General features: G+C 33.9%; 55 protein-coding genes (1 of these 55 running past the window's edge). 33 read left to right on the plus strand and 22 right to left on the minus strand.

The window, feature by feature from the left end:
• The coding region (locus K8B81_RS07895) for a transposase (RefSeq protein ID WP_223680628.1) at positions 1-182 on the minus strand (182 nt) is incomplete at its 3' end.
• A gap of 228 nt (positions 183-410) precedes the next feature.
• On the opposite strand from K8B81_RS07895, the gene K8B81_RS07900 reads away from it, so the two are divergent.
• The 3 genes from K8B81_RS07900 to K8B81_RS07910 all read left to right on the plus strand — a co-directional run bounded on the left by K8B81_RS07900 (position 411) and on the right by K8B81_RS07910 (position 2,851).
• Positions 411-899 (plus strand): DUF4209 domain-containing protein, encoded by a 489-nt coding sequence (locus K8B81_RS07900; protein ID WP_223680629.1) that lies wholly within the window; start codon positions 411-413, stop codon positions 897-899.
• A gap of 14 nt (positions 900-913) precedes the next feature.
• A complete protein-coding gene (locus K8B81_RS07905; RefSeq protein WP_223680631.1) occupies positions 914-1,810 on the plus strand; it encodes a LysR family transcriptional regulator in 897 nt (298 codons plus the stop codon).
• Positions 1,811-1,885: 75 nt separating this feature from the next.
• Positions 1,886-2,851 (plus strand): YeiH family protein, encoded by a 966-nt coding sequence (locus tag K8B81_RS07910; RefSeq protein ID WP_223680633.1) that lies wholly within the window; start codon positions 1,886-1,888, stop codon positions 2,849-2,851.
• A 182-nt stretch (positions 2,852-3,033) separates the two neighbouring features.
• On the opposite strand, the gene K8B81_RS07915 is transcribed toward K8B81_RS07910, so the two are convergent.
• Positions 3,034-3,993, minus strand: coding sequence for a hypothetical protein (locus K8B81_RS07915; RefSeq protein ID WP_223680635.1), 960 nt, complete (start codon positions 3,991-3,993; stop codon positions 3,034-3,036).
• A gap of 182 nt (positions 3,994-4,175) precedes the next feature.
• Between K8B81_RS07915 and K8B81_RS07920 the strand changes: the two genes are divergently transcribed.
• Positions 4,176-5,177 (plus strand): zinc dependent phospholipase C family protein, encoded by a 1,002-nt coding sequence (locus K8B81_RS07920; protein WP_223680637.1) that lies wholly within the window; start codon positions 4,176-4,178, stop codon positions 5,175-5,177.
• Between the two features lie 72 nt (positions 5,178-5,249).
• On the opposite strand, the gene K8B81_RS07925 is transcribed toward K8B81_RS07920, so the two are convergent.
• From K8B81_RS07925 to K8B81_RS07935, 3 genes are all read right to left on the minus strand, one after another.
• A complete protein-coding gene (locus K8B81_RS07925; protein WP_223680639.1) occupies positions 5,250-6,152 on the minus strand; it encodes a right-handed parallel beta-helix repeat-containing protein in 903 nt (300 codons plus the stop codon).
• Between the two features lie 398 nt (positions 6,153-6,550).
• Positions 6,551-7,183: an MCP four helix bundle domain-containing protein gene (locus K8B81_RS07930; RefSeq protein WP_025571215.1), complete on the minus strand. Its 633-nt coding sequence runs from the start codon at positions 7,181-7,183 to the stop codon at positions 6,551-6,553.
• A gap of 200 nt (positions 7,184-7,383) precedes the next feature.
• Positions 7,384-9,474: an LTA synthase family protein gene (locus tag K8B81_RS07935; RefSeq protein ID WP_223680641.1), complete on the minus strand. Its 2,091-nt coding sequence runs from the start codon at positions 9,472-9,474 to the stop codon at positions 7,384-7,386.
• 209 nt (positions 9,475-9,683) lie between these two features.
• On the opposite strand from K8B81_RS07935, the gene K8B81_RS07940 reads away from it, so the two are divergent.
• The 12 genes from K8B81_RS07940 (at position 9,684) to hisIE (ending at position 20,474) form a co-directional block, all read left to right on the plus strand.
• A complete protein-coding gene (locus K8B81_RS07940; RefSeq protein WP_223680643.1) occupies positions 9,684-10,346 on the plus strand; it encodes a response regulator transcription factor in 663 nt (220 codons plus the stop codon).
• A 3-nt stretch (positions 10,347-10,349) separates the two neighbouring features.
• Entirely contained in the window at positions 10,350-11,747 is a 1,398-nt protein-coding gene (locus K8B81_RS07945; protein ID WP_223680645.1) for a sensor histidine kinase, read from the plus strand.
• A gap of 310 nt (positions 11,748-12,057) precedes the next feature.
• The gene (gene hisG, locus K8B81_RS07950) at positions 12,058-12,915 is read left to right on the plus strand and encodes an ATP phosphoribosyltransferase (protein WP_223680646.1); all 858 of its coding nucleotides are present in this window, start codon (positions 12,058-12,060) and stop codon (positions 12,913-12,915) included.
• Between the two features lie 104 nt (positions 12,916-13,019).
• On the plus strand, positions 13,020-14,318 hold the full coding sequence (hisD, locus tag K8B81_RS07955; protein ID WP_223680648.1) for a histidinol dehydrogenase: 1,299 nt from the start codon (positions 13,020-13,022) through the stop codon (positions 14,316-14,318).
• A gap of 77 nt (positions 14,319-14,395) precedes the next feature.
• Positions 14,396-15,445, plus strand: a complete 1,050-nt coding sequence (gene hisC / locus K8B81_RS07960; protein ID WP_223680650.1) for a histidinol-phosphate transaminase — start codon at positions 14,396-14,398, stop codon at positions 15,443-15,445.
• A gap of 21 nt (positions 15,446-15,466) precedes the next feature.
• Positions 15,467-15,889: a DUF2846 domain-containing protein gene (locus K8B81_RS07965; protein ID WP_223680652.1), complete on the plus strand. Its 423-nt coding sequence runs from the start codon at positions 15,467-15,469 to the stop codon at positions 15,887-15,889.
• Positions 15,890-15,910: 21 nt separating this feature from the next.
• Positions 15,911-17,047 (plus strand): bifunctional histidinol-phosphatase/imidazoleglycerol-phosphate dehydratase HisB, encoded by a 1,137-nt coding sequence (gene hisB / locus K8B81_RS07970; RefSeq protein ID WP_223680654.1) that lies wholly within the window; start codon positions 15,911-15,913, stop codon positions 17,045-17,047.
• A gap of 81 nt (positions 17,048-17,128) precedes the next feature.
• Positions 17,129-17,479 carry a nuclear transport factor 2 family protein gene (locus K8B81_RS07975; RefSeq protein WP_025572734.1) on the plus strand — a complete coding sequence of 117 codons (351 nt, stop codon included), beginning with the start codon at positions 17,129-17,131 and terminating at the stop codon, positions 17,477-17,479.
• 84 nt (positions 17,480-17,563) lie between these two features.
• Entirely contained in the window at positions 17,564-18,157 is a 594-nt protein-coding gene (gene hisH / locus K8B81_RS07980; RefSeq protein WP_223680656.1) for an imidazole glycerol phosphate synthase subunit HisH, read from the plus strand.
• Positions 18,158-18,277: 120 nt separating this feature from the next.
• Positions 18,278-19,000, plus strand: coding sequence for a 1-(5-phosphoribosyl)-5-[(5-phosphoribosylamino)methylideneamino]imidazole-4-carboxamide isomerase (gene hisA / locus K8B81_RS07985; protein WP_223680658.1), 723 nt, complete (start codon positions 18,278-18,280; stop codon positions 18,998-19,000).
• Between the two features lie 86 nt (positions 19,001-19,086).
• On the plus strand, positions 19,087-19,842 hold the full coding sequence (hisF, locus tag K8B81_RS07990; RefSeq protein WP_223680660.1) for an imidazole glycerol phosphate synthase subunit HisF: 756 nt from the start codon (positions 19,087-19,089) through the stop codon (positions 19,840-19,842).
• 35 nt (positions 19,843-19,877) lie between these two features.
• Positions 19,878-20,474 (plus strand): bifunctional phosphoribosyl-AMP cyclohydrolase/phosphoribosyl-ATP diphosphatase HisIE, encoded by a 597-nt coding sequence (gene hisIE / locus K8B81_RS07995; RefSeq protein ID WP_223680662.1) that lies wholly within the window; start codon positions 19,878-19,880, stop codon positions 20,472-20,474.
• A 71-nt stretch (positions 20,475-20,545) separates the two neighbouring features.
• Here hisIE and K8B81_RS08000 read toward each other — a convergent pair whose 3' ends face one another.
• The 7 genes from K8B81_RS08000 to K8B81_RS08030 all read right to left on the minus strand — a co-directional run bounded on the left by K8B81_RS08000 (position 20,546) and on the right by K8B81_RS08030 (position 25,715).
• The gene (locus K8B81_RS08000) at positions 20,546-21,478 is read right to left on the minus strand and encodes a transglutaminase (protein WP_223680664.1); all 933 of its coding nucleotides are present in this window, start codon (positions 21,476-21,478) and stop codon (positions 20,546-20,548) included.
• A gap of 20 nt (positions 21,479-21,498) precedes the next feature.
• On the minus strand, positions 21,499-22,350 hold the full coding sequence (locus K8B81_RS08005; protein WP_223680666.1) for a substrate-binding domain-containing protein: 852 nt from the start codon (positions 22,348-22,350) through the stop codon (positions 21,499-21,501).
• Between the two features lie 103 nt (positions 22,351-22,453).
• A complete protein-coding gene (locus K8B81_RS08010) occupies positions 22,454-22,930 on the minus strand; it encodes a DUF4265 domain-containing protein (RefSeq protein ID WP_223680668.1) in 477 nt (158 codons plus the stop codon).
• 10 nt (positions 22,931-22,940) lie between these two features.
• Positions 22,941-23,321 (minus strand): VOC family protein, encoded by a 381-nt coding sequence (locus K8B81_RS08015; protein WP_223680670.1) that lies wholly within the window; start codon positions 23,319-23,321, stop codon positions 22,941-22,943.
• A 49-nt stretch (positions 23,322-23,370) separates the two neighbouring features.
• Positions 23,371-24,240, minus strand: coding sequence for a nucleoside phosphorylase (locus K8B81_RS08020; RefSeq protein WP_223680672.1), 870 nt, complete (start codon positions 24,238-24,240; stop codon positions 23,371-23,373).
• A 78-nt stretch (positions 24,241-24,318) separates the two neighbouring features.
• Positions 24,319-24,651 carry a translation initiation factor gene (locus K8B81_RS08025; protein WP_223680674.1) on the minus strand — a complete coding sequence of 111 codons (333 nt, stop codon included), beginning with the start codon at positions 24,649-24,651 and terminating at the stop codon, positions 24,319-24,321.
• Between the two features lie 113 nt (positions 24,652-24,764).
• Positions 24,765-25,715 (minus strand): isopenicillin N synthase family dioxygenase, encoded by a 951-nt coding sequence (locus K8B81_RS08030; protein WP_223680676.1) that lies wholly within the window; start codon positions 25,713-25,715, stop codon positions 24,765-24,767.
• Between the two features lie 247 nt (positions 25,716-25,962).
• On the opposite strand from K8B81_RS08030, the gene K8B81_RS08035 reads away from it, so the two are divergent.
• The gene (locus K8B81_RS08035) at positions 25,963-26,712 is read left to right on the plus strand and encodes a 4-hydroxy-tetrahydrodipicolinate reductase (RefSeq protein WP_223680678.1); all 750 of its coding nucleotides are present in this window, start codon (positions 25,963-25,965) and stop codon (positions 26,710-26,712) included.
• 92 nt (positions 26,713-26,804) lie between these two features.
• Here the strand turns inward: K8B81_RS08035 and K8B81_RS08040 are convergent, their stop codons facing one another.
• Positions 26,805-27,689 carry an IS982 family transposase gene (locus tag K8B81_RS08040; protein ID WP_449536199.1) on the minus strand — a complete coding sequence of 295 codons (885 nt, stop codon included), beginning with the start codon at positions 27,687-27,689 and terminating at the stop codon, positions 26,805-26,807.
• A gap of 159 nt (positions 27,690-27,848) precedes the next feature.
• Here K8B81_RS08040 and K8B81_RS08045 point away from each other — a divergent pair, with 159 nt between their 5' ends.
• Positions 27,849-29,825: an alpha-ketoacid dehydrogenase subunit alpha/beta gene (locus K8B81_RS08045; RefSeq protein ID WP_223680680.1), complete on the plus strand. Its 1,977-nt coding sequence runs from the start codon at positions 27,849-27,851 to the stop codon at positions 29,823-29,825.
• A gap of 66 nt (positions 29,826-29,891) precedes the next feature.
• Entirely contained in the window at positions 29,892-31,634 is a 1,743-nt protein-coding gene (locus K8B81_RS08050) for a DUF885 domain-containing protein (RefSeq protein WP_223680682.1), read from the plus strand.
• A gap of 87 nt (positions 31,635-31,721) precedes the next feature.
• Here K8B81_RS08050 and K8B81_RS08055 read toward each other — a convergent pair whose 3' ends face one another.
• The gene (locus tag K8B81_RS08055; protein ID WP_223680684.1) at positions 31,722-32,231 is read right to left on the minus strand and encodes a hypothetical protein; all 510 of its coding nucleotides are present in this window, start codon (positions 32,229-32,231) and stop codon (positions 31,722-31,724) included.
• Between the two features lie 101 nt (positions 32,232-32,332).
• Positions 32,333-32,737: a glyoxalase gene (locus tag K8B81_RS08060; protein WP_223680686.1), complete on the minus strand. Its 405-nt coding sequence runs from the start codon at positions 32,735-32,737 to the stop codon at positions 32,333-32,335.
• Positions 32,738-32,987: 250 nt separating this feature from the next.
• Between K8B81_RS08060 and K8B81_RS08065 the strand changes: the two genes are divergently transcribed.
• Positions 32,988-33,371, plus strand: a complete 384-nt coding sequence (locus K8B81_RS08065) for an acyl-CoA thioesterase (RefSeq protein ID WP_025571465.1) — start codon at positions 32,988-32,990, stop codon at positions 33,369-33,371.
• 91 nt (positions 33,372-33,462) lie between these two features.
• Positions 33,463-33,888 carry a hypothetical protein gene (locus K8B81_RS08070; protein WP_223680688.1) on the plus strand — a complete coding sequence of 142 codons (426 nt, stop codon included), beginning with the start codon at positions 33,463-33,465 and terminating at the stop codon, positions 33,886-33,888.
• Between the two features lie 40 nt (positions 33,889-33,928).
• Here K8B81_RS08070 and K8B81_RS08075 read toward each other — a convergent pair whose 3' ends face one another.
• Both K8B81_RS08075 and K8B81_RS08080 read right to left on the minus strand, forming a co-directional pair.
• On the minus strand, positions 33,929-35,188 hold the full coding sequence (locus K8B81_RS08075) for a mechanosensitive ion channel family protein (RefSeq protein WP_025572776.1): 1,260 nt from the start codon (positions 35,186-35,188) through the stop codon (positions 33,929-33,931).
• Complete coding sequence (locus tag K8B81_RS08080; RefSeq protein WP_223680690.1) at positions 35,181-35,468, minus strand: DUF3817 domain-containing protein; 288 nt, start codon at positions 35,466-35,468, stop codon at positions 35,181-35,183. The genes K8B81_RS08075 and K8B81_RS08080 overlap by 8 nt, the downstream gene beginning before the upstream one ends.
• Positions 35,469-35,570: 102 nt before the next feature.
• On the opposite strand from K8B81_RS08080, the gene K8B81_RS08085 reads away from it, so the two are divergent.
• The 6 genes from K8B81_RS08085 (at position 35,571) to K8B81_RS08110 (ending at position 41,914) form a co-directional block, all read left to right on the plus strand.
• Positions 35,571-36,104, plus strand: coding sequence for a DUF6155 family protein (locus tag K8B81_RS08085; RefSeq protein WP_223680692.1), 534 nt, complete (start codon positions 35,571-35,573; stop codon positions 36,102-36,104).
• Between the two features lie 108 nt (positions 36,105-36,212).
• Complete coding sequence (locus K8B81_RS08090; protein ID WP_025572771.1) at positions 36,213-37,751, plus strand: DEAD/DEAH box helicase; 1,539 nt, start codon at positions 36,213-36,215, stop codon at positions 37,749-37,751.
• A 261-nt stretch (positions 37,752-38,012) separates the two neighbouring features.
• Entirely contained in the window at positions 38,013-39,215 is a 1,203-nt protein-coding gene (locus K8B81_RS08095) for a tetratricopeptide repeat protein (protein ID WP_223680693.1), read from the plus strand.
• A gap of 104 nt (positions 39,216-39,319) precedes the next feature.
• Positions 39,320-40,366 carry an o-succinylbenzoate synthase gene (locus K8B81_RS08100; protein ID WP_223680695.1) on the plus strand — a complete coding sequence of 349 codons (1,047 nt, stop codon included), beginning with the start codon at positions 39,320-39,322 and terminating at the stop codon, positions 40,364-40,366.
• 93 nt (positions 40,367-40,459) lie between these two features.
• Entirely contained in the window at positions 40,460-40,933 is a 474-nt protein-coding gene (locus K8B81_RS08105; RefSeq protein ID WP_025572442.1) for a CYTH domain-containing protein, read from the plus strand.
• A 6-nt stretch (positions 40,934-40,939) separates the two neighbouring features.
• The gene (locus K8B81_RS08110; RefSeq protein ID WP_223680697.1) at positions 40,940-41,914 is read left to right on the plus strand and encodes a YpdA family putative bacillithiol disulfide reductase; all 975 of its coding nucleotides are present in this window, start codon (positions 40,940-40,942) and stop codon (positions 41,912-41,914) included.
• A gap of 218 nt (positions 41,915-42,132) precedes the next feature.
• On the opposite strand, the gene K8B81_RS08115 is transcribed toward K8B81_RS08110, so the two are convergent.
• Positions 42,133-43,701 (minus strand): protein adenylyltransferase SelO, encoded by a 1,569-nt coding sequence (locus tag K8B81_RS08115; protein ID WP_223680699.1) that lies wholly within the window; start codon positions 43,699-43,701, stop codon positions 42,133-42,135.
• 9 nt (positions 43,702-43,710) lie between these two features.
• Complete coding sequence (gene msrA / locus K8B81_RS08120) at positions 43,711-44,244, minus strand: peptide-methionine (S)-S-oxide reductase MsrA (protein ID WP_223680701.1); 534 nt, start codon at positions 44,242-44,244, stop codon at positions 43,711-43,713.
• A 182-nt stretch (positions 44,245-44,426) separates the two neighbouring features.
• Here msrA and K8B81_RS08125 point away from each other — a divergent pair, with 182 nt between their 5' ends.
• On the plus strand, positions 44,427-45,920 hold the full coding sequence (locus tag K8B81_RS08125; RefSeq protein ID WP_223680703.1) for an aminotransferase class V-fold PLP-dependent enzyme: 1,494 nt from the start codon (positions 44,427-44,429) through the stop codon (positions 45,918-45,920).
• A gap of 371 nt (positions 45,921-46,291) precedes the next feature.
• On the plus strand, positions 46,292-48,067 hold the full coding sequence (gene rpsA / locus K8B81_RS08130) for a 30S ribosomal protein S1 (protein WP_223680705.1): 1,776 nt from the start codon (positions 46,292-46,294) through the stop codon (positions 48,065-48,067).
• 250 nt (positions 48,068-48,317) lie between these two features.
• Here the strand turns inward: rpsA and K8B81_RS08135 are convergent, their stop codons facing one another.
• The 3 genes from K8B81_RS08135 to K8B81_RS08145 form a co-directional block, all read right to left on the minus strand.
• Positions 48,318-48,836: an ExbD/TolR family protein gene (locus tag K8B81_RS08135; protein ID WP_223680959.1), complete on the minus strand. Its 519-nt coding sequence runs from the start codon at positions 48,834-48,836 to the stop codon at positions 48,318-48,320.
• Between the two features lie 9 nt (positions 48,837-48,845).
• A complete protein-coding gene (locus K8B81_RS08140) occupies positions 48,846-49,367 on the minus strand; it encodes an ExbD/TolR family protein (RefSeq protein WP_223680707.1) in 522 nt (173 codons plus the stop codon).
• Between the two features lie 79 nt (positions 49,368-49,446).
• A complete protein-coding gene (locus K8B81_RS08145) occupies positions 49,447-53,391 on the minus strand; it encodes a hybrid sensor histidine kinase/response regulator transcription factor (protein WP_223680709.1) in 3,945 nt (1,314 codons plus the stop codon).
• A gap of 370 nt (positions 53,392-53,761) precedes the next feature.
• Here K8B81_RS08145 and K8B81_RS08150 point away from each other — a divergent pair, with 370 nt between their 5' ends.
• The 4 genes from K8B81_RS08150 to K8B81_RS08165 form a co-directional block, all read left to right on the plus strand.
• The gene (locus tag K8B81_RS08150; RefSeq protein WP_223680711.1) at positions 53,762-54,934 is read left to right on the plus strand and encodes a cellulase family glycosylhydrolase; all 1,173 of its coding nucleotides are present in this window, start codon (positions 53,762-53,764) and stop codon (positions 54,932-54,934) included.
• Between the two features lie 174 nt (positions 54,935-55,108).
• The gene (locus tag K8B81_RS08155; RefSeq protein ID WP_223680713.1) at positions 55,109-56,161 is read left to right on the plus strand and encodes a glycoside hydrolase family 43 protein; all 1,053 of its coding nucleotides are present in this window, start codon (positions 55,109-55,111) and stop codon (positions 56,159-56,161) included.
• A 15-nt stretch (positions 56,162-56,176) separates the two neighbouring features.
• Positions 56,177-57,361, plus strand: coding sequence for an aldose epimerase family protein (locus K8B81_RS08160; RefSeq protein ID WP_223680715.1), 1,185 nt, complete (start codon positions 56,177-56,179; stop codon positions 57,359-57,361).
• 177 nt (positions 57,362-57,538) lie between these two features.
• Positions 57,539-57,671 carry the start of a TIM-barrel domain-containing protein gene (locus tag K8B81_RS08165; protein WP_223680717.1) on the plus strand. Its footprint extends 2,033 nt past the window's final position, so only the first 133 of its 2,166 coding nucleotides appear in the window; the start codon lies at positions 57,539-57,541; its stop codon lies beyond the right edge, outside the window.

Here is a 57,671-nt window from a genome sequence, read left to right on the forward strand (position 1 = left end):
ACATGTTGGCAACCGTAACATTGATAATTATATCCTGATTTTTGACATCCTTTTGTATGACCACATTTCATACAAATAAAGCCTTCTTTCCATTTTATTTGTGCTAAATATGCTTTGCAAGCTTCATCATCCGGCAGTTCTTTTATAAAGTTTAGTATGCTTTGTCCTTGAAATACTTCCATAGTAGTTGATTTTAAAGGCATAAATATACAGAAGCTAAATGATTAACTCAAAAAAATAATTCTAAGAGTTCTGGTTTTCCCTTATCTATTTTTTTTCAAGAATATAATAAAATTAATTCTAAAGGAGCTGTTGTTGGAATTTCTTCTGAAGAAGAATTTTTAAATTATTTAGACAGAAACATGTTTCGAGAATTTATAATATCTTTTATAAACAAAATGAAATTTATTATGGACTGTGATAAATTTATTGAAAAAGATATTGTAATGAAGTTGTTGTTTGATTCTAATAGTAGATTTGTGCCAGAAAATAGAATCTATATGTTTATGGAGGGAATTTATGCTGGTTTTTGCAATAATTATATTTTAGCGGCCCATATATTAATTCCTCAAATTGAAAATAGTTTTAAGTTTGTACTTGAGCAAAACGATAAGTTCACAACAAGATATGCTGAAGATAAACAAAGTGATAATACTTTGGGAGCATTTTTAAATTCAGATAAAGGAGAAGGAATGCTCAAAGATATTTGTAGTCAAAATTTATTCGAAGAGTTAAGTGATTTTTTAATAAATTCAAAAAGTACTAATTTTAGAAATGAATTGTGTCATGGATTAATGGAGCCATTTTTAATTGAACATTATGGCAAATATTTATGGTGGTTATCTTTGAAAATGATAATTCAGACGGATAATTATTTTATATTTCCTAAAGAAGAATAATAAACAAAAAAACAATGGACTTCAGGCTAAAAGTTTTCTACACCGTTGCACTCCGCCTTAATTTTACTAAAGCGGCAACAGAATTGTACATTACTCAGCCGGCCGTTTCCAAGCACATTCAGGAGCTCGAAGAAACTTATAAAACAAAGCTTTTTGAACGTAACGGTTCTAAAATAGCCTTGACTCCTGCAGGGAAAATCCTTTTAGAACATACCAAAAACATTTTCGAAATTTATCGCGAAATCGACTTTGATATGAGTTCGTTTCGTAACGAGCGTCAGGGATTACTGCGATTGGGTTCAAGCACCACCATTTCGCAATATATTATTTCACCTGTTTTAGCAAGATTCCACCAAAAACAACAGGATATTAAAGTCAACTTACTGAACGGAAACACGGAACAGATTGAAAATGCCTTGATCAATAAAGAAATCGAAATCGGAATTGTAGAAGGACAGTCTAAAAACCAATCAATCAAATATGTTCCATTTATAAAAGACGAACTGGTTTTGGTTTGCAATACCCAAAATCCTTTGGTAAAACAAAATGAAATTTCGCTCGAAGATTTAAAATCCATGAAATTCATCACGCGCGAACGTGGTTCAGGAACACTTGAAGTTATAGAATATGCATTAAAACAAGTCGGTGTAAAATTAAGCAATTTACATATCGAAATGCAGTTAGGAAATACTGAAAGTATCAAATCATATTTGCTAAACTCAGATTGTTTTGCTTTTATGTCAATACACGCAGTAGGAAAAGAGCTTAAAAATAACGAATTGATTGTTTTAGATGTGGAAGGTTTATCTATCGAAAGATATTTTTACATTATTACATTATTAGGAAAATCCGATCCCTTATCGGAGCTGTTTATTCAAAATATTTCATCTCATTATAATCTGAAGTTATAGCCGATTGTATTTTACGATTGGCTAATTCCATATAAAGAGCAGAACTTTGCAGGGTAAATATTAAGTTATCCTATTTTGAAAACACAACAACATACAGCGTCCCATTTAGTAGAAGTTAATCTTTTTCTTCAGCAGCTTATTTTTGGAGCAGTGATCATTTTGTGCCTGTTTTCAATTATTTCACCGCCCATTGCTTTATTATTAGGCGTTCTGATCGTAAATGTTTTTGGGAATCCGTTTATAGCATTCAATCATAGAGCTATTACTTTTTTATTACAGTTTTCCGTAGTTGGTCTAGGTTTCGGAATGAATGCTTCATCAGCGATTTCAGCAGGTAAGGAAGGTTTTTTACTGACTGTTTTGTCTATTTTCAGTACATTAATTTTCGGTACATTTTTAGGAAAATGGCTTAAAACCGATAAAAAAACATCGCATTTAATTTCGTGCGGAACGGCAATCTGCGGCGGAAGTGCCATTGCAGCCATTTCGCCAACAATAAAATCAAATGAAAATCAGACTTCAATAGCTTTGGGTGTGATTTTTATTCTGAATTCGGTTGCCTTGTTTGTATTTCCGTTTATTGGGCATCAGCTTGATTTATCCCAGAAAGATTTTGGGTTATGGTGTGCTATTGCGATTCACGACACCAGTTCTGTAGTAGGTGCGGCCAATAAATACGGAGTCGAAGCTTTGCAGACTGCGACAACCGTAAAACTCGCAAGAGCATTATGGATTATTCCGATTTCAATTCTGACCGCTATTATTTTTAAAAATAAAAACTCAAAAATCAATATACCGTATTTTATTGGATTATTTATTTTGGCGATGCTTTTAAATTCTTATGTGCCACAGATAGCTTTTTTTGCTCCAAGTATTACAGGAATTGCCAAAATCGGTTTAACCATAACTTTATTTTTGATCGGGGCGACTTTAAATAGTAATGCTTTGAAATCAGTAGGAGTAAGGCCTTTATTACAGGGAGTTTTCCTTTGGATATTTATTGCAGGTTTAGCTTTGGTGTCAATTTTATATCTTAATTAACTTTAACACATAGAAAAACATAGCTTTTGTAAGTATATAAAAAAGACGTTTCACTTATTCAAAAAACACAGAGCTATGTGTTGAGAGAAATGTGTTTGTCTTTCATATCCTTTTCAAAAGTAAAAAAATCTATTTCTTTTTTATGTGTTTAAATTAAACTTTTAAGGCAACATTCACTAAATTTATCTAACATTAGAAAATTTCACAACAGGTTTACCAACAATCTTGTACCATTTACCGTCAAAAGAAAGGCGTTTTTCAATAGTAAAATTAAACTGTTTTTTAGTCTTAACCATTTCGCTCAATTCCTTTGGCATCTCTACTTCAAAATCATCCTCAGTTCCTTTCGCTTTTTTATAGAATCCCGTTGTTGTAATGGCAAAATCCCTAAAAAACTTTTTCTTGCCATCATTGACAACTTTGTATGTGCTGGACCATTCGGTACTCCCATCAGCATTGTTTGAAAGTCTGTAATCTCCAACTTCCATCAATGTCTGGTATTTTCCATTAAAGCCAACAATAAGGTACAAATAGGCATTGTAAGGTCCGCCAGCGCCGCCATTGGAATGTATGAGCGAAAATGCATATTGATTTTCTCCAATTTCAACCAGTTTTAAAGCAGGAATGTGTGAGAAAGCACCAAATGCAGCAATTGCAGGTTGATACGACTTCATCTCCCAAAGATTCCCATTTTTTGCAAATTTAGCTAATCCTAAAAGTCCTCCGCTAAAACGTCCTGTCTGTGATCCATCGGCATCATAAACGGAATGATTAAAAACCAGCATTTTGAATTGATTTCCTTTAGAGTCTGTATAATTAATAGTAGTGTCCAGTCGTGTTGCAACACCTTCTCTGTAAGGAAATAACGGGTCTTCTTCAACACCATTAACATCGGTGTAGGCTGTAGGTTTACAAGTACTGCATTTCCAGCTTATAAAAGTGTTGTAAGAAGATTTCTTATATAGCTTTCCTGGAAATAATTGCTGCATTGTTTTTATTCCATCTAAAGTTCCGGTTATTTTTAATGTTCTTTTAGGATTTAGAATCGTATCACTAATGTTTTTTAATTGAACAACATCATCTTGTGCAGTACAAATAAAAGTGAATACTAAGAATAGAAATCCGGAATAAATAAGGCGCATATATTTCAATTTTAAGGTAAAAGTAGTACAAACTTTTTGAAAATCTTTAAAACATAAATTTTATGCATACTTGGTGCTGAATTTTATCTAAAACTGAATATAATTAAATTAACACAATATTAATTAGTATTCTTTTGAATTATCTTTAAATGAAATAAATTTGCAGTTCAAATAAACTTCAAATGAAAAACTTTAAAATGAAACCAAGACTAATTGCTTTTTTTGCAGTTATAATTGGATTTTTGACCTTATCATGGGGGATTGTAGGTCATGAACGCATCAATAAAGCTGCAGTTATGGCATTACCTCAGCAACTACAAGTCTTTTTTTACAATCATATCGATTTTATTACACAGGAGGCTTCTGTGCCGGATATTCGTAAATATGCTTTAAAGTACAAAGATGAAAACTCAAGACATTATATTGATTTGGAAAATTTCAAAATTTCTGTAGATAGTTTGCCTAAAACTTTAGAAGAAGCCAATAAAAAATACGATGCTAAATTCCTGAATGATAACGGAATTTTACCTTGGTATATCGAAGACATGATGACTAAATTGACAAAAGCATTCAAAGAAAAAAACAGGGCCGAAATCTTATTCCTGGCAGCCGATTTAGGCCATTACATTGGAGATGCACACATGCCTTTACATACTTCTGCCAACCATGACGGACAATTAAGTGATCAAAAAGGAATCCATTCACTTTGGGAGAGCAGACTGCCTGAACTGTTCGTGAAAAATTACAAATTAAATGTGCCCGAAGCCAAATATTACGAAGATGTTCACAAAGCAACCTGGGACATGATCAGAGATACACATAGTCTGGTGCAGCCATTGCTGGCAGTTGACAAAAAACTAAGAACTTCAACTCCCGAAAATCAGGTTTTTGTTGTAGATGCTGAAGGGAAAATTGTAAAGAGCAAATACAATTCGGCTAAGTTCTCGGACGAATATGCTGCCAAACTGCACACAGAATTAAACGGAATGGTAGAAAACCAGATGAAAAAAGCCATTACAGCAACAGCAAGTTTTTGGTACACGGCCTGGGTAAATGCAGGAAAACCGGACTTAAGCGACTTAGATTCAAAAGAACTTACAAAACGCAACAGTAAAGCGTTAAAAGAAGATTTAAAATTATTCCATAAAGGACAACTTTTCGGAATGCAGAATCAAAACGATTAATAATCTTGTATAAAGAACAATAAAGGCAGCTTTTATAGAGCTGCCTTTTGTTTTTACTATTTACTGAATATATTAATACAGTCTTGTAAATAATCCTTTTTTGTTTCCTGATCCTCCACTGCCGGTAATTGTAATATGTCCAGTATTTCCGTTACCATCATAGCCCCAGGCTAAATTATTTGTTGCCGTATTATTTGTTACTGTATGCGCTACGTTTTGTCCTGCGCTTCCTAATTTAAAGCCATTTCCGTCTCCATTGCTTCCAAAGCCATTGTTACTGGCTGTACAGTTTTTTATTGTAACAGTATAAGGTTGACCATATAAATCCCATCCATCATCAGAGTTGTGGTTTGCAGTACATTTTTCAAACACATTATTTTTTCCTGCAGATAATTTGCAGGCAAAGCCATCTGCATTTTCTCCGGCATTTGCAGCATCGTAATTATCGTTTGATTTACAGGAAAGAATATAGTTATCATGTCCGCCATTGTAAATTTGCAAGCCTGAATCGCCGTTTGATAATGTAGAAACATTATAAGCATAATTATATCCGCCAATTTGAAAAACCAGGCCGCAGTCCGGGGCGTTTTTAATTGTCATATTGGTAATGTTCCAATAGCTGCCATTCACTTTCACACCCCAGCTGCCAGAAGGTAGCCCGGAACAATTTAGGGTACCACCTGTAATACTGATTTTTGAACTTGAAGTACCGCTTTTAGCTAGTTCTAAAGTCTTTGTGAGGTTTATTGTTCCGCTAATTGTAATAACGTCTCCCGCAACCGCAGCAGCTACAGCAGATCGTAATGCACTTTCATTTGTAACTGTACTGTTTTTTGCTGTCAGGGATTTGGTTTGTGTTACAGTTTCCTGAGAATCTGTCGCCGCTTCGTTTTCTTTTACAGGAGTGTCATTTGTATCACAAGAAGCGAAAAGAATGATAGAACACATGATCAGTAACTTAAAATTTGTTTTCATAAAATAAATTGGTTTGGTTAAAATGAGGTTATAAAACTGGATTTTTCCAGATACGTTAAATCATTTATTGTCAATTAAAGTTTGTTTTGTAAACTTAAATAAAAATTCAATATAAAATTACATTATATTTAAAAAATATTAAATTTAATTGTGAATAATAAAATTTTTTGTAAAAAAAGTTGAATTAGTTCAATGTTTTGATTTTTTTTGAATCTTGAGCAAAATTCTTTTGAGGTTTAAGTTTAGAAAGATATAAGCACATCATTCCATTGCCATTTTGTGATGGGATGTATTAAGAGTAGTAAATAATGTTTGAATTGTAAAACAGAATATCTTAAGATATTGAATAGCCGGTTTAAAATTTAAATCTTATAAAATAAGGTGTAAAATAGAACTAGCTAATTAAGGCTCGGCGATCCAGGAATTTTAATATTTCTTTTATGCTTTTTTATAATAAGTAAATAGAAAGTAATGCCGCCCAGAACAATCAGTAAACCTATCTCCAGCTGTCCAAGACTATTGTTTCCGCTATGCATCGCATTAGCGCTTGCCAATTTTGCTTTTCCTTCCTTTACCTGAATTTCAGAAAGCTGATCCAGTGTTTTCAAAGCCTTGTCACATAACGGGACAATATGTTTCCAGTTTTTATTCTGTACATCTTTATTAATCGCTGAGCAGGAAGCCAGAAAACTGTCAAAATGTATCCTTTCCTTTGGTGTCAGTACTGTTTTAAAATACAAATCATCAATGGCGTGTATTATTTTCAAAGCATTTTTAATTTCTTCATTTTTGGTGACATCATTCAGGTTCTCTTTCTGAGCTTCTGCTTTTATATAATGAAGTTCATTTGCATACTGAAAAATATAATAAGCCACAACCAGCCTGTCATTATAAATCGTGTTAATGTTTTCGTTGACATTTTTAGAATTTCGAAGCGTATTAAAGTTGCTAAGCAGGATGATCAGCATAACAATCAGTAAAATAAAAGCGGCTTTTGTTTTGTTGCTGTATTTTTTTAAAATGTCTTTCATCCTGTAGATTTATAATTGGCTTCTTATCAAAGATACATAAATCTAACGTTTTAGAATTGAATGATTTAAAATGTTAAGCAGAATGTTTTTAAGGAGCATTTTCGCGCTGTCCGCTATATCTTTACTGCCGAACCCCGGCAGCAAAGGATGCCGCTTCCATCACGGCTAGGGCTTCAGGTTTCATAATACCAAAAGTCTTATCATTTTTGATATGCTTTTCTTTTCAGTAAATCTGCAGCGGTCTGATAAAACGAAATAGTTTCATTTACTAAATCGGTTCTTTCAGTTTTCAAAGCTTTTTCTTCATAATGAATCTGATATTCGGGCAAAATACCTTCCTGAGGAATTAAAGATAACTGATATTGTTTTACCTGCTGTTTTGGTGACAAAATGGTCAGTACATTATCCTTTATCATTCCTAAATCCTGATATGTTGCGATAAAAGCTCTTGGTTTGTAATCTGGTTTAAAAACATCCTGTCCGTAAAACTTGCTTTCGTAATCAAAATGCAGCAGTCCGAAAAGCGTTGGCATTAAATCAATTTGAGACATGAGCTGATTGTATTTTTCAGCTTTGACAGACGGACTGTAAATAAAAGCCGGAATTCGGTATTTATCTAACGGCAGTTCTGTTTTTCCAGCGCTTGAAGCACAATGATCGGCCACAATTACAAAAACAGTATTTTTAAACCAGGGTTGTTTACCTGCCATATCAAAGAATTTCCTTAAAGCATAATCCGTATATTTTACGCCACCATCCCTGGATTTAGCATCTCCGGAAATATCAATTTTATTATTAGGATAGGTAAACGGCCTGTGGTTGCTGACAGTCATAATATGATTAAAGAATGGTTTTCCTTCTTTCGCCTCCGCATTCATAATTTTTATGGCTTTATTGTACATGTCTTCATCACACACTCCCCAAACATTCGAAAACGTAATTTCCTCATCTGTAAAGTTTGATTTGTCAACGATTTCATATCCGTTACCAGAATAAAAATCTCTCATATTGTCAAAAAAGGCATCTCCTCCATACATGAATTTTACATTATATCCTTTTTGTTTAAAAATATTTCCGGTTGAGAATTTGTTTTTATTGTCTTCACGTTTTACTATGCTTTCACCGGGAGAAGGCGGTAAGCATAAAGTTACAGCTTCGAGGCCGCGAACTGTGCGGTTTCCTGTTGCATATAAATTGGTAAACTCTAAACTCTTTTGCTTCAGACTATCTAAAAAAGGTGTTATATTATTAGTATTTCCATAGGATTTAAGGAAATCAGCACTATAACTTTCTATTGTAATCAGGACTACATTTTTATGGTTCTCAGGATAATCGCTTTCTATATTACGATTAGTATTTTGCCCTGAAACACTTTTGATTTGCTGTTGTAGAATTGCATATGCTTTTCTGTGTGGCAGCGTTTTGTAAAATTCAAAATAGTCCAGTTTATTATTTTGAAAGGCAAGAAAAAATTTATACACGCCATTAGATTGCAGTTCGTTAACAAATACATTTTTTGAGTTTTCTGTTTTGGCTAAAGCTGGAATTGCAATTAAGGAAACTAAAAATAATGCAATATAAACCGCTGAAATCTTAAGTTTAGTTTTAAAATCAGGAATTTCATCAATATAGATCCTTGATTTTTTTATAATAAAATAAGTAATGATTGCCGTAGCCAAAAATAAAGCACTAAATATTGGAATGACAGGATACGATTGCATAATATTCCCAATAACTTCATTGGTGTAAATGAGGTAGTTTACAGCTATGAAATTGTATTTAACTCCAAATTCGTTCCAGAAAAAATATTCACTTATTCCATTTTGCAGGATCAATAAAACATATAGAAAAATAACAAAAGCAAATAACCAGAATCTGATTTTCTTTTTCAGTTTTGGCATAAACAAAAATACGGCAAACAATAAAGTTTTAATTCCCACAAAAATGGTAACAATTTTAGGCAAAGCACCGCCATATTCATCAAAAATGCTTTTTCCGGATGCAATATACAAGAATAAGAGAATTAGTAAACCCATAATTATATAACCTGCAGGCTTGTTGTATTTGGAATCAGAAATAAATAGTAAATACAGCCATAAAAAAGCACTTAGAACCATAAAGACAAACAAATCATTCAATAAGCCAAGACTGAAGATTTTAATGATTTCTAAAAAGTTAAAAGAACTTTGAGTTATTGGATGTAACATTAGTACAATGCGCAACACAAAACTGATGGTAAAATAAAATACACCAAGATTATAAAACGGTGAAAGTTTCTTGTAGAAAGTCATAGGCTTATTTTTTTTACAAAATTAAATCTGGTTGATTAATTCGGAATTAAGAAACAACTTTACCTTGCTTAGGATGAACTTAATATTTGCTTAAGATAAATTGCATATTTTTTATTGTCATAATTTTGAGCATTTACACCATACAAAATTTTTATCTTTGATAACAGGTGATTATAAATTTATAAATAAAATCCTAATAAAATAAAAAAATGTATATTTTAATAGTTGAGGATGAGATGGGTATTGTTCAGTTTTTGAAACAGGGCCTGGAGGAAGAAGGATATGAGATAACTACAGCCAGTGATGGTTTAATAGGTTTTGAACTAACACAAAGCCAGCAATTTGATTTGATTTTACTGGACTGGATGCTGCCAAAGATTAGTGGTATAGATCTTTGTAAAGCTATTAGGATTAAAAATCAGACAACCCCAATTATTTTTTTAACGGCCAAAGATACTGTAAAAGAAACCATCGAGGGGTTGAGGGCCGGAGCAAACGATTACATCAAAAAGCCATTTAGTTTTGAAGAGCTGACTGAAAGGATCAAAGTTCATTTAAGGCATAAAAAAGGTTCGGAAATACTATTGTTAGGAAATATTAAAGTTGATGTATCAAAATACCTTGTTTTAAAAAGTGATGAGGAAATTGCGCTTACCCAAAGGGAATTTGAATTACTTCGTTACCTGATTGAAAACAAAGGAAAAGTATGCACCCGGAACCAGATTTTAAAAGATGTCTGGAATATTAATTTTGAATATGATACCGGGGTTATAGATGTTTTCATGAATGCTATCAGAAAAAAACTGAATTTAAAAATTGAAGAAGACTATATAAAAACAATCCGTGGTGTAGGTTATATTGCTAATGACTAAGTAATGACACAGCTTTCCTTTAAAAACAGAATCGCCTTAAATTATATCATTACAACAGGATTGTTGATTCTGGTAGTTTTTGCAGCTATTTATTTCACAGTAAAATTTACGGTTTATAAGCATCTTGATGAGAATTTAAAGATCGAAATTGAGAATCATTTAAAAGAGATCAAAATAGAAAACGATATGGTTTTCCTGATGGACGCAGAGGAATGGGAGGAGCGCGAGCATAACTCAGTGGATGTAAATCCGGTTTTTGTCCAGTTTTTGGATCTGCATAAAAAAGTGATCGAAAAATCACCAAATTTAAAAAATGAAATTCTTGTATTTCATGATAATGTAGGATTTTATAAAACCTTTGATGCAACCTTATTAAAAAGTACTGTCAGACAGATTCAGGTTCCGCTTGATATAAAATCAAAAAAAATTGGTTATCTGATTATTGCGATGCCGCTTACAGATTCGACCAAAGTTTTAAATAACCTTTTTGAGACTTTGTTAATTGCTTTTCCTTTCATTTTAATACTATTGTTTTTAATTGCGCGCTTTTTTGCCGGAAGGAGCATCAGGCCTATTAATGCCATTACAGATATTTCAGGTATGATTACAAGGGATAATCTTAAAACCCGAATTCCCTTGCCTAAAAAACGTGATGAATTATATACGCTTTCTGAAACAATCAATAATTTGCTGAATCGTATTGAGGATGCCGTAGAGCGTGAAAAGCAATTTGCATCAGATGCATCGCACGAATTGAGAACACCTTTAACTGTTATCAAGGGTACTCTGGAAGTGCTGATCAGAAAACCACGTAATAACAATGAATACGAAGAAAAAATACATTACTGTATCAACGAAGTAGATAATCTCAATATATTGGTGGATCAGCTTCTTATGCTGGCGCGTTTTGAGAATCAAAGACATAATATTTTATCTGAATCTGTTTATCTGAACGCTGTTGTTTTAGATGTAATTACTTTAAATTCAGAGAAAATCAGCAGCAAAGCAATCCATATGAAATTTGATGCCGAAGGAGAATTTTACATCAATTCAGATAATTACCTTGTGGTAACTATTTTTAGGAATATTATTTCTAATGCCCTTAAGTATACAAATAATGGCGGTCAAGTTTCTGTTTCACTTTTTAAAGAAAACAATAAAATTATCTGCAGGATTTCAGACAACGGAATCGGAATTAAGAAAACAGATTTGGAGGCTATCTTTAATCCTTTTTTCAGGTCGAATTCGTCAGTACATCCAGAAATTAAAGGAACAGGATTAGGATTGTCTATCGTTAAACGTTTTACAGAACTGCTTGATATTAAATTTCAGATAGAAAGCAGGATTAATGAAGGTACAACAGTAGTTTTAGAATTTAATGAAGAGGAAATTAGGCTATAAAAAACAACGTTCGTGAATAGGCAGCAAATGGTTAAGAATCTTTTTTTAACAATAAACTGCTGTTAAGTTAAAATAAAAATTGCTTTTTTATGAAATTAACCTTTATATTTGCAACCGAATCAAAGAATAAAAAACAACATAAAAATGTTTAGTAACCAATTACATCATCATCATTTTCATAATTGCTCTCAGGCGATGTGTTAATGTATGGATGTAAATCATCATATTTTAAAACCCGTTTGAGTACATCAAACGGGTTTTTTATTCCCTATTCTTTGTACTCAAACTATTAATTAAACAAAAAAGAAAAATGAGTACTTTAAAAATTGCAATTCAGAAATCAGGTCGTTTAAACGAAGATAGCATTCAGATCCTAAAAGACTGCGGTATTTCAATCAACAACGGAATCGATCAGTTAAAAGCAGAAGCTTCAAATTTTCCTCTTGAAGTTTTATATTTAAGAAATTCTGATATCCCTCAATATTTAATTGACGGAGTAGTAGATTTAGCAATTGTAGGCGATAATCTTTTGGTAGAAAAAGGAAAAGGTATCGAAGTAGTTCAGAAATTAGGATTTTCTAAGTGTAAAGTTTCTGTAGCAGTTCCAAAAACTTTTGAATACAATTCGGTTCAGGATTTGGCTGGTTTGCGTATTGCAACTTCATATCCAAATACAGTTAATGAATATTTTGGTTCATTCGGATTAACCGTTGATATTCATCAGATTTCCGGATCGGTAGAAATTGCACCGAATATTGGTCTTGCCGACGCCATTGTTGATATTGTTTCAAGCGGAAGTACTTTGTTTAAAAATAATTTGAAAGAAGTTGAGGTAATTTTGAAAAGTGAAGCGGTTTTAGCGGTTTCTCCAAAAGTTTCCCCTGAAATTCAAAAACACATCAATACGTTGAAATTCAGAATCCAGTCTGTTTTAAGAGCCAGAAATTCAAAATATATTTTGATGAACGTGCCAAATGACAAGATTGATGAAATTGGCAAAATTTTACCCGTTTTAAGAAGCCTTACCGTTTTGCCTTTAGCACAGGAAGGCTGGAGTAGCGTTCACTCTGTAATTGATAAAGATACTTTTTGGGACGTAATCGATCAGTTGAAAGAAGCCGGAGCAGAAGGGATTCTGGTTTGCCCAATTGAGAAAATGGTACTCTAGTAAAAGAAATTCCAATTTTTAAATTCCAAATTCCAAACTTTGCGTTTTTATTGATAAAGAATAGAACAAAAATTTGCGCTCTTTGCGGTTAAAAAAATACAACAATGAATAAAATAAATAACCCAAAACCGGATACGTGGTCCCAAATATTAAAAAGACCTACGAAAACAATCGATGATATTGAAGTTACGGTTAAAGAAATATTTAAAGAAGTACAGAAAAAAGGAGATGAAGCGGTTGCAAAATACACATCTATTTTCGACGGAATTGCTTTAGAGAATTATGAAGTTACTTCGGAAGAAATTCAGGAAGCAATTACTTTAGTTTCAGCCGAACTGAAAGAAGCAATCCAGTTGGCTAAAAATAATATTTATAAATTTCACTCCGCACAAAAAACAGAAAGAATCTCAATTGAAACGATTGATGGCGTTAACTGTTGGCAGGAAAAAAGACCTATCCAAAAAATTGGTTTGTATATTCCGGGCGGAACTGCTCCTTTGTTTTCAACGGTTTTAATGTTGGCTGTTCCTGCTGAAATTGCAGGTTCAAAAGAAATTGTTTTGTGCTCGCCTCCGGATAAAAACGGAAAAATAAATCCAGCGATCTTGTATGCTGCCAATTTATGCGGCGTGACCAAAATATTAAAAGTAGGCGGAATCCAGGCTATTGCGGGAATGACATTTGGAACCCAGTCAATTCCGAAAGTATATAAAATTTTTGGTCCAGGAAACCAGTTTGTAACGGTAGCGAAGCAATTGGCAACACAATTTGGTGTAGCAATTGATATGCCGGCCGGGCCTTCAGAATTATTGGTGATGGCAGATGATACAGCTGTCCCGGCATTTGTAGCTTCGGATTTATTGTCTCAGGCAGAACATGGGGCAGACAGTCAGGTAATTTTGGTTTCAACATCTAAAAAACTGATTGACGCTGTTGAAAAAGAAATAGAAATTCAGCTAGAGGCCCTTCCAAGAAAAGAAATTGCTAAAAAAGCTATTGCCAATTCTAAATTGATTTTTGTTGAAAACGATAAAATTGCTTTAGAACTTATAAATGAATACGGACCGGAGCACTTTATTATCTGTTCAGAATACGATGATTTTTACTGTAATGGTGTTGTAAATGCGGGTTCTGTTTTTATTGGAAATTATACTCCGGAAAGTGCAGGCGATTACGCTTCAGGAACTAATCATACTTTGCCGACAAATGGTTACGCCAAAAATTACAGCGGTGTAAATCTAGATAGTTTTATGAAATCCATGACGTTTCAGAAAATTTCAGAGAAAGGAATTCAGAATATTGGGCCAGCAATTGAAATTATGGCGGAAGCAGAAGGGTTGCAGGCACATAAAAATGCTGTGACTTTACGTCTGCAATCCTGCGAGGTTTCCAAAACCTGGTAGGTTGAATTAATTATGGATTTCTGATAAAAAACATACCTACAAGGTTTTGAAAACCTTGCAGGAAAAAAAATAAAACAATGAGTACCTTCGATATAAACACAATCACACGTGAAAACGTAAAAATATTAAAACCATATTCGTCTGCACGTGATGAATTTGAAGATTTTGATACAGCCGAAATGATTTTTCTAGATGCCAATGAAAATCCGTTTCAGAATGGCGTGAACCGTTATCCGGATCCACAACAGAATTCGGTTAAAGCGATTTTAGCTAAAAATAATAATGTAAAACAAAGCCAGGTTTTATTAGGAAACGGAAGCGATGAGGTTTTGGATCTGCTTTTCAGGGCTTTTTGCGAACCAAAAACAGACAATATTATATCATTGCCGCCAACTTACGGAATGTACAGTGTTCTCGCAAATATTAATGCAATTGAAAACAGGGAAGTTTTGTTGTCAACAGATTTTCAGCCACAGGTTGAGAAAATTTTAGAAGCGGTTGATGACAATACCAAAATTATCTTTTTATGTTCGCCAAATAATCCAACCGGAAACTCTTTTTCAGATGAAAGTGTGGTGAAGTTGCTTCAAAATTTCAAAGGGTTAGTCGTAATTGATGAAGCCTACATTGATTTCTCGGATAAAGAAAGCTGGCTGATTGAAATCGATGAATATCCAAATCTGGTGATTACGCAAACACTTTCAAAGGCGTACGGTTTGGCCGGAATCCGTTTGGGAGTTTGTTATGCTTCAGAAGATGTGATTTCAATTTTAAATAAAATCAAGCCTCCGTATAATGTAAACGAACTGACGCAGCAAAGAGCGATTGCCCGTTTAAAGGATGGAGAAAAAATAAAACAGGAGATTGCTGCTATTATCGAACAAAGAGAAGAGTTGCTGAAAGTTTTGGCAGACGTTGCTTTTGTTGAAAAAGTTTATCCAACAGAAGCTAATTTTGTATTAGTAAAAGTTGACGATGCCAATAAACGATACAATCAGCTGATTGAGAAAGGAATTGTAATCCGCAATAGAACAACACAACCTTTATGCGAAAACTGCCTTCGTTTCACGATTGGAATTCCTGAAGAAAATGCTGTTTTGATTAAAGAATTGAAGGAATTGAAATAAAATATATAAAAGATGATGAAAATGTATAAAGTATTGTTGACGCTTTCGATTGCATTAAGCTTTGTTTCTTTTACAAATGCTCAAGAGAAGGAAAATATAGAAACGGGTAAGATTTATTTCTTACGTTCAACAGGTTTTGCCGGATCTGCGCAAGCATTTAAAACATTTATTGATGAAAAATTTGTTTGCAAATTGAATAATAAGAAGTATTCAATTCATGAAGTTCCTGTAGGAAAACATTCATGTTCAGTACAATTTGGTGGAAAAAAATCAAAAGAAGGTGCTGAAAAATTTGAAGTTTTAGTTGAGCAAGGTAAAATAACTTATGTTCAGATTGTTTTTGAAACTGGTATGTGGATTAATAATGTTTATTGTGAAGAAGTAACAGAAAATACGGCTAAGCAGAAGATGATTAATATGTCTGAAGATACAGATTGCCAATAATAAGTTTATTAGTAAAAAACAATGAAAAAAGTACTTTTTATCGATCGTGATGGAACGATTGTTTTAGAACCTGAAGGATATCAATTAGATAGTTTAGATAAATTAGAGTTTTATCCGAAAGCGTTTCAATATCTGGCTAAAATTGCCAATGAACTGGATTACGAACTGGCGATGGTAACCAATCAGGACGGATTAGGAACGGACAGTTTTCCGGAAGATACGTTTTGGCCAACGCAGAATTTTATTCTGAGAGCGTTTGAAAACGAAGGTGTTTTGTTTGATGATATTTTTGTTGACCGTTCATTCCCTGAAGATAATGCGCCAACACGTAAGCCAAGAACCGGAATGTTGACGAAATATATTGACAATCCAAACTATGATCTGGCTAATTCTTTTGTTTTAGGAGATCGTTTAACGGATGTTGAGCTGGCCAAAAATCTGGGTGCAAAAGCCATTTTCATGAACCTGACTGATGGTGCCGGAAGTACTGAAATTTCATCAAAACGTGAAGAGTTAGATGAAACGATTATTTTGCAGACTACGGACTGGAAAACGATTTATGAGTTTTTGAAATTAGAGGCGCGTTCTGCTTCAATCACCCGTAAAACGCATGAAACGGATATTTTTATCAATCTGAATCTGGACGGAACCGGAAAAAGTAAAATCGATACCGGAATTGCGTTCTTTGATCATATGTTAGACCAGATTTCACGTCATGGTCAGATGGATTTAGAAATCCTGGTAAAAGGCGATTTAGAAGTTGATGAACATCATACTATTGAAGATACGGCTATCGCTTTGGGAGAAGTTTTCGCAAAAGCACTCGGAAATAAATTAGGTATAGAGCGTTATGGTTTCTGTTTGCCAATGGACGATTGTTTAGCGCAGGTTGCCATTGATTTTGGAGGAAGAAACTGGCTGATTTGGGAAACCGAATTCAAACGAGAAATGGTAGGTAAAATGCCAACAGAAATGTTTTTCCATTTCTTTAAATCGTTTTCTGATGGTGCAAAAGCCAATATCAACATCAAAGCAGAAGGCGATAACGAGCATCATAAAATTGAAGCGATTTTTAAAGCTTTCGCGAAAGCCATAAAAGTGGCTGTGAAAAGAGATACAGAGAAAATGATTCTGCCGAGTACAAAAGGAATGCTGTAAAAAATGTTTCAAGTTTCAGGTTTCATGTTCTGTTGTGTAACTTGAAACGTGAAACCTGAAACAAATTCAAACAAAAAAGAAATGGAACCGAAAAAGTTTGCCAAAGAATGGATTGAATCCTGGAATTCGCATGATTTAGATGATATCATGAAGCATTATGCGGATGATATTCAGATTACAACGCCAATGTTAAAACTGGCTGCAGGAATAGAAAGTGGCTCAATCCAGGGAAAAGAAGAAGTGAGGAAATACTGGGAAAAAGCGTTAACTAAAATTCCTGATTTGCATTTTGAATTAATAGAAGTTACATCCGGTATTCATTCGGTGGCACTTTATTATAAATCGGTTATGAATAAAATGGCAGTTGAAGTGATGTTTTTTGATGAAAACGGGTTGGTAAATAAAATGATTGCTCATTATACTGATTTGTAAAAGAGTTAAAATTGTTTCAAGTTTAAAGTTTCAAGTTCGTTGTTAACCTGAAACCTGAAACCTGAAACTTTCAAACGAAATTAAATGAAAATAGTTATCATAAATTACGGAGCAGGAAATATTCAGAGCATCATGTTTGCTATTGAAAGGCTCGGTTTTAAAGCAGTTTTAAGCAATAATGCTGAAGAAATTCAGTCGGCAGATAAGGTGATTTTTCCGGGTGTTGGTGAAGCGAGTTACGCTATGAAAAAACTGAAAGAAAGCGGTTTGGATAGTTTGATTCCAACATTGAAACAGCCTGTTTTCGGAATCTGTCTTGGGATGCAATTAATGTGCAATTCAACGGAAGAAGGAAACACAAAAGGTTTGGGAATTTTTGATGTGGATGTGGTTAAATTTACTTCAAAAGTAAAAGTGCCACAGATGGGTTGGAATCAAATCTATAATTTAAAATCGGATTTGTTTAAGGATATTGCAGAAAATGAATTTATGTATCTGGTACATAGTTTCTACGCACCAAATTGTGCTGAAGCTATTGCCACAACAAATTATGATGTCGAATACGCATCGGCTTTACACAAAAATAATTTTTACGGAACTCAGTTTCACCCTGAAAAAAGTGGTGATGTGGGGGAGAAAATATTGGGGAACTTTTTGAAGTTAAATCCTAATATTTAAAATTGCTTCGCCTGTTCGCTATCGCTCGAGTCTAAATTCCAATTCAATAGCAATTTCAATATCAAAAATAAATACATATCAATTTTAGAAATCTGAATTCTAAAATCTAAAATTACAAAAATGAGAATAATACCAGCTATAGATATCATTGACGGAAAATGCGTTCGTTTGTCCAAAGGTGATTATGATACCAAAATAATTTACAATGAAAATCCGCTTGAAGTAGCCAAATCATTTGAAGCACACGGAATTGAATACCTGCATTTAGTAGATCTTGATGGGGCGAAATCGAGCAAAATTGTCAATTATAAAATTCTGGAACAAATTGCGACACAAACCAGTTTAAAAATTGATTTTGGAGGCGGACTAAAAGCAGACTCCGATTTAAAAATTGCTTTTGAAAGCGGTGCCAATCAAATTACAGGTGGAAGTATTGCCGTAAAAAACAGGGAAATTTTCCAGAAATGGATTTCAGAATACGGTTCGGCTAAAATCATTTTAGGAGCCGATGCAAAAGATGAAAAAGTAGCCGTTTCAGGATGGCTGGAAAATTCAGATGAAGATTTAGTTCCGTTTATTCAGGATTATCAGGTAAAAGGAATTCAATATGTAATTTGTACTGATATCGCAAAAGACGGCATGCTTGAAGGACCAAGTTTTGATTTATATGCAAAGATTTTAGCTGAAGCCAAAGGCATAAAATTAATCGCTTCGGGTGGAATTTCAACTTTTGATGAATTGCCAAAATTAGCCGAAATAGGTTGTGAAGGAACGATAATCGGAAAAGCGATTTATGAAGGAAGGATTTCGTTGAAACAATTGGAAAACTACATAATTAGATAATGAGAGAATTAGAAAATTAGATAATTTTTGAAATGCAGTAAATAATTATCTAATTATCAAATTTTCTAATTGACACATTAAAAGAGATGTTAGCAAAAAGAATCATACCCTGTTTGGATATAAAAAACGGAAGAACCGTAAAAGGCGTAAATTTTGTAGATTTGCGTGATGCGGGTGATCCGGTTGAACTGGCTGAAATTTATTCGGCTGAAGGTGCGGATGAATTGGTTTTTCTGGATATTTCAGCTACAGAAGAAAGACGTAAAACGCTTGTGAATATGGTACGAAGTGTGGCGGAGAAAATCAATATTCCGTTTACTGTTGGCGGCGGAATTTCGTCTGTTCAAGATGTTGAAATCCTTTTGAATAATGGTGCTGATAAAGTTTCGATCAATTCATCGGCAGTAAAAAATCCACAATTGATCAACGATCTGGCTCAAAAATTTGGAAGCCAATGCGTTGTAGTTGCAATTGATGCTAAACAAATTGACGGACAATGGATTGTACATTTGGTAGGAGGGAAAGTACCAACAGAATTGAATTTATTTGATTGGGCTGTAGAGGTTGCAGAACGAGGGGCAGGGGAAATATTATTCACCTCAATGGATAATGACGGAACCAAAAATGGTTTTGCAAACGAAGCTTTGGCTAAATTGTCAGAATTAATTAATATTCCGATTATTGCTTCGGGAGGTGCCGGAAATATGCAGCATTTTGTTGATTCATTTAAAGAAGGAAAAGCAGATGCGGCTTTGGCAGCGAGCGTTTTTCACTTTAAAGAAATTGAAATAAAAGCTTTGAAACAAGAGTTAAAAAATAACAATATAGAAGTCCGAATTTAACTTTAAGACTTTCGGCTTTACAACTTTAGACTAATATGGAAATAGATATCAAAAGTTCCCACGGATTGATTCCGGCGATTATTCAGGATTCAGAAACGAAAAATGTCCTAATGATGGGCTACATGAATGAAGAATCGCTTCAAAAAACAATAGAAACCCAAAAAGTGACTTTTTTCAGCCGTTCCAAACAAAGGCTTTGGACAAAAGGTGAGGAAAGCGGTAACTTTTTAAATCTGGTAAGTATCAAAAATGACTGCGATGGTGATACACTTTTGATTCAGGCAAAACCAGTGGGGCCAACTTGTCACACGGGAGCTGATACCTGCTGGCAGGAAGAGAATAAGGAAAATTATGGTTTTATTTCTCAATTAGAAAATACAATCAAAACCCGCAGGGAAAATGCAGATTCGGAAAAAAGTTATGTGGCTTCTTTATTTGAAAAAGGAATCAATAAAATAGCTCAAAAAGTAGGTGAAGAAGCAGTAGAAGTGGTTATCGAAGCCAAAGATAACAATGATGACTTATTCCTAAGCGAAAGTGCCGATTTGCTTTTTCATTATCTGATTTTATTGCAGGCAAAAGGATATCAGTTAAATGATGTGGTTAATGTTTTAAAGAAACGTCAGAAGTAGTTCAATAAAATTTTAATATTATACAAAAATACCTGTCAGGGCTTTAAAGTTTATGACAGGTATTTTGTTTTCTAATTAAGTGTTAATGCCCCTAAAATTTCTTCATACATAAAAGGGCCACCAGGATATTTGGCGGTATAATCAAGATTCATCCATACCTGACCGCGTTCATCTATGTGGTAATGAATTATCTTTCCTTTACTTTCTTTCATAAAAAGGACATTCTTAATCAGATAATTGACTTTTTCCAGATCAATTAAAGATCCAATCAGAATTTCGGGATAAATGTGTCCTTTGGTATGAATTAATCTCGGTGTTCCGCCAATCGAACGAATTGCAGCTGCCATCAAAATTGAATGATCATCGCAGTCTCCGGAAAAATATTCTAAAGATTCAGTAGCGGTAGCAATGTAATCGCCTTCTTTTGGATCATTAACATAATTCCATCGGTGATTGATTTCTTTAAAAACGGCAAAACACTGAATGATGGTTCTGTAATCTGAATACCCTTTTATGCCTTTAAAATGCTTTGTAGTTGCCATAATGGCAAAATTTCGAACCTTAGGATTCTGATATTCTATGGCATTTACAATTTTGGTTTTATTAGGAAACGGAAGTAATTTTGCCACAATGATATCCTGAGGAAAAGGATTGTCAGACATGGTATAAATCATCGAATTATAATCTTCGGATATTTCGGTAAAGCCATAATTTCCTATAACTGTCCCATAAAATAACACTAATAAGTATAAGGCAATACAAATTAAGATGATGGTTCGTAATAACATCAGCAGGAAATAAATTGCTGCAAAGACAACTAAAAAAATCAAAACACGGTCTAAATTAAAAGACCATTTTAAGTCAATCAGGTTTTGGTGCAATATGATAAAAACCGGTATGGTAATCAAAAGACTCAATAGCATAATAATAATCCTATCCCAGGGAGATTTTACCTGTAATTTGGATTTTAATTGCGGAAAGTCAATTTTTGGAAATTTTATCATAGCATTAAAAAGCAGTGTTTTTACATCGCTTTTACGGTTTCAACAAAAGTACTTTTTTTATCAATAATTCCCAGATCAAATAATTGATTTTGAATTTTTATAAATGCTTTTTCGGTTAAATTTTTCTGAGACCATTGTGTCAGTTTAAGCCATTCCTGGATATCTTCCAGTCTTTGGTCAAAAATATCTTCCAGTGTTTTGTCAATATCCGGAATCTGGGTAAAATCCCGTGTAGCATTATTAATGATTTCCAGTATTTTCTCCATTACTTTAGGATTTTTTTTCAAAAATTCATCACGGGCAGCAATTACAAAAGAAGGCCATGGAGTAGGGCAATCACCTAAGCGTCTGAAAATACCTTTATCAACGAGAGGTTTGGTCATGAAACGCTCCCACATGAAATAATCTGCAGTTTCATTAGTAAGAGCTTCTACAGCACCGTCTATGGTGTTGACGATTTCAAATTCTAAATTATCAGTTTCCCAGCCCTGTTCATTTGCATTAACATAGGCCATTAATTGAGATCCGGAACCTAAACGTGAAATAGCTACTTTTTTATTTTTAAGATCTTTTATAGTATGAAAATCAGAGTTAGCTGCAACATGAATGCCCCAAATTAAAGGAGACTGCACATAAATCTGAACAATTTTACTGGGATTTCCGGCTGCAACATCCTTTATAATGCCCTCTGTTAAAATAACAGCAATATCGGTATCGCCATCACGCAGCATCTGACACATTTTACCAGTACCTTCAGGAATATTTTTCCATTGCAAATCTATATTTTCAGCTTCAAATTCGCCATTTTCAATACATAGCCGCCATGGTAAATTGAAGTGTTCAGGGACACCCACAATTTTTACTGTTTTCATTAAATTAAAGTTTTAGTTAAGTTGTTTTGGTATGTTTTTACTATTTAGATTGTTTTAATTCTTATATTCTAAAAATTATCTCATTATCAAATTGACACATTCTTTAGTTTTTCAATAAATCTGTCCTGTGTTTTTCAGAAAGGCATGGTTCTGCAAATTCTATAATCTCCTGTAATTCGTATTGGCTCAAAAGGTTGTTTACAATTGTATAATCTACATCTTTTGGGACTTCAACTGCAAATAAGGTTTCATTTAAACCTTCTGAAACACAATGAACTGATTTTAGTTCTTCACGGATTATTTCTTTATCGAATCCTTTTTCTAAAATTACAACCTGGAGAATTGAATTTCCAAAACTTTCTATAGTTTTTCTGTAAACAAGCGCATCTTGATCTTCATCATATTCAGCGAAGAAAATATCGCCTGTTGCAATTAAAGGTCCGAAAAAGGGAATATTATCTAGTTTGAAAATTCCTTTTTCCAAATCAATAATTTCAGCCCACATAGTTTCAACCACTGTATCTTCAAGTAAATCACTGTAATATCTGAATACTATTTTTTTGTGCGTTTCTACTTCCATTATTTAGATATTAATTTAAGGCTTTTAAAGGAGATATTACAATACGATATCCGTCGGGATCCAGAAACATTTTGCCATTTTCATTCCAATATGGATTTATAGCCGGTATGATTGAAATATTGTTATTTACCACCTTTTTTATTAAGGTATTATATTTCAAAATTGTTTTAGGATAAAGTACAATGATATCATCTTCATCAAACTTATGATCAGTTTTGGTATTAGATTGTGTGAACTCAAAATACCAGTCTAAATCAGGTTTTCCAATAAAAAGGCCATTATAATTATTATGGTTTTGAAAGCCGCCAAGTCTTTCAAGCCCTAAAATATTGACATAAAAATGTTCAATAGACTCTAAATTATTTGTATGCCTTGCGACTCTTAGCATCATAGTTTTGTAATTTTTAAATAATAAATTATCTAATTTTCAGATTGACTAATTATTTTACTGCTAATTTGTCTAAAGTATAGGCAATCAGCTCATCAACTGCCTTATAAGGATCCTGACTAAAAGTTCCCGAAGCACGATTCGCAATAATCGCATTTAATGACAAAGCATTGTGTCCCAGTAATGCTGAAAGTCCGTAAATAGCAGCAGTTTCCATTTCCAGGTTTGTGATTCGGTTATCATTAAAATCAAAATGATCCATTTTGTTGTTTAATTCCTCATCCTGAATATTTAAACGCAAAACACGTCCCTGCGGTCCATAAAAACCTCCGGCTGTAGCTGTAATTCCTTTGAAAATCCTGTCGCTTTCAATGATTTTTTCTAATGTTTCTGAGCAGGCAATTGCATACGGTCTTCCTTTTCTGATATCCCAGTTGGTATGCAGGATAAAAGCATCTTCAATGGCATTATGGGAAACATTATCAATTAGATAGGAGCGAAGCATATTATCCAGTCCTAATCCAAATTTAGACATTACAAAGCTGTCAACAGGTATATCTGCATGTAATGAACCCGAAGTTCCAATTCGGATTATATTTAGAGAGGTCAGTTCTTTTTTTGGCACACGGGTTTCCAAATCAATATTAACCAAAGCATCCAATTCATTTAGTACAATGTCAATATTATCGGGTCCAATTCCGGTTGACATTACTGTTATTCTTTTGCCTTTGTAAACTCCCGTTTGGGTTTTAAATTCTCTTTTTTGAGTTGAATATTCAATCGAATCAAAAAACTGGGTAATTTTTTCAACCCTGTTCTGATCTCCCACAAAAATTATATCGTGGGCGATGTGCTCAGGTCGAAGGTTTAAGTGATAAACACTTCCATCCGGGTTGAGTATTAATTCTGATGCCTGTATCATTTTTTTTAAGTTGCTAAGATTTTATTTCAGGTTTCAGCTTAAGTTGAGAACATGAAACTTTAAACAAATAACTATTTTTTATCCACCTACACGTTTTGTTTTAAAGCCTTTTTCTTTTAAAATTGCCATAATTTTATCACGGTAATCTCCCTGAATGATAATAGAATCATCTTTAAAAGTTCCGCCAACGCTCAGTTTTGTCTTGATTTCTTTGGCCAGAATTTTAAAATCTTCATCAGATCCTTCGTAACCTTCGATGATGGTTGTTGCTTTTCCTTTTCGTTTTTCGAATTTGCAGATCATAGGCTCCTTTTGTACATAAAGCACATGTTCTTGTTCCTGAACCTCTTCTGGTTCATTGGATTCGATATGATCCGGAAATAAATTTTTCAACTGATCTTTAAAGTCCATAAGTTTTGTTTTAAAAAATAAATTCCAATGCTTAAATTTAAAAAATCAAATTCCAAATCCCAATTTAATAATTTTGGAATTTGGAATTTTATAAAATTTGGAATTTAATAAGTTTATTTTTTTATTAAACCTAAATCTACTAAGCGTTCGTATAGATAATCTCCAGCCGTAATATCTTCATATTTCTTAGGATTTTCAGCATCAATACAGTTTTCTAAACAATCCAGACGCATATCGCTTACAGGATGCATGAAAAACGGAATAGAATAACGTGAAGTTCCCCATAATTCCCTTGGCGGATTTACAACCTGATGTATAGTCGATTTTAGTTTGTTATTAGTATGTCTGGATAACATATCTCCCACATTAATTACTAATTCATCATCTTGGGCAATAGCATCAATCCATTCGCCATCATGATTTTGAACCTGAAGTCCTTTACCCTGGGCACCCATCAGTAAAGTGATTAAATTAATGTCTCCATGAGCAGCTGCACGAATTGCGTTTTCAGGCTCTGAAGTAATCGGAGGGTAATGAATTGGTCTTAAAATAGAGTTTCCTTCTTTGGCATATTCATCAAAATAAAACTCATCCAGACCAAGATGCAATGCTAAGGCTCTTAAAACATAAACGCCTGTTTTTTCAAGCATTTGATACGCTTCTTTTCCAACTTCGTTAAAACGTGGTAATTCTTTAACCTCAACGTTATCAGGATATTCAGAAGCCCATTTCGAATCCTTGTCAACATACTGGCCAAAATGCCAGAATTCTTTTAAATCTCCCTCTTTTCGTCCTTTAGCATGTTCTTTTCCAAATGAAACATAACCTCTTTGTCCGCCTATTCCGGGAATTTCATAGTTGTGTTTGGTTTCTAATGGCAAGGCGAAAAATTTTCGAATTTCACCATAAAGTTCGTTCACCAGCTGGTCATCAAGAAAATGACCTTTTAAGGCAACGAAGCCAATGTTTTCAAATGCACTGCCGATTTCATTTACAAATTTTTGTTTACGTTCCGGGTCGCCCGAAAGGAAATCACGTAAGTCTACACTAGGAATGTTTTGCATACTTTACATTTTTATTTTAAGAAAGAAGGTCTTGGCCTTCATAACAAAGGTAGAGAATATTTTAGATTTGAATTTTAAAAAATACTATAAAATTAGATTTTTCCTGCAATAATTTAACATAAAGATCGAGAGGATAATTTTGATTAAACTTTAATTTTGAACTTGTTTTGCTTTAAAAACATGTTAATACTTCTGAAAAACACGGGTTTTAAAATAGAAAATTCTATTTTTATAAAAAAATGACATTATGAAAATAGGACTAATCGGATTTGGTAAAACCGGGAAAGCGGTAGCTTCAGTTTTATTGCAAAACAAAAAATTTTCACTTAAATGGGTGTTAAAAAGAAGCCATATTTTAGAGAATCGAACTACAGCGGAATATCTTGGAATTGATTCTGAAGAAACAGGGAAAATATATTCAATTGAAAGTACTTCGATATCAGAACTACTGGATAAGGAACCTGTGGATATGATAATTGATTTTTCTTCAGCTATGGGAATTTATAGTTACGGAGAAGAAGCCAGTATAAGAAAGGTAAAAATTATATCTGCAATTTCTCATTATTCTAAACAAGAAAAAGATTTTTTAAAGTCACTATCAAAACTCACAACCGTATTTTGGAGCCCTAATATCACGCTTGGGGTAAATTATTTGTTATTTGCTTCTAAATTTCTGAAGAAAATTGCACCCTGGGTTGATATTGAAATTATTGAAGAACATTTTAAGGGTAAAGACGGCATTTCAGGTACTGCCCTTAAAATTGCAGAAACACTTGATTTGGAAGAAAATGATATAAATTCGGTCAGAGCCGGCGGCATTGTAGGGAAACATGAAGTTGTTTTTGGATTTCCTTTCCAGACAGTCAGGCTGATTCATGAAAGCATTTCCCGTGAAGCTTTTGGAAGCGGGGTTATATTTGTTGCTGAAAATTTAAAAGATAAGGAAGAAGGACTATATAACTTTGAAGATATTTTATCTCCTTATTTTGTTGTTTAAATAATTTTATGCTAAAAATTACTTATTATAATTGTAGTTGAGGTACAGCTTATTTTTTAGTATTTATTTCACTATTAACCCGTTGGGTGAAATTAAATTAGTTGATTTTTAATATTGTTTATAGGTCTGTCAAATATAAATTTATTGATATACTGTATCAAAGTCATCGCTGTAATTTTTGCTAAAATTCTTGTTTTAAAACCTTCAAAAGATTTAGCATAATTCCTTCGAATTAAAAATTGGTCGCATAATTGTGAAAACAAAGTTTCAATTCTTTTTCTAGATTTTCTGAAAATATACGGTTGTGGCTTGTAATCTTTTTGATTAATTCTTTTTGGGGTTTCCAATTTAACTTTAACTGATTGAAATAAATCTAATTGAACACTCTCAGAGAGATATCCTCTGTCTCCAAGAATCACACAATCAGACATTTGTTTTTTAATATTCTTTAGAAAATGAATATCGTGGACTTCTGCTTTTGTGATGTCTAAAGAATGAAATACACCAGTTACTGAACAAACTCCATGAAGCTTATATCCATAAAACCAACTGTTTTGCGAAGCACAAAACCCTTTGGAAGGAGCTGTTTCAAATTCGTCTTTACAGATTTTAATTCTTTTATGACGAGAAAATTTGCAGATTTCCAACGGCATACTGTCAACAATAAAATAGTCCTCAAACTCAAGAAATCGACTAGCTAGTTTAGTTCTGATCTCCTCAGAAAATAAAAACAGTTTCCTTCTTCTTTTATTGAATTGACTACGTTCAATTAGATTAGGAATCATAATCGGACTAATTTGTTTGAAAAGTGAATTCTCACTGTCAATAGACATAAATTCAGCAGTCAAACTAAGTGCTATTACTTCTAAATCAGACATCTTACCATTTCTTCCAACTCTTGATTTTAATACCGAATCATAATTCAAAGAACTTATAACTTCTAAAACCTTAAAATAATTTTTAACTATATTCGACATGGATATTGGTTGTTTGGCGACTTCAAGATACTGCTTTGCAGTGTCTTGACCAATATCTAATCAATTTTATTTGCTTCAAATAATTTCACCCAACGGGTTCACTATTAGTATTTGAGTTGTTATATTTTAATATATTTGAAATGCTAAAACCGAAACAAAATGATCTTTTACAGACAAGACCTGACTGACACTCAATTACTAGATTTATATAAAAAAATACTCAAGCCGCGTTTAATCGAAGAAAAGATGCTCATCCTGATCCGACAGGGCAAAGTATCAAAATGGTTTTCAGGAATTGGACAGGAAGCAATTGCAGTAGGTGTTACAGCTGTTTTGGATGAGTCAGAATATGTATTGCCTATGCATAGAAATCTGGGGGTTTTTACTTCAAGAAATATTCCTTTGTACCGATTGTTTTCGCAATGGCAGGGAAAAGCAAATGGTTTTACAAAAGGCAGGGACCGTAGTTTTCATTTTGGAACCCAGGAATATAAAATTATCGGAATGATTTCGCATCTGGGACCACAATTAGGCATTGCAGATGGGATAGCTTTGGCAAATAAACTTCAAAATAATAAAAAAATAACAGCTGTTTTTACCGGTGAAGGCGCAACCAGTGAAGGTGATTTTCATGAAGCCTTAAATATCGCAGCAGTCTGGAAATTGCCTGTAATGTTTATCATTGAAAACAACGGTTACGGACTTTCTACACCTACAAATGAGCAGTATATGTGCGAAAACCTGGCAGATAAGGGCATTGGCTATGGTATAGAAAGTCATATTATTGACGGAAATAATATTCTGGAAGTTTATAACAAACTTTCAAAACTTAAGGAGCAGATGCAGGAAAATCCCCGTCCGGTTTTATTGGAATTTAAAACCTTTAGAATGCGTGGGCATGAAGAGGCGAGCGGTATAAAATATGTCCCGCAGGAACTGCGGGATGAGTGGAGTAAAAAAGACCCGGTTACCAATTATAGAAGATTTTTAACAGAAAGTGGTATCCTGACAGCAGAATTCGATGAACAGCTTCATATTGAAATCAAGCAGGAAATAGACGAAAATTTAGCTATTGCAAATGCAGAACCAGAAATTGTTCCGACTTATGAAGGTGAATTAGCGGATGTTTATAAGCCTTATGATTATGAAGAAGTGATTCATTCATCAGAATCTAAGAATATTCGTTTTATAGATGCTATCAGAACAAGTTTGGAACAGTCTATGAAAAAGCATGAAAATCTTGTTATGATGGGGCAGGATATTGCAGAATATGGAGGAGCTTTTAAAATAACTGATGGTTTTGTTGAGTTTTTCGGAAAAGCACGCGTTCGAAATACTCCAATTTGTGAAAGTGCCGTGGTTTCAACCGGAATGGGATTATCAATTAACGGTTATAAAGCAATTGTTGAAATGCAATTTGCAGATTTCGTTTCAACAGGTTTTAATCCGATTGTTAATTTACTGGCCAAATCGCATTATCGCTGGGGTGAAAAAGCCGATGTTGTAGTACGCATGCCTTGTGGTGGTGGAACTCAGGCAGGACCATTTCATTCACAGACAAATGAAGCTTGGTTTACCAAAACGCCTGGTTTAAAAATTGTATATCCTGCTTTTCCATATGATGCCAAGGGGTTATTAAATACTTCAATAAATGATCCGAATCCTGTTTTGTTTTTTGAGCATAAACTTTTATACAGAAGTATTTATCAGGATGTTCCAAATGATTATTATACGATTCCATTAGGAAAAGCAGCACTCATTAAAAAAGGAGAAAAGATAACCATTATTGCCTTTGGCGCAACCGTACACTGGGCTTTGGAAACATTAGAAAAACATCCGGATATCGAGGCCGATTTGATTGATTTAAGAACACTGCAGCCTTTAGATACCGAAACTATTTTTGCATCGGTTAAAAAAACGGGCAAAGTGATTATTTATCAGGAAGATACTTTGTTTGGAGGAGTTGCCAGCGATATATCCGCTTTGATCATGGAACAGTGTTTTGAATATCTAGACGGACCGGTAAAAAGAATCGCTAGTTTAAATTCTCCAATTCCGTTTACTAAAGCTCTGGAAGATCAGTTTTTGCCAAAAGAGCGCTTTGAAAAAGAACTTATGGACTTGCTGGCTTATTAGAACCAAAAAATAAGGAGCTGATTTAAATTATTATCTAGAATAAATATTACTTAAATACATTAAAATATGAAAAAACTGTTTGTCTCAATTTTTACGCTTACATTGTTTATTTCCTGTAATAAAAGCACGAAGTCTGGTGATGACAATGCTTTAGACAACAAATTTGACAAATATAAAGATGGTTTTGTTACTTCTTTGTGGAAAATGAATCCGGGATGGGCTTCTGCTGTCGGCTATCATAAATTAGACAGCGTTTTGGTGGTTCCTGATGCTGCGGCAGACAAAGCACAGCTTGATTTTGCAAATGTACAATTAGACTCTTTAAAGAAATATGACATTGAAGACTTATCCGATAAAAATAAAACAGATTATCACATGATAAAAAATCATTTGGAATCTGTAATTTTCGGTATCAAAGAATTAAAATCCTCACAATGGAATCCATCCGAATATAATGTCTGTGGGGCATTTGCAGAAATTCTAAATGGTAAATATGATTCCCTTGAAGTTCGCCTGCGCTCTTTTAATGCAAAAATGAATGCGATTCCTGCTTATTACGAAGCAGCCAAAAAGAATATCAAAAACCCAACAGTTGAACATACAGAACTTGCAATAGCACAAAACATAGGAGGTTCTTCTGTTTTTGAAGCAGATTTAAATGATGCGCTTTCGAAAAGTAAACTGACGGCTGCAGAGAAAAAAGAAATTCAGGACAAAGCAAAAGTTTCGGTAAAGGCAATTAAAGAGTATGCTGAATGGCTTAAAAATCTGCCAAATAAAACACCTCGTTCTTTTAGATTAGGCGCTGATTTGTATGCTAAAAAGTTCAGTTTTGATATTCAGTCCGGTTATTCTACAGATGAAATTTATAAAATTGCCATTGACCACAAAAAAGACCTGCATGATAAAATGTTTGCTTTGGCTGATAAACTTTGGTCAAAATACAAAGGAAGCCAGACAAAACCTGCCAATAAGCTGGATTTAATCAAACAGGTTATTGATCAGATATCATTGAAACATACGACACCTGAAAAATTCCAGTCTGAAATTGAAAAACAGATTCCTGAACTTACAGCTTATGTAAAAGAAAAAGATTTATTGTACATCGATCCGTCAAAACCATTGGTTGTTCGTAAAGAGCCTGCTTATATGGCCGGAGTTGCAGGTGCTTCAATCTCTGCGCCGGGTCCTTATGACAAAAACGGAAATACCTATTATAACGTAGGCAGTATGTCTGGCTGGACGGCCGAAAATGCTGAAAGTTATTTAAGAGAATACAACGATTATATTTTACAGATTTTAAATATTCACGAAGCAATTCCCGGGCATTATACACAGCTGGTTTACAGCAATCAGTCGCCAAGTATTATCAAATCTATTCTTGGGAATGGCGCAATGATTGAAGGCTGGGCTGTTTATGCAGAAAAGATGATGCTGGAAAGCGGTTATAAAAATTCTGATGAAATGTGGCTGATGTATTATAAATGGAATTTAAGAGCAACTTGCAATACTATTTTGGATATTAGTGTTCATACCAAAAATATGTCTAAAGAGGCTGCCTTGGATTTACTTATCAAGGAAGCTTTTCAGCAGCAGGCAGAAGCAGAAGGAAAATGGAAGCGTGTTACATTATCCCAGGTGCAATTATGTTCTTATTTTACAGGATATACCGAAATTTACAATTTAAGGGAAGAACTTAAAAAGAAAGAAGGGGAGAATTTTAACCTTAAAAAATTCCATGAGAAATTTTTAAGTTTTGGAAGCGCTCCGGTTAAATATATTAAAGATTTGATGTTGTCTGAAGAGTAAATTTTAATATTATGGATATACAAAAGGGTTTGATAAAATTATTATTAAACCCTTTTTTATTGTTAAATATTCGCCACTTAAGTAGGATTATTCATTTACGAATCTGCTGTTAAAAAGTTTGTAAAAACCGTAGCTGATTACAAGAAAGACAAATATGGTGATTGATAGAATGATAATGTATTTGATTATGTGTTCATGCTTATAATTGCATTGATTGTTTGAGTCGCATAAAAATCTTTCGTCATATAATAAGTACTCTTCAGGACACTGTCCTAAAATTCTGCAATTTTCCATTCTTACTAAATCAATAGTCCTTCTACCATAAGTCATAATAGCTCTAAAGGTTCGTATATTCATTTCAGTATCATTAGCAAGCGTAACATAATCGGTTTTATTACCATCTTTAAACGTCAGTATAAAAGAGGTACCGTGTTTCTTCATATTAGTGCTGATCGAATCAATTTTAATATTTTTTATTAATGTGTATTCATTTGGCAGACAAACATAAAGCATACTTCTGGCAACTAATGAAAAAAAAATAAAGACAAAAACATATATTATTATAATCGCTTTTTTTAATGTTGAGATGTTTTTCATATTATTAGACCGCAATGGTTCTGGACAAATTTATCTTTTTTTCTAATTTTATTTAATTTTCCCAAGTCATTTTTCTGCAAAAAAAAGCTTCAGTTTCGTGTTTAATTATTAGTTTCAACTTCAAACAGCTGCACCTGGTTTTTCAGTCTGTCAATCAGTAAATTCATCATTCTTTTATTTAAGTCGGAAGAATTCTTAATATAAGTTTCGTATTCTTCAACGGTAAAAAGCGCCATGACAATTCCTTTTAATGAATTTCGGAACTTAATATCTTTTTGGATAGAATTTTCTACGGTCTGGAGTTTCTTTTCAACGGTATAAGAATAAAAATCAGCTTTGTTTTTATTTATATAATTGATAAAAACAGCAATGAACAAATCATTCTGAAGTTTTAAAATAGGTCTAATGGTTTGGTTTTGAAAAATTTCATCAGGTGATGACTGAGCGCTTATAGTTCCTAAAGTTTCGCCTCTGAATTCTTTTAAAAAAGTGTCTCTGTCTGTCATGGTTTTTATTTAAAATTATAAAAATATCTTCTATAAAAATATTTTCCCCGGATTTAGTTACTGACAATTCTAAAAAAAATAAGTTCATAAATTAAAATATTTTGTTGACTTTAATTTTTGGTGTTTTAAAAATGATTTTTAAAATAATTCAGCAGCAAATTTTCGAATTATTGAAATCGTAAGGATTAATAAAAAAACTTAATCCGATTATGGGAGTAAAAAACTATTTTTACCCATAATAAAATAAAATATGAGATTCCACACCAGAAAATGGGTTAAACCCCAAGATTTAAATCCGAACGGAACTTTGTTCGGCGGACAGTTATTAGCCTGGATCGATGAAGAGCTTGCTTTGTATTCGATTGTACAATTAGAAAACCCAAGAGTAGTGACCAAACACATGTCTGAAATCAACTTTAAAAGTTCGGCAAGACAGGGAGATATTGTAGAAATAGGAATCGATGTGGTAAAATTTGGAACCACTTCTTTAGTGCTTAAATGTGCTGTAAGAAACATGATGACCCGCGAAATCATCATCACAATTGATCATACTACCATGGTTAATTTAGGCGAGGACGGAAAGCCAAAACCACATGGGAAAACGAAAATTGAATTCGTAAAAGATCGTTTATAAATTATTACACATACATAAGTAAAATAAGTTCGTGTAACCTTTCCGTTAAGCTTCTATTTACTTAATCTTATATGGAAAAAAAACTCTTAGAATGTTTAAAAAATTCATAACGGCTTCAGTATTATTTGCTTTTTTAATTTCCTGTAATTCTAAAGAAGAAAAGGATAGATACAATCATTTTGTGTACAGGGCTGTAAACAATAAAGACACAGCGGTTTTAGCAATTCATATGAGTGATAAACGTTTTTATGGCCGCTATGAAATAGCGTATTATCAAATTGGTAAAGACTCAGGAGATGTAAAGGGAGATATAAAAGGAGATACTTTAAGAGGCGATTTTCATTATATATCTAACGGCGGAGGATGGAAAAGGGTTCCAATTGCTTTATTAAAGAAAGAAAACAAACTGTTTTTAGGAAATGGCGTAATAGGAACTTATATGAACCTTCCGTGTTTTTTGCCGGGAACGCTTAATTATCAGGATTCAGAATTTGTTTTTGAAGAGATTAAAAAATAGTTCAGATTCTCAGGTTTACTCTTGAAAGTCTGAACTAAATTTACTTGTCTAAATATCCAATAGCAGAAGGCAGTTCGAATAGTTCCAGATCAAAATATACAACAGAAGCCATAACGTGGTCAAAAATGTCAGCCATGATATACTCGTAATTGGCCCAGCGTTTGTCACTCGAAAACACATAAATTTCCAAGGGAACACCATGTGCGGTTGATTGCAGCTGGCGGCACACAATGTGCATATTTTTATTTAATCCGGGATGATCTAAAAGATATTGGATAATATATTTTCTAAACAAACCTAAATTGGTCATATTTCGCCCATTAAGACTCAGGGTTTTGTCTATACCCCGCAAATCATTGTATTTGTCAATTTCAGCTTGTCTTGATTCAATGTAAGAGGTAATCAATTGTATTCTTTTCATATGATGCAAATCTTCATCATTTAAAAAACGAATGCTGCTGCTCTTAATCAGGATATGCCTCTTGATGCGTCTTCCGTCAGAGTTTTGCATGCCGCGCCAGTTCTGAAATGAATCTGAACTTAAGGCATAGGTTGGGATAGTAGTGATGGTATTGTCAAAATTGCGGACTTTTACCGTTGTCAGGTTAATTTCGATTACATCGCCATCGGCACCAAATTTATCCATAGTAATCCAGTCACCAATCCGAACCATATCGTTTATGGACACCTGAACGCTCGAAACAAATCCCAGGATTGTATCTCTGAATATAAGGATAATAATTGCAGAAAGTGTTCCCAGGATAGTCAGCAATTCGCCTCTTTTCATTCCGAATAAAGTCGAAACAATAAGGGCAATTCCAAAAATCCAAAGCACGATCATAATTACCTGAACGAAACTATCAATCGGTTTGTCGCTGTATTCGGGTTTGTTTTTTAAATAATCACGTAAAGCATTAAAAATGGTTCTGACAATCCATAAGGTGATCAGGACAATATAAACGCCCACTATTTTCCCGAACATCAGTTCCCAATATTCATACCGGTCCAAAATGATGGGAACGGCTTTGTAAATAAAGAAAAACGGAATTAAGTAAGCAGTGTATTTAGTGGTTTTGTTGTTAATTAAATAGTCGTCAAACTTGGTTTTGGTTCGCTGGGCAAAAATCGCAGTAAGTGTCACCAATACAAATTTGGCTACATAATAAATAGCATACGCCAGCGCCAGCATAATGGCAATATTAAAGATTAGGCTAATGTACGACGCAAAGTTGCGGCTCATTCCCCAATCCCTGAAAAGGGGATATAAAAAGTTGAATATTTTATCCAAAAACTTATGCATTATTTTCTAAATACTTTTTCTCAACATAGAACGTTCCAAAGGGAATAAGCGAAGCAATCAGGATAATTCCGAATGTTTTCAAGTCCCAGTTTTGAGATTTTCTTAGTAAAAAAGCCAATAAGATGTAACCTATAAATAAGATTCCGTGACTCATTCCCAATGGCTGTAATAAGGTGTGATAGAGTTCCGGATTATTTGTTTTAATAAAAAGCATATTTGCAAATAAAACTAAATAAGAGATTCCTTCTAAAATGGCAGTAACTTTAAAAATCTTAAGCATGATCTGTTTTTTGAATTAATAACCGCAAAATTAAGTATTATACCTGATTATTGAAGTATGTATAATAAAAGTAATTTACTTTTGTAATCTTAAACTTTGAGTATGAGCAAGCGTGATTTAAAAAAATATTTGACGGGACTAAATAAGGAACAGCTGGAGGAGCAAATTATCGAGCTGTACGAAAAATTTAGCCCTGTAAAAGTCTTTTATGATTTTGTTTTTAATCCGAAAGAAGACAAGCTTTTGCAGGAAAGCAAAACTAAAATCTCTCATGAATACTTTCCAGTCAAAAAGCCCGGTGCAAAATGGCGTCCTAAGGCCAAGATGCGTCGCTCTGTAGCTCAAAAAATCATTAAGCATTTTATTTCATTGGGAGTTGACCCATTTGTGATTGCAGATGTGATGCTTTATAATGTCGAAATTGCCCAAACCTATTCATCAGGAAACTTTATCAAACAGGAATTATTCTATAAAAGCATGCTGAATTCTTTTGAACAGGCAGTAAATTTTGTGATTTCTAATGGGGTCCTAAGTGAATTTAAGCCAAGAATTATTGCAATCCAACAAGAAACAATGCAACAAAAGTGGAAAAACAAATACGAATTTGAAGCTATTTTAGAGAAAATAGACTTATAAATGCGTTTCTCATAAAAAATCTTATTTAAAAAAAACATTTATTTTAGGTTAAAATACAATGAATAACTGTTTTTTAGATGTACTTTTGCAAAAATCGAAAAAAATACAATGTCTCAAAACACTTTAGAAATAGAAAGAGAAGAGAAAAAAGAACTTTATGCTTACCAAAAGGGCGATATTGATGCCATTTTTGATCGTTTAGACAATGCTCCGCCGCAACATCATTTATTATATCAATTACCGACAGGCGGTGGAAAAACAGTGATCTTTTCCGAGATCGTTCGTCGTTATCTAGCACATAATAACAAAAAGGTAGTCGTTCTGACGCACCGTATCGAGCTTTGTAAGCAGACTTCAAAAATGCTGAAAGGCTTTGGAGTTTCTAATAAAATCATCAATAGTAAGGTAAAAGAATTGCCGGATCAAAACGATTACTCCTGTTTTGTTGCAATGGTTGAGACTTTGAAAAACCGTATCAATGACGAAAAACTACACTTAGATAATATCGGTTTGGTGATTATCGATGAGGCACATTATAATTCATTCAGAAAATTATTAAACTCATTTAAAAATGCTTTTATTCTTGGAGTAACCGCTACACCATTGAGTTCAAATATAAAGTTACCAATGCATCAGAGTTATGATGAACTTATTGTGGGTGATACCATTAGTTCATTGATAGATAAAGGATTCCTTGCCAGGGCTACAACATATAGTTATGATGTTGGTCTGACTTCTTTAAAAGTTGGTATCAACGGAGATTATACGGTAAAATCTTCTGATGATTTGTATACCAATACCATGATGCAGGAAAAATTGCTGCATGCCTATACGGAGCGCTCTTTAGGTAAAAAGACTTTAATTTTCAATAACGGTATCCATACTTCATTATATGTATATGATACTTTTAGGGAAGCAGGTTACGATATCAGACATCTCGACAATACAAGCAGTTCAGAAGAACGAAAAGAGATATTGGCATGGTTCAAAAAAACTCCGGATGCTATCCTGACTTCCGTAGGAATCTTAACGACTGGGTTTGATGAGCCTACGGTTGAAACAATTATTTTGAACAGAGCTACAAAATCATTGACATTATATTACCAGATGATTGGACGCGGATCCCGAAAATTGCCTGGTAAAGATGAATTTACAGTCATTGACCTGGGGAATAATGCAGCCCGTTTTGGTTTATGGAGTGAGCCGGTAAACTGGCAGCATATTTTTAAATCACCAGAATTTTATTTGGAGAACTTACGTGATGATACAGAAATCGAAATGTTTTTCAAATACAGCATGCCGCCTGAATTGCGTGCAAAATTCAGTAAAACAGCTGATGTTACATTTGATGTTGATGAAGAGCACAAATTAGCGATCAAGCAAAATTTACGTTCAAAGATTGTATTAGATAAATCACTGGAACAGCATGCAGCAATGTGTGTCGATAACACCGAAACACTTCAGGAAGCAAAAGCCTTGGCTAAAGAACTTGATGACGATATCGAATGCCGCATTAAGCGTTATGCAAAATGTCTGAGCCAATGCAGTAAAAATTATCGCGAATGGCTGGTTGATGACTACAAGAAAAACTTGACCCTGTTAATTGGTAAAAAGTATCGTGAAAAAATCATGAACGAACCGGATTGATGAAAATGTTTAGGTTTAATGTTTCAGGTTTAAAAAATATCAAGACGTGATAGTTGAACGCATTAAAGTTTGGCATTGAAATTGAAATTGATTTTACCATTAAGTTTGATTTTTGAAATTGAACTTGATATTGAATTTTGCCATTGTCATTGAACTTGATTTTTAGAAGCTATTTCCTGCTGTCCACTGTATCTTTTGTGGCGAACCCCGCCACAAAAGGATGCCGTTCCCATCAGGGCTATAACGTGTAATCCATAAAAGATGAATTTGAAGAAAATTGTTGTTTTGTTTTTAATTGGTTCTTTTCATAGTCTTTTTGCACAAAAAGACGGATATTGGGACAAGGAACGCGCCACTACAAAAGAAATAATAGTCTCTGCAGGTGACCGGATAACAATCAAAACAGAGGATTTACCTGTTGGGACTACTGAAGTTGTTTACAGGGTCACGCTTCTTGATGAAAATCAGCAAATGGCAAACAGTCTGGTAAATGTGTTAAAAGCAATTCCGGATCCTTACGGCATAGGGCAGGGCTCTGCAGGTGCAGTATTACTGATGTCGAAAATATCGGGCGATGATAAATGCACTTATGCACTTTTTACGTCTGATTCAAATGCAAAAAAATACATTGATAACGGAAAAGTCAACGATGCCTGTTACGCTCAGACAGAACCCGTAAGTAAAGATGCCAAACGTTTGTCAATTGATAAATCTTCCTGCCTCAATGCAAACACTACTACAATTTGGTTTGGTTTCGAAAGCAAAAACTGGCTGCTGAAACAGAAAATAGTTTTAGAGGTTGTGCCATGGGTCGATACAAAACTAAACCGTGGCTGGAATGTTGATAACAAAAACGAAATTGTCAGTCTTTGTAAAACTTCTACAATGGCTCAAAAAATGGCCAATTCAGATGATTTTTGTGTATGTATCCTGGATAAAATCATGAAGCAATACCGTTATAGTGAATATCAAAAATTGCTTGCCATAGAAAAAACCAAAATTTATAAAGATTTTGGAAACGCTTGTTATAACGATGCTTCAATTTCTAAAAACGTATATAATGATTTGAGGACTCAGGCAAATACGCTCATAAAACTTCAGAAATACAACGAAGCAATTTCGAAGCTGAGCACAATCATAGGAGCAGGAAAAGCAACAGCTTTGGATTACAGTTCAATTGGTTACAGTTATATTTTGACCAAACAATATGCAAAAGCCATAAAGTTTTTAAAAGAAGGTGAAAAATTAGATGATACTGAGTTGTTGGTAAAACTTAATTTGGCCCACGCTTATCTGGTTAGCGATGATTACAGTCAGGCAAAGGCAATTTATAAAAAATACCAGTCACAAAACGTTACTGATAGTGTAAGCTGGATAGATAAGACCAAACAGGACTTTATACTTTTTCAAAAAGCAGGATTGCCTTCATCTGACTTTGAGAGAGTCTTGAAATTATATAATTAAAAATATTTTCACCACATAAGTGATTATAAGTTCATTTAAATTTGCCGACAAAGCTGACTTAAATTTTCTTATAATCACTTTTATGGTTTAAAAAAGCACCACATATGAAAGCTACTTACCACAAATATATGCTCGAATTCAAACGTCCTTCGGGGACGTCGAGAGGCATTATGACCGAAAAAGAAACCTGGTTTATTGTACTCGAAGAAAACGGTAAAAAAGGAATAGGAGAGTGTGGTATTTTAAGAGGATTGAGTGCAGATGACCGCGGAGATTACGAAGAGAAATTAAACTGGGTTTGCCAGAATATTCATTTGGGTGAAAAAGCACTTTGGGAAAATTTACTGGAATTTCCATCCATTCAATTCGGAATAGAGATGGCTTTTTTGTCTCTTAAAAGTGAAAATCCGTATGTGCTATTTCCTTCAGATTTCACCAATAATTTGAAATCAATTGTCATAAATGGTCTGGTCTGGATGGGAGAAGAAGCCTTTATGAAAGAGCAAATTGAAGAAAAGATTGCTCAGGGATTTACCTGTATAAAACTCAAAATTGGAGCGATCGATTTTCAAAAAGAACTGGATTTATTACGCTTTATTCGTACTCATTTTACTGCTGAACAAATAGAAATAAGAGTTGATGCGAATGGTGCTTTTTCTTTAAATGAAGCTTTAGATAAATTAAATCAATTATCTGGTTTTGAATTACATAGTGTAGAGCAGCCTATTCAAAAAAACAACACTGACAGTATGGCAGAGTTGTGTAAAAACACTCCTTTTCCTATTGCTTTGGATGAAGAACTGATCGGAGTGTTTTCATTGGAAGAAAAAGAAGCACTTTTACAAAAAATCAAACCGCAATACATCATTTTAAAGCCAAGTTTTGTCGGTGGTTTTAGAGGAATCCGGGAATGGATTACCCTGGCTGAAAAATATAATATCGGGTGGTGGATTACTTCAGCATTGGAAAGCAATATTGGTTTAAATGCAATTGCGCAATGGACGTTTTTACAAAATTCTGGTATGCCTCAGGGATTAGGTACGGGAGCACTTTATACTAATAATATTGATTGCCCGTTGGAAGTTTTAAACGGACAATTGTGGTACAGCAAAACTAAAAACTGGCGTACTACATTTTTAGAAAAAGTGTAATAAAATTACTTTTTTGTCTCCTCAAAATCCGAATTAACGAATTCAGTTTTGCGCTAAATTAAGTAACTTGCATAAAATTTAATTGCAGAACTAATGGTTGAGATTGAAAGAAAGTTTCTTGTAAAATCTGACGAATACAAAGCACAGGCTTTCGCCCAAAATAAAATCGCACAGGGATATTTAAGCTCACTTCCTGAAAGAACAGTGCGCATTCGAATTAAAGGCCAAAAAGGATTTATCACGATAAAAGGTATTGGCCATCATGGCGGAATGACGCGTTTTGAGTGGGAAAATGAAATTCCGTTGGATGAAGCTCAGGAATTACTTAAATTATGTGAAAAAGGCAAGATTGAAAAAACACGTTTCGAAATACAATCAGGTAAACACGTTTTTGAAGTCGATGAATTTTATGGAGAGAATGAAGGTCTGGTGATGGCAGAAATTGAACTGGAATCTGAAACAGAATCTTTTGAAAAACCCGACTGGCTGGGAGATGAGGTTACCAATGATGAACGTTACTACAATGCTTATTTAAGCAAAAATCCTTTTAAAGACTGGGAAAAATAACAATTTATGTCACAATCATACGATTTAATTATTGTAGGCGGCGGTCCAATTGGTCTTGCCTGCGCGATCGAAGCTCAAAAGAAAAAACTGAATTATCTGATTATTGAGAAAGGAGCAATTGTCAACAGCATTTTCAATTATCCTTTGTATATGACGTTTTTTTCAACGGCTGAACGACTTGAAATAGGTAACATTCCATTCAATTGTCTGGCGCCAAAACCAGGACGTCAGGAAGCTTTGGAATATTATAGAAATATCCATCGTTATTTTAATTTTAATCTCAATTTATTTGAAAAAGTTACTAAAGTTCAGAAACTCGAACAGCAGCTTTTTAAAATCACAACTGATAAAAACTTTTACGAAGCTAAAAATGTAATTATAGCAACAGGTTTCTATGATATTCCGATTGAAATGAATGTAAAAGGTGAAGCGTTGCCTAAAGTTCGTCATTACTACAAAGAAGCTCACGAATATGCTTTTAGGGATGTTTTAGTTGTAGGAGCTAACAACTCCTCAGTTGATGCAGCTTTGGAATGCTGGCGTAAAGGCGCAAATGTAACGATGGTAATTCGTAAAAACGAGATCAATAGCCGTGTGAAATATTGGGTAAAACCGGATATTGAAAACAGAATAGCTGAAGGAAGCATAAAAGCCTATTTTGAGTCTAATATTACTGAAATCAAAGAGGGAGAAGTAGAAATAGAAACTCCAAACGGCAAGGTCACGATCAAAAATGATTTCGTCCTGGCCTTGACGGGTTATAAACCTGATTTATCTTTCCTTGAAAAAATGGGTATTGAGTTATCAGATGATGAATTAAAAATTCCAACTTACAATGCTGAAACGATGGAAACAAATGTTGAAGGATTGTTTTTAGCAGGTGTAGTCTGCGGAGGCATGCAGACGCACAAATGGTTTATTGAAAACTCTCGTATTCATGCTAATATGATTGTGGATTATATTACTCAAAGTAAATGTTAATTGGATAAGTTAAACAGTCTTTTAGTCGTCACTTCCGGTGATTTTAAATATTAATGCAATAGCTTTAATGTTTAAAATTGTATCGAGAAGTCTTATGGATACTAAGGTTCTCGATACTACGTTATAATTTTCTATCGCAAATTATAACTCAACTCGAACTGACGAATTCTAACTTAATGATATTCTGTTTGATGTCAATTTGAATATTATAAAAAAAACTATGAACTACAGGAAAGCATAGAACACCCAACTTTAGAACGTGCCCATTCCGGTCTTTTGGCAAACCATTTTTCATATTCAGGCTGTTCATCGTATGGTTTTTTTAACAATTCATACAATTCTGAAATTAGAGAATAATCCTCTTGATCAGCCGCATCAATTGCTAATTGTGCCATATAATTTCGCAAAACATATTTTGGATTAACGGAATTTTGGAGTTTGATTCGTTCTTCACCAGAAGTATTTTCCTGATTCAGACGTTCTAAATAATTAGTGAACCACAATAGCCAGTTGTCTTTAATCGTGTCTTTGATTTCTTCCGGTTTGTAAAAAGCATCTTTAATAACTTCTAAAGCTTTTTCTGCCGAATCACTTTTTTTAATTTTATTCAGGTTGCGATAGAAAATAGTCATATCGGTTTCTGATAATTGCAGATTTGATTCTAAATAGGCTATAAATTCAGCATCATTTTCTGATGGAGAAAACAATCCTAGTTTGGATAAAATCATTTTTGTGTAATCTGAATTGAAATCAGTAATGAATGATTCTAATATTTTCTCCAAAGGCTCCGCTTCATTGATTAACGGATAAAGCGAATTTGCCAGTTGGAACAAATTCCATTGTGCAACCTGAGGCTGGTTTCCAAAACGGTATCTTCGGTTTTGACTGTCGGTTGTATTTGGTGTCCAGTTTGGATCAAAATTTTCCAGCCAGCCATAAGGACCGTAATCAATTGTTATTCCGTTAATCGACATATTGTCGGTATTCATTACGCCATGAACAAAGCCTACACGCTGCCAGTGCAAGATCATTTCTCTGGTTTTGTCTGCTACAGTTTTGAAAAACTGTATATATTGCTCTTTTGGTTCACCTGTAATTTCAGGAAAATAATATTTGATGTTGTATTCAACAAATTGTTTCAGGTTTTTTAGTTCATTTCGGGCAGTCAGCATTTCAAAACTTCCAAAACGGATGAATGACGGAGCGACACGGCATACAATGGCTCCTTTTTCGTAAGCAGGATTTCCATTGTATAAAACGTCCCTTAAAACTTCGTCTCCGGATAGTATCAGCGAAAGAGATCGTGTAGTGGGAACGCCCAGATAATGCATTGCTTCAGCACATAAATATTCCCGGATTGAAGAGCGTAAAACCGCTAATCCATCTGCAGTTCGGGAATAAGGGGTTTTTCCTGCACCTTTTAGTTGTAAAATAAAATATTGATTATTATGTTCAACTTCGGTTAAATTAATCGCACGGCCATCACCTAATTGTCCTGCCCAATTGCCGAATTGATGTCCGGCATAACACATGGCATACGGACGAGTGCCTGGCAGAATTTCCTTTCCCGAAAAGACGTTTAAAAATTCTTCAGACTGAATTTCATCTGCTGAAATTCCAACTAATTCCGCCACTTCTTCTGAAGCATGGATTAATTTAGGTTCAGTTGGTGTTGTTGGTTTTACATAAGAGAAAAGCGTATTAAGAACCTGACGGGTTTCATTAGTTTCGTTAGGATCTGCAGGCAATTCGGTTGTAAAACGATTATGTGTTTTTAAGTTTTTCATTTTAAATTTTCAGTCTTTTAATTTATCAGCATACATTTTTTTCAATTTATATACTTTCGGATCAATCACCATTCGGCAATAACCGGCTTCCTGATTGTCATTGTAATAATTCTGATGTTCTTCTTCAGCCTCATAAAACACCTGAAAAGGTTTTAGTTGTGTTACAATCGGATCCGGAAAAACAGATTTGAGTTCGCTGAAAACCTGTTCAGCAATTGTTTTTTGTGTTTCATCGTGATACAAAATGATGGAGCGGTATTGTGTTCCGCTGTCTGCTCCCTGACGGTTTAGAGTTGTAGGATCGTGGCTTGTCATGAAAATGGTAATTAAGTCATGATATGAAATTATGTCAGGATTAAAAACAACCTGAATCACTTCTGCATGTCCGGTTCTTCCGGTGCAGACTTCTCTGTAAGCCGGATTTTTAATTTGTCCGTCAGAATATCCGGATTTCACGGTTTCGATTCCGTTTAAACGCTGAATTACAGCTTCTATACACCAAAAACAGCCACCCCCAAAGGTTGCTACGGATAAATTTTTCATATAATATTATTTTAGTTTACCGATTTCTCCTATTAGTTATGTAGGATATTGTGATAAATTGTTTGTAAAAGCACTATTTGACTAAAGATAATAAAAAGTAATTTTAAATTTTAAGTTTCTAATTGATAATTCTGCAATTTTATTTAAAAACAATATATTTGCCGTCAAACAGAAGTACATTCATGAATAGCAAAAATAATACCACGGGTTTAGAAGCTTATTTTAACGATTTTAGGCAGAATATTGTTGGAATTAATCAGGAGTTTGATTCTCCTTATGGTAGAAAGAAAATCATTTATACTGATTGGACTGCCAGCGGAAGACTCTATCGCCCAATCGAAGAAAAGCTTTTAAATGAGTTTGGTCCTTTTGTTGCCAATACCCATACCGAAACAACGGTTTCAGGAACGGCTATGACAAAGGCATATCATCATGCGCGTCACATTATCAAGCGTCATACAAACGCCAATACTGATGATGTTCTAATTACGGATGGTACCGGAATGACAGGTGTAATTAATAAGTTTCAGCGAATTTTAGGTTTAAAAGTTCCTGAGAATTTAAAAGCTTTTACCGCAATTCCAGAGGAGAAAAGACCGATTGTTTTTATCTCGCATATGGAGCATCATTCGAATCAGACTTCCTGGCTGGAAACGATTGCAGATGTTGAAATTATTCCGTGTTCTGAAACGGAGAAAGGACTTTTTAGTCTGGATAATTTAAAAGCATTATTAGAAAAATATAAAGACAGAACGATAAAAATTGCTTCAATAACAGCTTGTTCAAACGTAACAGGCTTGAAAACACCTTATCATGAAATAGCAAAAGTAATGCATCAGCATAACGGCGTTTGTTTTGTCGATTTTGCCTGTTCAGGACCTTATGTGCAAATTGATATGCATCCAGAAGATCCGGGAGCGTATCTGGATGGGATTTTCTTTTCGCCACATAAATTTTTAGGTGGTCCCGGAACTTCAGGAGTACTGATTTTTAATAAAAAGTTATACAATAATATGATTCCGGATTGTCCTGGCGGAGGAACCGTTAGCTGGACTAATCCGTGGGGAGAGCATAAATATATTGATAATATTGAAGACCGTGAAGATGGCGGAACACCGGGCTTTTTACAGGTTATTAAAACCGCTCTTGCCATTGAACTGAAGGAAGAAATGGGTATTGAAAATATTCTTAAACGGGAACATGAAATTGTTAAGTATGTTTTTAGTGAACTGAATCCTGTTTCGAATATCAAAATTTTGGCAGGGCATCATCAGGAAAGGTTAGGGGTAATTTCGTTTTTTATAGACGACTTGCATTTTAATCTGGGAGTAAAATTACTGAATGACAGATTCGGAATTCAGACTCGTGGCGGATGCAGCTGTGCGGGAACGTATGGACATTTTTTACTGCATGTTGATCAGGAAACTTCTAATAAACTGGTTGATGAAATTACGATTGGTGATTTAATTAAAAAACCGGGCTGGATCAGAATGTCAATTCATCCAACGACGACGAATGAGGAGATTGCTTTTGTCTGCCAAAGTATAAAAGAACTTGCTGAAAATCACGAAAGTTGGAAACTGGATTATGAGTATGATAAAAATACGAATGAGTTTGTGCATAAAAATGCTAATTCGTTTGAAGATGAATTGGTTGCGAGTTGGTTTGCTTCTTAAATTCTGAAAAATAAATTTTATATAAAACCTGGCAGCTTTCATAGCTCGTCGGGTTTTATTTCTCATGGAATAATAAATTTCTAACCTAGCCCCGATAGAGCGGTTATCCTTTTATGGCAGGGTTTGCCATAAAAGATAGTAGTGAAAGCGGGACTTTTGGCCCTGAAAAAGCTAAAAACGTCTGCTTCTAAGTAATTAATTGATAATCATGCCTATTTTTGTTGGCTATTACAAATAAATGTATTAATTTTGCAGTCCTTTTGGCAAAGAAGAGTTTCCATTAGGTATCAACTATTTATGTAAAACAACTTCTGTTTTTTCTACTGCTTTATGAAACTCGAGGAAAACAGAATACAAATTTTTTTATCAGCATGTCTGAACAATTAAAATCACAAGAAGAGTTTTTAGCAAATTTTAACTGGCATAACTTCCAAGAAGGAATCGACGCAGTAGATGAGAAAAACTTACAAGAGTTTGAAGAACTAGTATCAAAAACTTTCATCGCTACAGATCAGGAAGAAGTAGTTGAAGGTGTTGTTGTTAGAATTACAGATAGAGACGTTATCGTTGATATCAATGCTAAATCTGAAGGTGTTATTTCTTTAAACGAATTCCGTTACAACCCAAACTTAAAAGTAGGTGACAAAGTAGAAGTATTAATCGACATCCGTGAGGACAAAACAGGTCAGTTAGTATTATCTCACAGAAAAGCACGTACTATCAAATCTTGGGATAGAGTTATTGCAGCTAATGAAACTGGAGAAATCGTTAACGGTTTTGTTAAATGCAGAACTAAAGGAGGTATGATCGTTGACGTATTCGGTATCGAAGCGTTCTTACCAGGATCTCAAATTGACGTTAAGCCAATTAGAGACTACGATGTATATGTAAACAAAATGATGGAATTCAAAGTGGTAAAAATCAACCACGAATTCAAAAACGTTGTTGTATCTCATAAAGCTCTTATCGAGGCTGATATTGAAGTACAGAAAAAAGAGATCATCGGTCAATTACAAAAAGGACAAGTATTAGAAGGTGTTGTTAAAAACATCACTTCTTATGGTGTGTTCATTGACTTAGGTGGTGTTGACGGATTAATTCACATTACTGACCTTTCTTGGAGCAGAATCAACCACCCAAGTGAAGTTCTTGAATTAGACCAAAAATTAAACGTTGTAATCCTTGATTTCGATGATGAGAAAACAAGAATTCAATTAGGATTGAAACAATTAAACGCTCACCCATGGGATGCTTTAGATGCTAACTTAACTGTTGGTGACAAAGTTAAAGGTAAAGTAGTTGTAATCGCTGATTACGGTGCATTTATCGAAGTTGCTGAAGGTGTTGAAGGTTTAATCCACGTTTCTGAAATGTCATGGTCAACTCACTTACGTTCTGCTCAGGACTTCGTGAAAGTTGGAGATGTTGTTGAAGCAGTTATCTTAACTCTTGACAGAGAAGATCGTAAGATGTCATTAGGTATCAAACAATTAACTCAGGATCCATGGACTGACATTACTTCTAAATACCCGGTAGGTTCTAAACACACAGGTATCGTTAGAAACTTCACAAACTTTGGTATTTTCGTAGAATTAGAAGAAGGAATTGATGGATTAATCTACATTTCTGACCTTTCATGGACTAAGAAAATCAAACACCCATCTGAGTTTGTAAACGTTGGTGAAAAACTTGATGTTGTAGTATTAGAATTAGATGTTGAAGGACGTAAATTATCTTTAGGTCACAAACAAACTACTGCTAATCCTTGGGATCAATACGAAGATTCTTTCGCTGTAGGAACTATCCACAACGGTGAGATTTCTGAAATCGTTGACAAAGGAGCTACTGTAGAATTCGGAGATGATATCGTTGCTTTCATTCCAACTCGTCACCTTGAAAAAGAAGACGGAAAGAAATTGAAAAAAGGTGATTCAGCTGATTTCAAAGTAATCGAGTTCAACAAAGAATTCAAAAGAGTTGTTGCTTCTCACACTGCTATCTTCAGAGAAGAAGAAGAGAAAAATGTGAAAGCTGCTGCTGAAACTACTGCATCTGCATCTACTAACGCACCAGCTGCGACTTTAGGTGATAACAATGATGTATTAGCTGCTTTAAAAGCTAAAATGGAAAAAACTGAGAAAAAATAATTCTTACGTTTTTTATAAATAGAAAGTCCCGCAGAGATGTGGGACTTTTTTTTGTTTGAGGTTTAAGGTTTCAAGTTTCAAGCTTGTCAGTGGGAGCAAAGTCGATAACTCATAGTAGTTGAAATTTGATTTGTTTATTATGCTTTAGGAGCTATTTCCAGCTATCATTCCAAATCTTTTATGCCGAACGCCGGCACAAAAGGATTTTCCCTTCTATCTGGGCTAGGCATTCATTTTCAGAATAAAATTTTTAATTTGAAGCTAATAATTTTGTTTCTTCAGGAGTGAAATCATTTACAATTGCATAAGAATTAATCCCTGTAATGTTCATTTCGTCAAGTATATCAACCAGATTTCCGTAATTAGATTTTTTACTGGGTTTAATAATCACTATTACACCTTTTTCAGTACTATCTGTGTATTGGTGAATCTTTTTATTTATAGCGATTAGTTCCTTTCTTATTCCATTTTTACCGTAATCAATTTGTTTAGGATTTTGTACAGGAGAATGTATTAATCCCATATAACTAATCATTTTGTTATTATCGTCCAGTAATAAAGTCAAGACTCTAAGCTCGTCTACACGATAGCAACCGCCCGACCATTCATCAATGCAATCTGGTACTCCTAAATCCATCATTTTAGGTTTCCTTAATTCCCCTGCAACCATAAAAAATATAATCAGTAGAAAAGAAATACTGACCATTGCGGTTAAATCAACGCTTGTAGTTAGTTTTCTGCTTCGGACTTTTCTATTAATTTCCATAATTTGAGAATTTTAGTTAGCTGCTAATAGTTTTGATTCTTCAGGAGTGAAATCATCTACAATCGTATATGTATCAATTTTAGTAATTGACATTTCATCTAAAATGTCAACCAAATTCTTGAAATTGCATTTTTTGCTTGGTTTTATTATAACGATTAGGCTTTTGTCAGGACTTCCAGTATAATCCTGAACTTTCTTTTTTTTATTTAATAGTTCTTTTCGGATGCCATTAGCTCCATATTTAATTTGTTTAGGTTTATCGGTATATCCAAGTAATCCTGAATAAGTAATAATTTTATCATTTTTATCAAGTAGAATTGTTGTGACACGATAATCTATACCAACACCACAATGGATTACTCCATCCCATACCGGATCTTTATCAGGTAATCCTAAACTAATTCCCTTTGGCTTCGATAATTCAATCGTAACCATAAAAAATATAATCAGTAAAAATGAAATGCTTACCATTGCGGTTAAATCAACTCTGGTGTTTAATTTTTTGCTTCTCACTTTTTTAGGCAGATTTTCCATAATGAATGATTTTTTAATAAAGCTAATGATAAAATTGAAACAAAAAAGATTTATACTTAAAAATAATTTAATCTATTTCTTAATTTCCATTGTTGATAAACTCTGAAGGAGACATTCCAAAACTCTTTTGAAAATTTCTGCTGAAACTCGACTGCGAATTGTATCCCACTATTTCTGCAATTTCATAGACTTTGTATTTTCCGGAAAGCAATAATTCTGCTGCCTTTTTCAGTCGTGCATTGTTAATCAGTTCATTAGGACTCAGGTTAGATATGTCTTTTATTTTGCGATATAAAGTAGAACGGCTCATGTGGAGAATATCGGCTAATGATTCGACACTTAGATTTGTATCTGCCATATTCTGGTCAATAATTTCATCCAGTTTTTTAATAAAATCCTCGTCGGTTTTATTATGGGCAATTGTTTTTAAATGGGACAGGGGAGAACTTGCATAATATTCCATAACATGCCGCCTGTTGGATATTAAATTGTCAATTTGAGCCAATATAAAATCCATAGAAAATGGCTTGGAAATATATGCATCAGCGCCTGATTCTAAACCTTTGATTCTGGATTGTACTGCGCTCAAGGCTGTGAGTAAAATTACAGGAATATGACTTGTTTCAATATTAGATTTAATACGGCCGCATAACTCAATTCCGTCCATTACAGGCATTGTAATATCGCTGATAACGATATGTATTGTTTCATTGTGGATTACTTTTAATGCTTCTTCTCCATTGGCTGCTTTAAAAATTTTATATTCTTTGCTAAGCTCTTTGCTCATAAAATTAAGCAGTTCTAAATTGTCCTCTACAACCAGTATTTGGGTTTTGATATTTTTAGCTATAATCTCATTTTCAAATTCTTCATTGCTTTCTTTTCCTGTTTCAGGGGAATCTTTATAGAGATGAAATTCGCTCTCCTGACGCAGCGGTAACTGCAACACAAAAGTATTCATTGAAACGTCTGAAAATTGCAATTTTAATGTACCATTATGTAATTCAGTCAATGAATGGGCTAGTGATAATCCGATTCCTGTACCTGTCTGCATTTCAGATCCTAATATCCTGAAGAAAGGTTCGAAAATTTTGTTTTTAAGGGTTTTTGGAATCAAGTTTCCGTCATTTTTGATGATAAATTCCAAAGAATCTTCATCCCTGAATAATGTAATGAAAACTTTGCTTTTGGCATATTTGATCGCATTACTGATTAAATTGCTTAGGATTTTCCGAATTGCCTCTTCATCTACGAATGCATAAATATTTTTTTCTCCCAGTTCCAGTTCGAAATGGATGTTTTTTTCTTCAATTAAAGGAGTGAATTCAGACTGTAAATGTTTAACAAGCATTGATATATTCGTTTCAACAAAAGTCAATCCCAAGCCTTCCATTTCTGTTTTTCTAAAATCAAGCAATTCATTGACCAAATTCAATAAGCGGGAAGTATTCTTTTCCATTATTGATAAATTAGGCAGAATTTCAGGAGATTCATAGGTTTTTTTGAGCAAACTTTCTAAAGGACTTTTAATTAAGGTTAAAGGCGTTCTGATTTCGTGTGCAACATTGGTGAAAAATTCAATTTTTGCATGATAGATTTCCTTTTCTTTCTCGTTATTAAGAGTTGCTATTTTTTGGTTATTCTCCTTGATTGTTTTACGGTGATATCGATGCAAAAGCCAGTAAAAACAACCTGATAGTAGTAAAAAATAGAGAAAAAATGCATAACTGCTTGCCCAAAATGGTGGTAATATTGTAATGGCAACGACAGCTTCCTTACTCCATATTCCGCTTGCACTTAATGACTTTACCCTGAATTTATAATCACCCGACGGAAGTTCAGTAAAAAAAACTTTATTGTTTTTATTCAGGTAAACCCAATCATCACTTATCCCGTCCAGTTTATACCAATATTCTGTAAGCTCAGGAGCTGTGTAGCTTAATGAAGCAAAATCAATATTAAAATTAGACTGGTGATTTTTTAAAGTAATTTTTTTGATGTAAGAAACAGATTCGTCCAGCGGTGACTCTTCATCATTAACGCCAACATCCTGATTGTTAATCTGAAGACCTGTAATAAATATAGGCGGATTGTATTTGTAGGCACTGAAATTTTTAGGATTAAAGCTAATCATTCCGTTCAGGTTCCCAAAATACATATCTCCGTTAGAATCTTTAAAGGCAGAGCTGTAATTAAACTGGTCGCTCAGTAATCCGTTTGCTGTGGTGAAGATTTTCACAGCCTTCGTTTTATAATTAAATGTGACCAGTCCTTTTGAAGTTGTAATCCATAAATTTTCTTTTTCATCCTGAAGAATAGAATAAATTACATTGCTTGGAAACCCTTCCTTAGTGGTAAATTTTCTGAATTCTTTTTTTCGGATATCAAATAAATTCAGGCCATTTTCGGTTGCTATCCAAAGGTTGTTCTGCTTATCCTGAAAAATCGATGTGATAAAATCATTACTGATGCTTTTATCATTTTTTGAATCATACCTGTAAACTGCTTTTTCCTTAGTTTTAGCATTGTAATAAAATAGTCCGTCCCTGTAGGAGCCTGCCCATAAATTTCCGTCTTTGTCTTTAAACATACAGGTATAATGTGTGTTTTGGGAAAAATAATCGCAAATTTTGAAATTATCATTTTGATCATCATATATATAAATCCCCAGAGAAGTTACTACATATAATTTCTTTTCCGGAGTTTCATAAAACGTAATAATAAAATTACTTCTTAAATTACTGGAATTCTGGTCATAATGTTTGATGACTTGTCCGGTATTAGCATCTATTACATCCAATCCATGCTCAAAAGTTCCTATCCAGACTTTATTTCCTCTTGGTAAAACGGCATGTATGTTATAAAAGGAGAGTCCTGATTTTGTTCCATTGGGCTGAAAATTTACAAATTTCCTCGTCTGCAGGTTAAATTTATTAATCCCGGCATCTTCAGTACCAATCCAGAGATTTTCATGGTCGTCTTTGTGAATCTCACGAACGGCACTTCCCACAATTGCATTTTCACTCATACGCGGAAAGTATTTTTTAAACTGATCGTATTGTTTTTGATGGTAATTTACCCCTCCAAAATAAGTTCCAATCCAGACCCCGTTTTCCTTATCAATAGTAATGCAATACGCTGCATTATCTGAAATTGCATAAGGATCGCTCGGGCTTTTGCGTAAATTTCGTATGGTTTGATTTTTTAAATTATAAATGTAAGCACCGGATTCACTGGCGATCCATAAGTCATTTTTGTTCTTTTTAAATTGTCTGACAAAGATCGGTCTTGCGGAACCGTTAATAAAAGGAGATGTTTTTCCTGTTGATACATCATATTTATAAACACCGTGATCCCTTGTACCAATTAAAATTGAATTCGCATCTAATGCATAAATAACCGAAATTGAAAAATTGATGCCGGGAAGCTGTACATTAATTTTATCAAAACTTTGAGTAGCTTCAGAATAACGGTATAAATCATCATATGATGATGCCCATATTACTCCATTTTTATCACACGTAATAGAAGTGGCATAAAATGAATTTCTGTCAAACAGTTTGGTTTCTTTTGTATCAACATTATATTTTACAAGTGTTCCAATAGAAATAAACCACAAATTATTTTTCAGGTCATTATCAATATCATTAATACGATTGTTTATTGCCTCGTTCAGAAAAGTAAATTTTTCTAACTTTTTATCATAAGAATACAATCCTTTGTCAGTTCCGACCCAGATATAATTTTTGAATTCATGCAGCGATTGAATATAGTTTATTCCTAATGATGTTTTAGGGTTTGATCCGCTGCGGAATGTTTTAAAATGATATCCGTCAAAGCGGTTTAGACCATCCTTAGTGCCAAACCATAAAAAACCATCTTTGTCCTGAATGGAGGCTAGAACAGAATTATTAGACATGCCGTTTTCAACCTTATAATGTTTGAAATAATATTCCTGACTGAAAATTGTAGCTGACAAAAACAAAAGACAAATGACTGTCCCTATTTTGAAAAATCGTTGCATGTGAATGTTTTTATTAATTTTTTATAAAAATAGCTTCTCTTATTGTGTCATAAGCATGCATTCTGTTTTGTATGCAGGTTTACAAGGTTTTTTATAGATGATTTGAATGATTTAAACACAATTGTGAGACAAAATGGGGTTACAATTGTGTTGCCAATATCCTATTTTGGTCAAAAAATAAAATGACATTTTTTTAGTATTTAAATTGTGATATTGATAAATAAACACTGAAATATCTACTGATAAATAAAAATACACATCTTAACCTTGGCTGCAATATTACTTAATTTTTGGTAATACAAAATGAAAAAGTAATTTTTTAATCTCAATAATTGAAACAATAAAAAAAACATTCCAATACCTTTTTATAATGAAAAACAAAAATAATTTAATAGCGATTGCTTTATTTTCGGTACTAACAATTAGCTGTAATAAAAGCAAAAATGAAGTTAAAACCGAACAAAGCCCAACCGAAACTTCTGCTACCGAAAGAACAATCTGGACAAAAGAGAAAGCTAATACATGGTATGCAAAACAACCATGGCTTGTAGGAGCCAATTTTACACCAGGTAATGCCATTAACCAGTTAGAAATGTGGCAGGCTGATACATTTGATCCTAAAAAAATCGGTCAGGAATTAGGTTGGGCAGAAAGCATAGGAATGAATGTAATGCGTGTTTATCTTCATGACCTGTTGCATAAGGATGATGCTGAAGGATTTTATAAGAGAATGGACGAATATTTGACTATTGCAGACAAACATCATATCAAAACATTATTCGTTTTGTTCGATTCCTGCTGGGATCCATTTCCTGTGTCTGGAAAACAAAGAGCTCCAAAACCATTTTTACACAATTCTGGCTGGGTGCAGTCACCGGGACAAAAAGCACTTCTGGATGAAAAACAAGCTCCGCGTCTCGAAAAATATATAAAAGAAACGGTAGCGCACTTTAAAGATGATAATCGAATCTTAGGGTGGGATGTCTGGAATGAGCCGGATAACATGAACAGGCCCGCTTATGAAAAAGCAGAAGTTACCAATAAAGAAGAGCTGGTTTATAAACTTTTAGAAAAAGCCTTTAAATGGGCGAGATCCAGTAATCCTTCGCAACCTTTAACGTCAGGAGTCTGGGCTGGTGACTGGTCTGAAAAAGGCATGAAACCAATTTTTAAACTGCAACTGGAACAGTCTGATATCATTTCTTTTCATTGTTATGATAAACCGGCAGATTTTACAAATAGAATAAATGAATTAAAACGTTACGGCAGACCATTATTATGTACAGAATATATGGCAAGACCAAACGGCAGTACCTTTGAAGGATTTTTGCCAATTGCCAAAGAAAACAAAATTGCCATGATGAACTGGGGATTAGTGGACGGAAAAACGCAAACTAAATTTCCGTGGGACAGTTGGACAAAAACATATACTTCTGCGCCGCCTGTATGGTTTCATGAAGTATTTAATGCTGATGGAACGCCATACAAAAAATCTGAAACCGATTTTATACAAAAAATTACATCCGAAGTAAATTCTAAATAATAACGATATAAAAGTTGCCTTTTTTTAATAACTGTGGTTAGTTGTTTAATGTGATCGAAATTATCGGGATACTTTGTCGCGGTAATTTGATTTTTAATACAATGCATTTGAAAGAATAATCAAAAAGCCACCAATACTTACATGCCTCAAAACTGCTCATAAATAATTATCATAATGAAAATAAATAATTCAATAATCAAACAAATACTAATGCTGATGCTGTTTTGTTTAGTAAGCAAAACAGTTTCCGCACAGCAAACATTTACCAATCCTCTTTTAGATTACGGGGCAGATCCGTATAGTACCTATCATAATGGCTATTATTACTATACTCATACGATGCAAAATCATCTTGTTCTTTTAAAAACCAAAAGTTTAGCAGACCTGAAAAATGCGGAAAAGAAAGTCATTTGGACTGCACCGGCAAACACCGAGTATTCTGCTGAGATTTGGGCACCAGAATTTCACTTTATCAAAGGTAAATGGTATGCCTATTTTGCTGCAGATAATGGTTCTAACAATACGCACAGAATGTATGTTTTAGAAAACGATTCAAAAGACCCAATGCAGGGTGAGTGGGTTTTTAAAGGAAAGATTGCCGCTCAGACGGATAAATGGGCTATTGACGGCAATGTTTTTACATACAAAAAACAATTGTACATGATTTGGTCTGGTTGGGAAGGAGATGCTAATGGACAGCAAAATATTTATATCGCAAAAATGAAGACTCCAACTCAGATTGACGGCGACAGAGTTCGTATTTCCAGTCCGACAAATCCCTGGGAATTACACGGTGCACTGCATGATGATATAAATCCTCCGCAGGTAAATGTAAATGAAGGACCTCAATTCCTGACACATAAGAATAAAGCATTCATTGTTTTTTCGGCAAGCGGATGCTGGACCGATAATTACAGTTTAGGGCTGCTCGCTTTTACAGGAAAAGATAATTTACTGGATCCTTTGGCATGGGTAAAATCAGATAAACCTATTTTGGAACAATCCAGTAAAACAAAAGTATATGCTCCTGGACATAATTCATTCTTTAAATCACCAAATGGAAAAGAAGACTGGATTTTATACCATGCAAATTCGAACCCGGGTGAAGGATGTGGTGTGCAAAGATCGCCAAGAATGCAGCAGATCAAATGGGATGAAAATGGAAATCCTGTTATTGGTGATCCAATAGCAGAAGGAGTTTCTATAGCTATTCCTGCAATGAAATAATTAAAATATAAAACGATGAAAAAAAATCAATTAGTAAGTGTTCTTCTTTTAGGGTTGTTTTTTCAAATTTCCTGTCAGAAGAAACAAAGTGACAATTCCAACGACTCAAATAAATCGGTAATCCAAAATGTAAATTTGAAACCGACAGCTCTTGATTCTATTGATTTCAAAGGAAAAATCGACGGAAAAGAAGTAAATCTTTACTGGATAAAAAATAAAAATATCCATGCGGCTTTTACCAATTATGGAGGACGTTTGGTTAGTTTACTGGTTAAAAACAAGAACAATAAATTTATAGATGTTGTAGTTGGTTTTAAAAGTATCAAAGAGTATCAAAACTCAACTGAAAAATATTTTGGAGCTACAATAGGACGAGTTGGTAATCGAATCGCAAAGGGAAAATTCAGTTTAAACGGAAAAAATTATAGTGTTCCGGTTAACAATGGTGAAAATGCTTTGCACGGCGGGACAAAAGGATATGAGGATGTAGTTTGGAATGCAGAAAAAATTAACGATCAGACTTTGGTTTTTACTTATGTTTCGCCAGATATGGAAATGGGTTTTCCCGGAAATTTAAAAGTAAAAGTTACATATAGCGTAACCACTGATAATGAAATTAAGATGGAATATGAGGCAACAACCGACAAAACGACGATTGTGAATTTAACCAATCATGCTTTTTTTAATCTAAATGGAGAAGGAAGCGGAACCATTTTAAATCATATGGTACAATTTAATGCAAAAGAATATACTCCGGTTGATAAAGGCTTGATTCCAACAGGTAAAATTGAAACTGTTGCAGGTACACCATTCGACTTTGTTACTCCTCATACAATTGGAGAACGTATAAATGCGAAGAATGTTCAATTGGAAAACGGAGGCGGATACGATCATAATTTTGTATTAAATAATAAAAAGCAAAATGGAATGGCGCATGTAGGTTCCATAACTGGAGATGTATCAGGTATTGTAATGGATATTTATACGGAAGAACCAGGTTTTCAGTTTTATAGCGGTAATTTCATGCAAGGCAAAAATACATTCAAATCAGGCGCAAAAGATGATTACAGAACTGCTTTTGCTTTAGAAACACAGCATTTTCCTGATGCACCCAATCATCCGAATTTTCCATCCATAATATTAGAGCCTAACGCAGTTTACCATACTGTGTCTGTTTATAAATTTTCAGAAAAACCTTAATTTGTCTCTTATTTAATTTTTTTTAAATAGTTGATAATCTGATACTAAAAAAAATGTTGCAGTTATTTGTTATAAAAATATTTTGTAGAATGAAATTGTTTCTATTTATTTGCTAAAACGTTTTAGTATTATTGTTTTTTAATTTTATCATCATATAATAACATTTAAATTTCTAATATGAATTTTAAAACCATAATATTTTCCATTTTCATTATTTCGGCAGTTGTCAAAATTGATGCACAACAAGTTCCTTTGCAAAAAAAATCAGCAGTAGGAAATTGCATAGTAGAATTTGTACCCAAAGGATTTG

Source organism: Flavobacterium hibisci (assembly GCF_020026925.1).
Lineage (GTDB): Bacteria > Bacteroidota > Bacteroidia > Flavobacteriales > Flavobacteriaceae > Flavobacterium > Flavobacterium hibisci.

What these genes read in the sequence shown, in the direction of transcription:
- K8B81_RS08115 (WP_223680699.1), bottom strand. Translation starts at nt 43,701, where the DNA reads ATGAAAAACTTAAAAACACATAATCGTTTTACAACCGAATTGCCTGCA.
- K8B81_RS08045 (WP_223680680.1), top strand. Translation starts at nt 27,849, where the DNA reads ATGATCTTTTACAGACAAGACCTGACTGACACTCAATTACTAGATTTA.
- K8B81_RS08100 (WP_223680695.1), top strand. Translation starts at nt 39,320, where the DNA reads ATGAAAGCTACTTACCACAAATATATGCTCGAATTCAAACGTCCTTCG.
- K8B81_RS08000 (WP_223680664.1), bottom strand. Translation starts at nt 21,478, where the DNA reads ATGATAAAATTTCCAAAAATTGACTTTCCGCAATTAAAATCCAAATTA.
- K8B81_RS07935 (WP_223680641.1), bottom strand. Translation starts at nt 9,474, where the DNA reads ATGACTTTCTACAAGAAACTTTCACCGTTTTATAATCTTGGTGTATTT.
- K8B81_RS08030 (WP_223680676.1), bottom strand. Translation starts at nt 25,715, where the DNA reads ATGCAAAACATTCCTAGTGTAGACTTACGTGATTTCCTTTCGGGCGAC.
- K8B81_RS08055 (WP_223680684.1), bottom strand. Translation starts at nt 32,231, where the DNA reads ATGAAAAACATCTCAACATTAAAAAAAGCGATTATAATAATATATGTT.
- K8B81_RS08160 (WP_223680715.1), top strand. Translation starts at nt 56,177, where the DNA reads ATGAAAAAAAATCAATTAGTAAGTGTTCTTCTTTTAGGGTTGTTTTTT.
- K8B81_RS07905 (WP_223680631.1), top strand. Translation starts at nt 914, where the DNA reads ATGGACTTCAGGCTAAAAGTTTTCTACACCGTTGCACTCCGCCTTAAT.
- K8B81_RS08065 (WP_025571465.1), top strand. Translation starts at nt 32,988, where the DNA reads ATGAGATTCCACACCAGAAAATGGGTTAAACCCCAAGATTTAAATCCG.
- K8B81_RS07915 (WP_223680635.1), bottom strand. Translation starts at nt 3,993, where the DNA reads ATGCGCCTTATTTATTCCGGATTTCTATTCTTAGTATTCACTTTTATT.
- K8B81_RS08090 (WP_025572771.1), top strand. Translation starts at nt 36,213, where the DNA reads ATGTCTCAAAACACTTTAGAAATAGAAAGAGAAGAGAAAAAAGAACTT.
- K8B81_RS08145 (WP_223680709.1), bottom strand. Translation starts at nt 53,391, where the DNA reads ATGCAACGATTTTTCAAAATAGGGACAGTCATTTGTCTTTTGTTTTTG.
- hisIE (WP_223680662.1), top strand. Translation starts at nt 19,878, where the DNA reads ATGGAAATAGATATCAAAAGTTCCCACGGATTGATTCCGGCGATTATT.
- K8B81_RS07965 (WP_223680652.1), top strand. Translation starts at nt 15,467, where the DNA reads ATGTATAAAGTATTGTTGACGCTTTCGATTGCATTAAGCTTTGTTTCT.
- K8B81_RS07975 (WP_025572734.1), top strand. Translation starts at nt 17,129, where the DNA reads ATGGAACCGAAAAAGTTTGCCAAAGAATGGATTGAATCCTGGAATTCG.
- K8B81_RS08040 (WP_449536199.1), bottom strand. Translation starts at nt 27,689, where the DNA reads ATGTCGAATATAGTTAAAAATTATTTTAAGGTTTTAGAAGTTATAAGT.
- K8B81_RS08155 (WP_223680713.1), top strand. Translation starts at nt 55,109, where the DNA reads ATGAAAATAAATAATTCAATAATCAAACAAATACTAATGCTGATGCTG.
- K8B81_RS08015 (WP_223680670.1), bottom strand. Translation starts at nt 23,321, where the DNA reads ATGATGCTAAGAGTCGCAAGGCATACAAATAATTTAGAGTCTATTGAA.
- K8B81_RS08125 (WP_223680703.1), top strand. Translation starts at nt 44,427, where the DNA reads ATGAATAGCAAAAATAATACCACGGGTTTAGAAGCTTATTTTAACGAT.
- K8B81_RS08025 (WP_223680674.1), bottom strand. Translation starts at nt 24,651, where the DNA reads ATGGACTTTAAAGATCAGTTGAAAAATTTATTTCCGGATCATATCGAA.
- K8B81_RS08085 (WP_223680692.1), top strand. Translation starts at nt 35,571, where the DNA reads ATGAGCAAGCGTGATTTAAAAAAATATTTGACGGGACTAAATAAGGAA.
- K8B81_RS07945 (WP_223680645.1), top strand. Translation starts at nt 10,350, where the DNA reads ATGACACAGCTTTCCTTTAAAAACAGAATCGCCTTAAATTATATCATT.
- K8B81_RS08075 (WP_025572776.1), bottom strand. Translation starts at nt 35,188, where the DNA reads ATGCATAAGTTTTTGGATAAAATATTCAACTTTTTATATCCCCTTTTC.
- rpsA (WP_223680705.1), top strand. Translation starts at nt 46,292, where the DNA reads ATGTCTGAACAATTAAAATCACAAGAAGAGTTTTTAGCAAATTTTAAC.
- hisA (WP_223680658.1), top strand. Translation starts at nt 18,278, where the DNA reads ATGAGAATAATACCAGCTATAGATATCATTGACGGAAAATGCGTTCGT.
- msrA (WP_223680701.1), bottom strand. Translation starts at nt 44,244, where the DNA reads ATGAAAAATTTATCCGTAGCAACCTTTGGGGGTGGCTGTTTTTGGTGT.
- K8B81_RS07930 (WP_025571215.1), bottom strand. Translation starts at nt 7,183, where the DNA reads ATGAAAGACATTTTAAAAAAATACAGCAACAAAACAAAAGCCGCTTTT.
- K8B81_RS08150 (WP_223680711.1), top strand. Translation starts at nt 53,762, where the DNA reads ATGAAAAACAAAAATAATTTAATAGCGATTGCTTTATTTTCGGTACTA.
- hisB (WP_223680654.1), top strand. Translation starts at nt 15,911, where the DNA reads ATGAAAAAAGTACTTTTTATCGATCGTGATGGAACGATTGTTTTAGAA.
- K8B81_RS08080 (WP_223680690.1), bottom strand. Translation starts at nt 35,468, where the DNA reads ATGCTTAAGATTTTTAAAGTTACTGCCATTTTAGAAGGAATCTCTTAT.
- K8B81_RS08110 (WP_223680697.1), top strand. Translation starts at nt 40,940, where the DNA reads ATGTCACAATCATACGATTTAATTATTGTAGGCGGCGGTCCAATTGGT.
- hisC (WP_223680650.1), top strand. Translation starts at nt 14,396, where the DNA reads ATGAGTACCTTCGATATAAACACAATCACACGTGAAAACGTAAAAATA.
- K8B81_RS08020 (WP_223680672.1), bottom strand. Translation starts at nt 24,240, where the DNA reads ATGATACAGGCATCAGAATTAATACTCAACCCGGATGGAAGTGTTTAT.
- K8B81_RS07940 (WP_223680643.1), top strand. Translation starts at nt 9,684, where the DNA reads ATGTATATTTTAATAGTTGAGGATGAGATGGGTATTGTTCAGTTTTTG.
- K8B81_RS07920 (WP_223680637.1), top strand. Translation starts at nt 4,176, where the DNA reads ATGAAAAACTTTAAAATGAAACCAAGACTAATTGCTTTTTTTGCAGTT.
- K8B81_RS08105 (WP_025572442.1), top strand. Translation starts at nt 40,460, where the DNA reads ATGGTTGAGATTGAAAGAAAGTTTCTTGTAAAATCTGACGAATACAAA.
- K8B81_RS08095 (WP_223680693.1), top strand. Translation starts at nt 38,013, where the DNA reads ATGAATTTGAAGAAAATTGTTGTTTTGTTTTTAATTGGTTCTTTTCAT.
- K8B81_RS08070 (WP_223680688.1), top strand. Translation starts at nt 33,463, where the DNA reads ATGTTTAAAAAATTCATAACGGCTTCAGTATTATTTGCTTTTTTAATT.
- K8B81_RS08050 (WP_223680682.1), top strand. Translation starts at nt 29,892, where the DNA reads ATGAAAAAACTGTTTGTCTCAATTTTTACGCTTACATTGTTTATTTCC.
- hisH (WP_223680656.1), top strand. Translation starts at nt 17,564, where the DNA reads ATGAAAATAGTTATCATAAATTACGGAGCAGGAAATATTCAGAGCATC.
- K8B81_RS08035 (WP_223680678.1), top strand. Translation starts at nt 25,963, where the DNA reads ATGAAAATAGGACTAATCGGATTTGGTAAAACCGGGAAAGCGGTAGCT.
- K8B81_RS08010 (WP_223680668.1), bottom strand. Translation starts at nt 22,930, where the DNA reads ATGGAAGTAGAAACGCACAAAAAAATAGTATTCAGATATTACAGTGAT.
- K8B81_RS07925 (WP_223680639.1), bottom strand. Translation starts at nt 6,152, where the DNA reads ATGAAAACAAATTTTAAGTTACTGATCATGTGTTCTATCATTCTTTTC.
- hisG (WP_223680646.1), top strand. Translation starts at nt 12,058, where the DNA reads ATGAGTACTTTAAAAATTGCAATTCAGAAATCAGGTCGTTTAAACGAA.
- K8B81_RS08005 (WP_223680666.1), bottom strand. Translation starts at nt 22,350, where the DNA reads ATGAAAACAGTAAAAATTGTGGGTGTCCCTGAACACTTCAATTTACCA.
- K8B81_RS08140 (WP_223680707.1), bottom strand. Translation starts at nt 49,367, where the DNA reads ATGGAAAATCTGCCTAAAAAAGTGAGAAGCAAAAAATTAAACACCAGA.
- hisD (WP_223680648.1), top strand. Translation starts at nt 13,020, where the DNA reads ATGAATAAAATAAATAACCCAAAACCGGATACGTGGTCCCAAATATTA.
- K8B81_RS07900 (WP_223680629.1), top strand. Translation starts at nt 411, where the DNA reads ATGGACTGTGATAAATTTATTGAAAAAGATATTGTAATGAAGTTGTTG.
- K8B81_RS08060 (WP_223680686.1), bottom strand. Translation starts at nt 32,737, where the DNA reads ATGACAGACAGAGACACTTTTTTAAAAGAATTCAGAGGCGAAACTTTA.
- hisF (WP_223680660.1), top strand. Translation starts at nt 19,087, where the DNA reads ATGTTAGCAAAAAGAATCATACCCTGTTTGGATATAAAAAACGGAAGA.